We start from the raw sequence: 56,196 nt of genomic DNA on the forward strand, positions 1-56,196 counted from the left end.
GTGAACTCGGGAGTCTTGTCGGCCTGCTTGAACTCGGGCGACCCCCAGGCCGACGCACGCGGGCTGGGCCAGCCGGTGAGTTTCAGGTCGAGGTTCATCTGCTTGCTGGTGGCCCACTGGATGAAGTACCAGGCGGCGTCACCCTTCTCGGAGAAGGGGTTGATGCCGTAGCCCCAACCGCCGATGAACGGCGCGGCGTCGCAGTCGGCACGGGGGACGGTGGTGTACCCGACGTTGCCGGCCACCCGGGACTTCGTCGGATCCTCCAGGTCCTTGACGAACAGGTTCACGTCCAGGAAGGCGAAGACGTTGCCCTGCGCGAACTGCTGGGAGGGCACCGGCCAGTCGAATCCGGCGATGCCGGGCGGCCCGTACTTCGTGCCGAGCTGTCCGTACGCCTCGTATGCCTTGAGCGCCTCCGGCGTGTTGATCGCGGCCTTGCCGTCGGCGACCCACTCACCGCAGTGCGCGTACAGGAATGACGAGAACGGTGTGGTCGTCTGGTACGGGATGCCGCGCAGCGCGAAGCCGTACACCCGGTTGCCGGGGTCGTGCACGGCCGCAGCGGCGGCGTCCCACTCCGCGAAGGTGGTCGGCACCTCCAGACCCGCCTTCTCCAGCAGGTCCTTGCGGTAGTAGACCAGGTCGGTCTGCATCTCCCAGAGGACGGTGACGGTCTGCTCCTCGACCGTCATCGCCTTGCGGATACCGGCCCCGAAGTCCTCGAAGTCGTACTCCGGGTTGGTCATCCCCGGGTTGGTGAGATAGGGGCCGAGGTCGGTGTACCAGCCGTTCTTGGCGAACTGCAGGCCGTCGACCTCGGGGAAGGTCGCCATGACGTCGAAGTCCGAGGCCCGCGAGGTGAGCCGCACCGGCAGGTTCTGCCGGTAGCTGGTGACGTCGGACCCCTCGATCTCGACGGTGATGCCGGTGAGGTCGGTGAACTCGGCCAGCCCGGCCCGCAGACTCTCCACCTGACCGGTGTCGGCCACGTAGACCTTGATCGACTGGCCGTCGTAGCGCTTCCAGTCGAAGGTGTCGCCGGTGTATTCCGGACCCTGGTTCCCGGCGCCGCCCCCGCCGCAGGCGGTGACGGCCAGCGTCGCGGTCAGGGCTATCGCGAGGGTTCGTGTTATCGATCGAAATGATTGTTTCATGTCGGTTCTCCTGACGAGAAGACCGGTGCTTCGGGAGCACCGTCGTCGCCGGAAATCTGGGCGACCACGGTGCAGGGCACCTCGCCGACGCCCTGCACGTTGAGCGGGGCGAGGGTGAGCCGGATCCGGCGCCCGGCGAGGGCGCCACATCCGACCAGTCCGGCCACGGTCCAGATGGACTCGGTCAGAGCCAGGGTGGCGGCCCAGTCGTGCCGCACCTTCTCGGGCCGGTAGTGGTGGAGATAGATCGTGGCAGCGTCCGACGGGTACGCCGGGCGAAGCCAGGGCTGTAGTGCGGTCCACTCGGTCCGGGCGTGGTCGCCACCCGGCCGGTCGAGGTACAGGCAGTCGGTGAGCAGCATGTCCGACGAGTTGGCGCGGAGGCGTTCGACCAGCAACTGGGCCGCCGTGACGCTGAGGTAGGGCCCGTCGAGGTAGTACGCCGCGTCGGCGAAGCGATCCGGATCGTCCCCCCACCCCGTGGCCAGGACCACCGCGTCACCGGCCCGCAGGTCGGCGTCGTCCAGAGCGGCACGGATCGCGTCAGCGGAGATCTCGCCGCCCGGCCCCACCGGGCAGGACAGCACGACCGCCGCCCGGCCGAGCAGCCGCTGTGGTGGCAGCTGGTCGACGGTGGCTCCGGTCGGCGAACCGAGCGCCGGACCCAGCAACCGGGTCGCGGAGCCACTGCCCATGGTGATGTGGAAGAGGTTCGCGCCGTTGTAGGTCAGGGTGGCGATCTCCTCGGTCCGGTACGGCGCCTCCCAGGGGAAGAAGCTGCCGGCCGGTGACTCGGTGGTGATCGGGCGGGTCAGGTTGATGGTGCGCAGGGTCATCGGGCCTCTCCCGCCTCGTCGCCGTCCACGGCCAGCACGGTGCACGGGGCTCCTTCGGCTCCCGCGAGGAACAGGGGCAGCACGGTGATCCGGACCCGCTTGCTGCGCAGCGCGCCGCAGTTGGCCACCGCGGCGACCGGGGACATCGCGAGATGCAGGACGACCGACGACCCCCAGTCCGGGGCACCGCCGCCGGCCCCGCGTTGCGGCGTGTAGTGCCGCATGTAGATGCGGGCCTGCGGGGAGGGGAACGGCGGACGGTCCCACGGCTTGCGGGAGGCCCACTCCGGGAACATGAAGCCCTCGCCGAGATTGCCGATGTACGCGCAGTCGGTCAGCATCAGGTCGCTACCGCGTTCGGTCATCACCTCCGCCAGCCGCTTCGCGCCGTCCAGCGAGAAGTGCGGGGTGGTGGTCGCGTAGTCGTCACCGAGAGTGCGGTAGCGCTCGTCGTCGCCCCACCCGGTGCGCAGCAGCACGGCGTCACCGTCGCGGTAGTCGGGATCGCCGACGACGGCGCGCTCGATGTCGTCGGCCTCGATCTCCTCGCCGGCCTGCTTCGGGATGTCGATGACGACCGTCTCGCGGTCGACCAGCGTGCCGTAGTCGAGTTCGTGGATGCGGGGTGCGTCGTCGTCGTAGCAGGCGCCGAGCATGAGACGGGTGCCCGCCTCGCTGTGGAAGCTCATGTGGTGGGTCGAGACACCCTGCCGTTCGTGAGTCGTCACGGGCGTGAGCTGGAACGGGGAGTCCCAGGCCCACACGTTGCCGACCGGCATGAACGGATAGAGCGGCAGCGTCAGGTTGACTGTTCTCATCGGGCCTCGCTATCTCTCGGTGCGGTCCGGGGCATCGGCCTGGCGAGGTTGCGGCGCAGGGTCGATCAGGCGCCGGCGGCGCACGGGGTCGATCAGGCGCCTGGGGCAGCCTGCGGAAAGTAGAGACGGGGCTGGGCGGCCGCCCAGCGGCTGCGTTGGTCGGCCATCACGCCGCCGACCAGGTAGACGTGGTGGATCACCTGCTCGGAGATGGCCTCGGCGTCACCGTCACGCACGACGCCGAGCAGGACCCGGTGCGACTCCGCGATGTCCTGCACGCCCAACGTCGGGCCGACCATGTTGAGCCACAGACGGAAGAGCACATGCTGCTCGTCCCAGGCCTTCATGATCCGGGGAAGTCCGCACGGCGCGCAGAGGGCGCGGTGGAACCGGTAGTCCAGGTCGGCGATCCGGCGGGTGTCACCGGCCGCCGACGCCTCGTGCATCTGGGAGATCAGATCCTCGAGGTCGGAGACGTCGGACGGTCGCAGCCGCGGTGACGCCTGCTGGTAGGCCAGGGTCTCCAGCACGGTGCGGACCATGTGCAGTTCGTGGACGTCGTCCTCGGTCAACTGGACGACGCGGGTGGTGCGCGCGGACTCCTCGACGAGCAGGCCGTCCCGCTTGAGTAGCCAGATGGCCTCGCGCAGTGGCGCGCGGCTGACGCCGAGTTGCCGGGCCAGCGACTCCTCCACGATCCGGGTGCCCGGCGGCAGAGTGCCGTCCAGGATCGCCGCCCGCAGTACGTCGTAGGTCGACTCGCTGAGCACGACCTTCTGGGGCACGCGCAGCGCGGTGACGGACGATGCGGGTTCGGCCGAGTTGACCATGCGACAACCTTCCCGAAGGGGGCCCGGATTTGATGAAGCCCGGCGACTTATCGTCGACGGTGTACGGTAGACGGAAACGTAGCCGTAACATGAATGACCCGTCAAGAGGTCAGTTCGGCCGGGTCTGGACGCCCGAAAGCGCTGGTAGACGCTCTGTGAGCGAAGGGTCGACGCTGAGCAGCCCGGGGCATCGCGACGCCGCCGTAGCGCGGACGTGACAGCCGAATCCGGGATTGCGTCGATGGGCATCAACCGGGGGCACGGACGAGTGGCCTGCGGCCGAGCGGAGTGAGCCGGCGGCGACGCATACATACCGCGCGCCGCACGGGGTCGGGCGCCATGCATCCCGCAGACGCCGCTTGCGGCGCGTGGGGCGCAGATGCCCCACGCGCCGCCGGTGCTACCTGTCGGACAACAGTGACGCGACCGCCTCGGCGGTGCTCGGGTGCGCCTCCACCAGGACCGCCGCACCGCTGCGGGGAGCACACCAGTCGCCCCGTACACCGAGGAGGCCGGCGACCGCGTCCACCGGCTCCGGATGAGCGGCCAGCAGGGCGTGCACCGGCCCGGCCGCCCCACCGGAGGCGCGCGGCGCGACGGTGGGGACGGCGGGGGAGGTACGCAGCCAGGGCGGGACCCACGAGTCCAACTCGGAGAGTGTGCCCGGGAACGTGCGCCCCGCCTCGCGGACCAGCAACGGCACCGACTCGGCGCCGTGCTGCCGCAGGGTGGTGACCAGGTTGGGCAGCCAGGGCAGCAGGACCGGGTCGGGCAGTCGGGCGAACGCGGTGGACATCGTCTCCACCACGAACGGCGCGAGCCCCGGCACCGGTTCCAGCGCGTGCACGAACCCGGACAGATACTGCGGGAAGGCCGGCACCACCAGCGGGTTGGCCAGCAGCTCCTGGCACTGGGCCCGCAGCTCGGTCAGAGGCAGCAGACCGAGCTGGTGCCGGGCCGCCCAGAGCAGGGCCACCTTGGCCGGCGCCTCCGGATGGGACTGACCCACCGCGAGTTCGAGCTGGGACCGGTCGCAGCCGAGGGAGAGCGCCAGACTCTCCAGGCTGAACAGGAACCCGAGCATCGCCCCGACCTGCCGGACGCCGGTCTCCTCCTCGACGAACGCGGTCGGCAGCAACGTGCAGTAGTGGGCGTACCCGGTGGTCACGAACGCCGCGCACCAGGCCGGCAGCGTCGGCGCGGTGGCCTGGTGGTGGGCGAGCAGCCGGCGGATCCGGCGCAGCACGCGCGGCGCGTCGTCGACGGTGCGTTCGGCGGCGAGCAGCTCCACCGCCCGGGCACCCAGTTCGTCGACCAGCCGAGGGCTGTCCAGCAGCCGGATGGCGTCCTCGACGGCGGCGAGAGCACCGGCGGCGGTGGCGTCCGGGCCGTGTGCCGCCCGACGCAGGCGCTGTTCCAGCACCTGCTCGACGGTCACCCCCTCGTACCCGAGTTCGATCAACGCGCGTTGGTGACGGCCCAGCGCCAGATCCCAGCTCTCCTGGATGGACCGGTGGCCGAGCCGACGCTCACCCATGATCGGCCGGACCGCGTCCGGCGGCAGCACGTGCCGCAGCATCCAGAGCAGGTCCGAGCAGCCGGCCAGCTCCGGGTTGCCGTGCAGATCCAGCAACGCCCGCTGCATGGTCCGCTTCTCCAGGTCCAGACCGAGCGGCTGGAGCCGGTCCAGCACGTCGCGGGCCAACGGCGGCAGGGCGTCGTAGCCGACCTGCCCGATCCGGTCCCCGCCGAGCAGGATCTCGCAGAGCCGCCGCACGTCACGTCGACCCGGCACCACGTCCTTCTCGATGCAGCTCACCGCCGCGTCGGCGAAGTCGTACGGGGTGGGCCGGGCCCGGTTGCGCAACCCCGCCAACAGGATCGAGGTCTCGAACACCGCGATCGCGTCGGCGGTGCTGGCCAGGTAGCCGTTGCGCCGGGCCAGTCGGACGATGTCCACGCACCACCGGCGCAGCTCCGCCTCGTCGAGCCCGTCGAGGGCGGGTGGCGCGGCGAGGAACCCGGAGAGCCGGTCGCTGACCGCCTCGTCCGGTGCCGGATCCGGCGCGGCGCGTCCCCGCCGGCCCCGGGGCGTGCCACCCCGCTGACCGTCCAGCCGGTACGGCGTCAGGCGCGACCCGCTCACCGCCTTGGTCCAGCTCGCGGCCGCGATCGACACCGATCCGGGTGCGAGACCGAACTGGGCCTCGATCGCCGAGTGGCTGGACGGGATCAGGCCGTACCGCCACCGCGTCGCGGTACGCGGGGAGATGTCGAAGTCCGGGGCGGTGGAGTCCAGGCCGAACTGCGCGACGCGGCTGGCGGCGTGGAAGGCGCCGCAGACGTAGAGGCAGTCCTCGGGGTCGGCCCCGGAGGCGGCCAGGTGCTGCCGGATCCGGGTCCACATGTAGCGTTCCCGGTCCTCGTCGCGGTCGGTGCGGTCCGACCCGACGGGACGCAGCCGCCGGAACAGGCTGCCGATCAGCACCATCACCTGACGGTAGGTGTCGTGGTCGGCGACGGTGAGCGGCCGTTCGACGTACTGGTCCCACCACTCCGACCAGTGCCGCACCTTGCCGTGGTGCAGCAGGTGCGCCTCCAACTCGGCGAACCGGGGACGCAGGTCGCCGATCTCCACGCCCACCGCGTCGCCGTGCAGGGCCGCCTGCTCGCCCGCCTCGGCACCGCTCTCCGCGCCGGCCACCTCGCCCTGGGGCGGGGTCCCGCCCCGGGGCGACCACTGGAAGACGTGATCGGTGGAGCGGTCGACCAGCACCAACTCCACCCCGGGCGTCTCCAACGCGTACGCGATCGCCTGGTACTCGGCGGACGCCTCGGTGACCGGCGCGATCACGCTGAGCGGACCCCACGCGGCGGGGAAGCCGTCGAGTTCGGAGGCGAACGCCTGCACCGCCACCGGCAACCGACAGTTGCGCAGTTCCCCCAGCAACGGTCGGAGGTCCTCGCAGAGCTCCAGATAGATCACCCGAGGCTGCTTGCTCCGCAACCGGCGCACCATGGCCAGCGCCGAGGCCGGCGAATGGTGGCAGACCGGGAAGATCTCCAGCCGCTCGCCCAGGGCGCGGTCCACGTCGTCGACGATCCCGGCGAGGATGTCGGCCAGCGCGTCCGGACCGCCCGCGAAGGCGGCGGCCGCATCGGTGAGCTGGTCACGCAGGGCACCGAACGCGCCGACGGCGGCGGGGGCGCTCATGACAGGGCGGCGATCGCCTGACGGCCACCGTCGAGGAAGCCGCGCCATTCACCACCGTCCTGGGTGGCCCGGGGCTCCACCACCGCGTGCAGGTACTTGTTGAGGATGGCCAGGTCCTCCGGGCTGCGTCGGGCCAGCGACCCCATCAGCGACCCGGCCAGCGTCTCGGCGCGCAGCGTCCGGTCGCCGAAGAACTGGCTGTGCAGGATCGCGTCCTCCAGCACCCCGATCTGCTCGGCGGTGGAGAGCGCCGACTCCAACTTCTCGTCGTCGCTGGTCGCCGACGCGGCGGCGGCCCGCAGGTCGGCGAAGCTCTGCAGCAGGATGTCCAGCAGCGTCGGCGGCACGTCCAGCTCCACGTGGTGCCGGCGCAGCAGCTCCTCGGTGCGGAACCGGACGATCTCCGCCTCGCTGCGCTTGTTGGTGACCACCGGGATCCGGACGAAGTTGAAGCGTCGCTTCAACGCCGACGACAGGTCGTTGACGCCCCGGTCCCGGCTGTTGGCGGTCGCGATGATGGAGAATCCGGGCTGGGCGAAGACGATGTTGTCGTCGTTCAGCTCGGGGATGGAGACGTACTTCTCCGACAGGATGGAGATCAACGCGTCCTGTACGTCACTGGTGGAGCGGGTCAGCTCCTCGAAACGCCCCACCACGCCCTGCTCCATCGCGGTCATGATCGGCGACGGGATCATCGACTCGCGCGACTGTCCCTTGGCGATGACCATCGAGACGTTCCACGAGTACTTGATGTGGTCCTCGGTGGTGCCGGCGGTGCCCTGCACCACGAGCGTGGAGTTGCGGCAGATCGCCGCCGACAGCAGCTCGGCGAGCCAGCTCTTACCGGTGCCCGGGTCACCGATGAGCAGCAGGCCCCGGTCCGACGCCAGCGTCACGATGCTGCGTTCGACGAAGCTGCGGTCGCCGAACCACTTCTGCGGGATCTCCCGGTCCAGACCGTCGGCGCGTTCCGAACCGAGCACGAACAGCCGGACCATGCGCGGGCTCAACCGCCAGGAGTACGGCTTCGGACCGGTGTCCACCGACTCCAGGAAGTCGAGTTCGTCGGCGTACTTGACCTCGGCGGGGGCACGCAGCATCTCGGACATCAGGGGTGTCTCTCCTAGGTGAGGAAGCTCTTGAGCTCGAAGACGAGTTTGCGGATGTGGCCGGAGACGACCGGGGTGCCCAGGTCCTTGAGGCGCTGCCGGAACCAGGGGTTGACGCTCTGCTGGCCGGAGCTGCTGACCGAGCCGACCGGGATGAACCGCACCCCCGACCGGTGCACCGCCTCGATGCCGTCGAACAGGGGTTGGGACCGGCCGAACTCGTAGAAGTCCGAGATCCAGACCATCACCGTGTTCCTCGGCTCGACGATCTTCGGGCGGGCCATCGCCATCGCCAACGGCCCGTCGTTGCCACCGCCGAGGTTGGTGCGGAGCAGGACCTCGAACGGGTCGTGCACCCACGGGGTCAGGTCCAACGCCCGCGTGTCGTACGCGATCAGGTGCACGTCGACCTTGGGCAGCCCGGCGAAGATAGACGCCAGGATGGTGCAGTTGACCATGGAGTCGACCATCGACCCGGACTGGTCCACCACCACGATCAGCCGCGACGGCGTGGTCTTGCGCGCCGTCTGCCGGTAGTAGAGCCGGTCGACGTAGAGGCGCTCGTCCTCCGGACTCCAGTTCGTCAGGTTCTGCCAGATGGTGCGGTCCAGGTCGAGGTTGCGATAGACCCGCTTGGGCGGCACCGACCGGTCGATGCTGCCGACGCTGGTCTGCGCGACCTGGGTCCGCAACACCTCGGCGACCTCGTCGACGAAGCGGCGGATCAGCGCCTTGGCGTTGGCCAACGCGACGCCGGAGAGATTGGACTTGTCCCGCAGCAGCTGCTCGATCAGCGACATGCTGGGCGTGAGCTGGCGGGCCAGCGTCGGGTCCGCCAGCACCTCCCGCAGGCGCATCCGCCGGACCAGGTCACCCTCGATCCCGGCGAGGGTGGGGCCGAGCCCGGTGCCCTGCCGGCGCAGCTCGCCGGGCGCGCTGCCGAGCGCCTGCTCGAACCACCCGGCGTCCGCCTGCCAGCCGGCCAGTTGACTCGCGGTGACCGGCCCCGCACCGGTGGCGAAGACGTTGAGCAGCAACTTCGACACCAACGCGGCTCGCCGGACCTCGGCCTCACCGGGCTGATACGGCCCGCCGGTCGACCCGGCCTCCGCCTCGGTGCCGGCCTCCGCCTCGGGGTTGGCCTCAGCGTCGGTGCCGGCCTCAGCCTCGGGCTTGGGGCCGGTGTCTACGAGCAGGCCCCGCAGTTCGTCGGCCACCTCGGGGAAGCGTTGCACCACGGTGTCCACCGACACCGACGGGTCCAGCAGGGCGGCCGGCAGGCCGAGGTCCTCGACCACGGCCATGCTCGCCGACTCCAGGGTGGGCTGCTCGTCCGGGTCGAAGATCCGACCCAGCAGCCGCCAGTAGAGCACCTGCCGCCGGTTCGCGGCGGCCCGGTCGTCGGGGGAGTGGGTCATCGGCGCAGCAACCGTCCCGCGCGTTCGCGCAGCACGGCCACGGCGTCGCCCGCCCTGGCCTCGGCCTTGGCCACCTTCGGGTCGGTGACACCCTCGGCCCAGTCACCGTTGTGCGCCTCGACGGGCGCACGTTTGACGCTGGCCTGCACCGCCAGCGGCTGCACCCACCACCGCCCGTCGTCCCAGCGGGCCAGGCCGAGGCATGCGGTCGAGGCGGCCACGAGTGCGGCGGTGAGCGGACCGGCCGCCGGCAGCCGCTCGACGGCGACGCCGATCGACTCGCCGTCCCGGTCCAGGGTGAGCCCGTCGCCACCCTTGCGTACCCGGTAGCCCTCCAGCAGGACCGGCTCGGCGATCGCGGCCGGATGCCGGTCCAGCGGGGCGGTGGCCGCCGCCGTCGCGTCGGCGAGCAACAACCGGCCGGTGGCGAACGGGTCGGCCGGCTCGCCCGGCCGGGCCTGCGCCTCGCACCAGGTCAGGTCTGCGCCGCGCACCGGCAGGTCGGTGACGGTCGCCGACCGACGCTGCGCCACCGCCGCCAGCAGCACGGGGTACGCCGCCAGGAGCCGCCACACCGCCGGCCCGGTGATCGTCTCGACCTTCGCCGCCGCCACCGCCGTACGGACCAGTCGGGCCGGTCCGCCGTCGGAGGGTTCGAGCACGGCGTGCACCTGCACCTGCACCGCCGTGGCGTGCTCGTGCACGTCCACCCCGAGCGGGAGCAGACGCCCGGAGACCCGCTCGACGTCGTCCACCGGACCGGACCGGTCCTGCGCGAGCAGCACGGCGCGGCTCCACAGGTCACCCCAGCGTCGGGCCGGCACCTGCGGCATCGTGGCCACCGGCAGGCTCGCCCGCACCTCGGCGGCGAGCCCGTCGAGCAGCACTGCCATGCGGCGCAGCCGTGGCTCGGCCAGGGCGGCCTCGACCGGCGAGCCGACGGCGGAGAGCAACTCGTGGTCGACGCCGCGCCAACCGGCCACGGCCACCTCGTGCAGCCAGGCTGCGGCCGCGCCGCTCGCGGCAGTGGGCTCGACCGGTGCACCGGCCGGTGCCGCCCACGGGGCCCGGTCCCGCCCGACTGCGGTGTCGAACCGGTCGAGCAGTGCGTCGTGCGCCGCACCGAGCAGCGCTGACCGGGTGCCCGCCAGGACGGCGAGGTCGTCGGGGCCGAACCCGCCCGCCGTCACCCGGCCCACCGCGTCGGCCGCGCAGGCGCCCAACGGGGTGCCCGCCACCGCGTCGGCCAGTGCCGTCAACGCTGCCGTGGCCTCGTCCCCGACCCGTGCGAATCCGCTGACCAGTGCCGCGTCGAAGCCGGCCACCACCGTGTCGGCATCGGCCAGGCCCGCCGGAAGGTCCTGCTGCAGGTGTGCCAACTGGGTGCCGAGCATCAGCGAACCGCCCCGGTTGCCGGGAACCAGTGCAGCTCGGGCAGTGCGGTGCTGCTGTCCGGCAGTTCGAGGTAGGCCAGGTGGCGCAGGAACCGGCTGAACACCACGGCGGCCGGGGTGGGCTCGTGCCGGGTGTCCATCCGGGCCAGCAGGTCGGCCCCGCCGCGCACCTCGTCACCGGCGTCGACTCGCAGGTACCGGGCGACGCGCGCGACACCGTACTGCAGGACGGCCTCCTCGGCGAGGGCCTGGAGATGCTTGCAGGGCGCACCCCGCAGCCCGCCGCATGGCCGGTTGTTGTTGGTGCTGCAGTGGTAGGCGTGGGTGCCGGCGGTCACCGACGAGACGTAGACCCGCTCGATGTCCGAGCCGCTGGAGACGACTCCCTGCAATCGGCCGTCGGCCAGTTCGACGAAGGGCACCTTAGCCAGCTTGCGGGGGCGGGCCGGCGGCACCACCGCCACCACGCTCCGCCGCCGCCAGGCGGTCCCGTCCAGGTCCGTCACCGCAATCCTCCCGCCCGCTGCGGACTCGGCGTCCGCCGTGGTGATGCGTGCGCCGACCGGTCCCGGCGCCGCCGTGCTGACAAGATCATGGCCCACGGGTACGACATCCCGCCGCGCCGAGGTCGTCCCACCATCCGCCGACCACCAGGCCATCCTCCTAGGATGCTCTACGGGAAGTGTGCGCTCTCTCACCCGCACCCGGCAGGTGCGACGACGGGGAACCCGGCGTTAACCTCGCGGCCCGCGATCGCCGACGGTGGGCAGCCGGAGGCGTACCTGCGGAAGGCGTTGTTCACCACGTACGTCGCATGGTGGCGACGACGGTCGTGCGGACGGCGGAGATCCTCGGTTGTCCGGCCAGCACTGTCGAGGCGCAGGAGCACACGGCGTCACAGACGGTGCAGGCGGATCCGCATCTCGAACTCTTCGCGGTCTGGAGGTAGGGCGTGACGTACGACGACGACCACATCCGGATTCTGCTGACCCAGGCGGTGCCGGTCCTGCGGCCCCCGCAGGACCGACTCAACCTGGTGGAGCATCGCGTCCGCCGTCGCCGCCAGTGGATCGCCGCCGGTAGCGCGCTGGCGGTGCTGCTGGCGGCCGGACTGACCGTCGGCGGCATCGGGGCCGCCGGTTAGGCCGACCGCCACCGGCGTGGACGCTGTCTGCCGGGTTGACCTGTCAGCAGGATGCCGGTCGATCCGGCTGTCCCGCGTCCACGAGACGTCCCGGAACGACGGCGGCCGGCGGGCGGTGGGGGCCGGTCACCTCGCGCGTGATCGACGCGGTCTGTCCGGCGAGGTGGCCGGACGCCCGCAGGACGTGCTCCGCGCCGCTGAGCGCGATCACCCTCGCCGTGCCGCTGGTGGCGGTGACGGTGATCCGCTGCCCGCGTGCGGCGGCGGTCTCCCCGATCACGAGCAGCGCGGAGAGAGCGGCGCAGTCGAGGTATCTCAGCGGAGTCAGGTCGAGCACCAGATGGGTGATCCACTCGGGGGTCAGGAGTAGTCCGAGGTGGTGCTGGATGCGCGTGGCGGTGGCCAGATCGGCCTCACCGGACAGGGTCACGTGCCGGGTGCTCGGGCTGGCGTCATAGTGGTGGAATTGCAGGAGTTCCTGGTCAGTGACGACATTCATGCGAATGCTCGGTCCCTGCCCTGGCGAAGGGCACTGGCGCGGCCGGATGAGGTTGCCACCATCGATCCGGCGCCGGGGAGGACAGCGCTTCAGGTGCCGACCTCGACGTGGCGCGTAGGACGCCTTGCCTCGACCGTACCCGCCGCCGGCGACCGATGCCACGCCCGCCGGTGCCGCAGTGGCCGACCGGGGTCGGGATCGCCGTCCGGCGACCCCTGCTCCGCCGCAGGTCACCCGCTGGAGACCGGGGTGACCGGATCGAGCTGCCGGACCGCGTCGACGATGGCGGGGAAGGCGTCGACGAAAGCGTCGACGTACCGGGGGTCGAAGTCCGCGGGCGTCCGGATCCGGCTCTGCAGACAGCCGATGAAGTGCAGGCCAGCGCCGCCGGCAGCCAGCGCGTCTCCGGGAGAGTCCCCCACGTAGACGCACTGGGCCGGCGGCAGTCCCGCGGACGCCAGGAGTTCGTCGAAGGCGCGGGGGTCCGGCTTGCGGAAGCGCATGTTCCCGGCGTGGTAGACGCCGCTGATCCGGGTGGCCAGGACGTGGTCCGGTGCCAGCATGTGCCGGATCTCGGCCTCGGTCCGCGACGTCAACAGGAACACCTTCCGGCCGGAGAGCACGAACTCGTCCAGTGCCCGCAGGTTCTCCGGCGGGACCACGTCCAGACGACCGTCGGCGACGTGCCGCTCCAGCGCCCGCTGGTGCAACGCGGTGAACCGGGCCAGGTCGAGGCCGGGCGATCGGATGGGCATGGCGTCCAGCAGTGGTGCGCCCCACGTCGACAGGTGGACGTGCGGGGGGATCGGAGGTCGGCCCATCTCCGCCAGCACCTCGTTCTCCAACGCGAGCGCGGCGGCCTGGGTGAGACACAGGGTGTCGTCGACGTCCACGATCACGGCCCGGATCACTCGCCCAGCGTAGACTTCTTCCGAGTCCGTGCGAGAGACCGAGGAGGTGGCACCCGTGACGTTGTGGAAATGGGCGCTCCCCTCTGGGGCCACGGTCGGGCGATAGGTCGTCCGGGAGCGCCGTTCACGAGCACTCCCGAAAGGCACGACCATGCGATTCACTACCGCGCATCGGCTCGACGACGGCGTCCGCGAACGCGAATTCGTCCTCGGCGAGATTCCCGGCATTCTGTGGACGCCCGCGTCCGCATCCGCGCCGGTCCCGCTGATTCTGCTCGGCCACCCCCCGCTCGGACTGCGCACGATGTACCCCCGTCTGGTGGCGCGAGCCCGGCACGCCGTGGCAGAGGGCTTCGCGGCAGCCGCCATCGAGCTTCCCGGCAGCGGTGACCGGCCCCGTTGGGCCGCCGCCGAGCAGGCCCGTGTCGATCTGCGCCGGGCGTTGGAGGCCGGTGAGCCGGTCAGCGACGAGATCGTCGACGCCCTCGTCCTACCGCTCGTCGACAAGGCGGTCCCGGAGACGCAGGCCGCCATGGACGCGCTTCTGTCGCTGCCCGAGATCGGCGGCCCGGTCGGGTACTCAGGGGGATTGATCTCCGTTGGTATCCGGCTCGCGGTGGTCGAGCCCCGTATCGTGGCCGCCGGTTTCTTCGCCGGGAGTCTCGTGCCTCGCATCATGTTCGAGCAGGCACGCCAGGTCACCATTCCGCTTCACGTGCTGTTGCAGTGGGATGACGAGGGGAACGACCGGCAGGCGGCCCTGGACCTGTTCGACGCTTTCGGCTCGACCGAGAAGACGCTGCACGCCAACATGGGCGGACACACCGGTGTCCCGCAGTTCGCCGGGGAGGACGCGGCCCGGTTCTTCGCCCGGCACCTGCGCCCGGTATCCGCGAGCGCCTGACCGGACTCGGGGAAGCGCATCATGGCGCCGCCGGTCGGGTGATGTGTGATCCAGGTGGCCCGGGGCGTGCACCGCCCCGGGCCAGGCGCCAGGGGGGGGGCGGGCGTTCCGGACGCGGAGGGCAGACGAGCCCTGCGCCCGCTACCGGCCGCCCGAGATGCGGCAACGCACGCCGTGACAGCCTGCGTTTCCCCGTGCCGTGCCCACCACTGACGCTCGTCACCCGACACTGATACCGATTCGACATCTGCCGGTGGCCGTGGATGTCTTTGGGTATCGGGCAGTGTCCGCTACGGTGTCACTGCCACAATAGTTGTCGGGTGCAGCTCAGTAGAGCACAGCGCCGCGACGTTCAGCAACTATCGTGGTCGACCCCGGACGGGTCGCGACGGATGTCGCAGGTGGATCGGAAGGTGGTCATGGCCGACGTTGGTAGCGCCGACGGGCCGACCTCGTTCGCGGCCCGATTGCGGCACCTGTTCGAGACGCGACTCAAGCCCGGCACCGACAAGGCGTTCTCGCCGGACGAGGTGGCCAGGGCGACCGGTCTGTCCACCAGCTACGTCAACTACCTGCTCCGGGGAGAGCGTGACAATCCGTCGCGTTCGGCCATCCAGCAACTGGCCAACTTCTTCCGGGTGGAGCCGAACTTCTTCTTCGACCGGGTGACCGACGCCGAGTCCGTCAGCGACCCGGATCTGGAGACGATCACCGTGCTCGCCCGCCGGATGCCGCCCGGCGCGCCCCGGGCCAGTCTGCGGGCGATCGTCGAGCAGGTCGCCGCGCTGGAGGCACGGAGCAAGGCGCGCCGGGACCGCTTCGACCCGTAGCGCGCCCCGATCACCGCAGGGCGAGAAACGTCGGCGCCGCGACGAGCACCCCCACTGCGGTGCCGGCGATCACCTGGGCGACGGTGTGATCCCGCAGCCGTACGCGCGACCAGCCGACCAGCGCCACCAACGGGGCGGTGGCGAGGAGCACGGGACCGAACGCGACCACGAGCACCCCCGCCGACCCGGCGGCCACCGCGGCGTGGATGCTGAGCTTCCAGACGAGGTTCACCGCGGTCACCGCCACCCCGAGCAGGAACATCACCACGATGATCGCGGTGACCGGTCGGGGCGCGCCGAGACCGATCATCAGAGACAGTCCCACGAGTACGGAGAGCAGGCCGTACAAAAGAGGGGTCCGGCGCTGTTCGCGGACCCGGATGTGGTGGTCGGTCAGCCGCCCACGGCGGACGTCCCACCAGATCAACGCGTTGGGGATCGCCGAGCAGAACAGCGCGCCGACCAGCGCCCAGCCGAGGCCGTCGACGAGGGGCGACACACTCGTCACTCCGATGACGACGGGCATGGCCGCGGCCAACAGTGCCGGTGCGAACACCTCGGTCACCACGCGCGCGGACCGTAGCGCCGGTCGACCGGCCTCGACCTCCCTGGTGTCGTGCACGTCCCGCATTCTGCCCCGTCGGGCCGGGACATCGCGGCAGGGGCTCGCGCCGCGTGGGGATCCCGCGATCGACGCCGGTTGGTTATGCTGCCCCCTTGTGCCGCCACTATTGTGGCGCGGCGCGAGGCTCGACGGACCGGACGTCGGACCAGGACGAGGGCGGACGGCAGGCACGGGATCGTCTCGGTGGAGGCTCGCACGGGGGAGGCGCGGCGACGATGTGGCGGCAGAGACGGCAGATCCAGAAGCTGATCCGCCAACTCGTGGTCGACCTGCCGGCACCGCTGACGCTTCCCGCGACGATCTCCGCACTGGCCGCCGCCCGTCGCCGGGACATCCAGGTCCTCGCCATGACGATGGGCGAGCAGGCCGGTCCGTGTGGGCTGTGGGTGGCGACCACGGAGACGGATTACGTGCTCTACAGCCGCGACTCGTCCCCGGTCCTGCAGACCCAGACGATCCTGCACGAGTTGATGCACATCGCCCTGCGACACACCGGGAAGGTGGTGCTGCCGCCCACCACGCCGGAGCCGCCCGACGCGGCGGACGTGCAGGCACTGCTGGCCCGCTCGTCGTCGACGTTCCACGACCGCCAGGAACACGACGCCGAGCTGCTGGCCACCTACCTCGGCGCACAGATGGCCACCGCCGGCCAGGTGGGCGGCTTCGACGACCTCGCGGACGAGACGGCGGCGGTGATGTACCGCATCGCCGCCACGCTGACCGACTGAGCCGGGAGGTACGCATGCTGGTGGCGGCGGGCCACGTCGTGGCGCTGGTGGTCGCCGTCGCGGCGTTCGTCGTGAAGCTGGGCGCGCTACGGCGTGACCCGTCGAACCCGAGGATCCTGGCCAGTCTGGGGATCTGCCTGGGCTGCGGCGTCGCCGTCACCGCAGGGTGGGCCCCGGTGCACAGCTTCATCGACGGAGTGTCCGGGGTGCCGAACCTGGCCAAGCCCGTCGAGCACGGCGCGGCGCTGATCACCGCCACCGCCATCCAGTTCCTCTTCCTGCACCTGGGGGATCCGCAGCGGGCGCGTCGGTCGATGCGACGGCGATGGCTGTTCCTGGCGGTGGTGGCCACCGTCATGATCACGATGTTCTGGGCGGCCGACTTCGCCGAGTCCGAGCCGATGCACTTCGCCGAGAGCTACGGCGACAAGCCGCAGGTCATCGTCTACATGCTCGCGTTCCTGGCGTACCTGGGCGTCTCCGTGGTGGACATCCTGCGCATGTCGCTGGGCTACGCGCGCTTCGCCGGCACCCGGCTGAAGGTCGTGATGCGGCTGCTGAGTGCCGGTGCGTTCTTCGGCGCCGCCTTCGTGGCGCACAAGGCGCTGTTCCTCGCCTGGAGACTGGCCGACACCACACCCGCCTGGTCCGAGCCGGTCGCGTCGCAGTCACTGGTCACGCTCTCGGTCGTCCTGATCTGTTCGAGCTTCGTGCTCTCCACGGTGTGGCGGACCGTCGACGGTCTGCGGGCGTTCCCCCGCAAGAGCGCGCTCCACCGCGACCTGCATCCGCTGTGGCACCTGCTGTACCAGGCCGTGCCGAGCATCGCGCTGCACCCGCCCCGCCGGCCGGAGCGCAACCCCCGGTGGGTGTGGGGGATCGGACAACGGTTGTACCGGCGGTGCGTGGAGATCGGCGACGGCCTCCAGGCGGTGGGCCCCCCGGATCCGATGGTGGTGGCGCAGGCCCGGCGGCGCGCCGAGGAGGCCGGTTGGGACGAGGCGCGGGCCGCCGCCGCCGGGGAGGCCGCCGGGATCCTGGACGCCGTCCGGCGGTACGCGCAGGGACACGTGGCCGGCGGCACGGTGGAGCCCGGCGTCGAACCGCCGTCGGGAGACATCGCACCCGCCGACGTGGAGGCCGACGCGCGTCGTCTTGCGCCGCTCTCCAGGGTGCTGGGTGAGCCACTGGTCCGCGATTCCGTCGCCGGTACCCTCGACACCCACTAGGTCGGCCGGGGCGTCGGCACGGCACCTGGTCCTCGACGAGGACTGGCGCCGACCCGTGTGGTGATGAGAGCGTATGGGCCGCAACCAGATGACTTGTCCGGGCGGGCGCGTGCGCGGGAAGCGGCAGGAGACCACCATGTCCGAGAAGGGCACCAACCAGCCACGTCTCCGTATCGGCGGCTGGCTCTCCCCGTCCGACTCCGATGCCACCCCGACAGCCTCCGTCCGATCGGGCGGCGGTCGCCATGACCGGCCCGCTGATCTGCCGCGACGCGGCACTCCGTCCCCGCTCCTGCCCCGCATCGTGCTGTCCGCGTCCGCCCGGCCGACCCGTACCTCCGCCGAGGCCGGCACCGTGTCCGGTCCGGCACTCGCGGGTGACGCGCCCGCCACCGACCTGCTTCCGCCGCCCGGCGGGCCGCACCGGCCCGACGGTGCCGGCGCGGCCGACGTTCGGCGCAAGCTGTTGCTCTGCGGGGTCGCCGTGGTCGCCGTGAGCACCGTCGTCGGCGCGACGGCACTGTACGGCGGTGACGCGCCCGAACCGGTACGCGGCGAGTTCGCTGCGGCGGTGCCCGGCCCGGACGTGGACGGGCCACCGTTCGGCCCGGGTGACCTCGGCGCCATCACACCGTCGGCAGCCACGGGGGTGCCCACCCTGTCTCCCGGCGCCATCCCGACCACCGACGGCGGCGGTGCCAGCGTGTCCCGCCGCGCCACTGCGGCCCCCACGTCCGCGGGTCCCGTCCCCGCCGTGCCGCCACCGGTGGTGAGCGTCCCCGCGAGTCCCTCGTCGACGCCGACGGCTCCGGCCGGCACCGCCCTGACCCCGGGTACCCGCATCGGTCTGGAGGTGGCCGCCCTGCCCGGCCGTCGGGTGCGGCACGCCGGCTTCCAGGCCCAGGTCGACGCCGTCGACGCCGGCAGCAGCGCCGGTGCGAGGGCCGACTCCGGGTTCGTCGTGCGTACCGGCCTCGCCGGCGCCTGCCTCTCCTTCGAATCGGTCAACTTCCCCGGGCACTACCTGCGGCACCACGAGTTCCGGGTGTTCCTGCACCGTGCCGAAGGCGGCGACGTGTTCCGCGCCGACGCGACGTTCTGCCAGGTCGGCGGCATCGGCGGTACGCACACGTCACTGCGTTCCTACAACTACCCGAACCGGTACCTCCGCCACGACGGTCAGCGGCAGATGCAGGTGTCCCCGATCGGCGACGGCGCCTCCGCGTCCTCGGCCACTTTCGTGGTCCGACCCGCCCTGTGACATCCGCGTAGACCCCGCTCCCCGCTTTCGGACTGGGAGCCGCTCGGGCGGCGGCTGATCGTGGAGCGTGGCAACGTGGGGCAGGGCAGCACGCCGCTGCTGGTGTTCGACGCGTGGGAGCATGCCTACTACCTGCAGTACCGCAACGTCCGGCCGGACTACGTGGACCGGCTGTGGAACCTGGTGAACTGGTCGGACGTGATCGCCCGGTTCGACGCCGCGCGTGCCACCACGCCGAAGATCTGAGCGGCGTGACCGGCCATTCCCCGGCCGCGGCGGAACTGGTGCGACGCGCTGCCGGGGTGATCGCCGCCAGACACCGTGGTGACCTCGCCGCCACCGCCGGACGGCCCGAGACCTGACCGGCGGAAACGCCACCGGCGGCCCTGTCCCACGGGTACGGGACAGGGCCGCCGGGGTGCTCACCCCGGCGGGCCCACTGCGGGCCCGCCGGGTGTGTGGCGGTGGTTCAGCGTTGCAGGGTGATCAGCGTTGCAGGGTGAGCAGTCCGGGGCGGTACGGCAGGAGGCCGTAGTCGCCGCCGGAGTTGGGTGAACGGCCCTGGTAGAGCAGTTGCAGGTTGCAGGCGTTCACGGTCATCGTCTGGTCGGCGTTGGTGCGGATGAGTTCACCGTGGCTGATGTCGTTGGTCCAGGTGGCGCCGCTGTTGGCCTTACCCGCGAACGGGTTGCTCTCGGTGGCCGCCTGCGGAGTCCAGGTGCCACCCAGGCTGGTGGCGGTGAAGGAGCGGAAGTAGCGGCCCTGGGAACCGATGGCCTCGACGAGCATGAGGTACCGGTTCTCGCCCTGGAGCTTGTAGACCTGCACACCCTCGAACAGGTTGTTCGTGGTGTCGGTCATGATCGTGGTGTAGTTGGAGCCGAAGCTGCCGGGGAAGTTCCCGATCGGCATGCTGGCCCGGTAGATGCGGCCGTTGTCCCCGGCGAAGAAGAGGTACATGTTCTGGCTGTCACCGATGAGAGCCTGGTCGATGGGGCCGGTGCCGGAGTTGGAGATCGATCCGGTGAACAGGGTCTGCGCCGGCCCCCAACTGTTCACGTCCGCCGGGTTGGTCGACGTGCGGTAGGAGAACGCCGGGCCGCCCCACTGGTAGGCCAGGACCCAGACGTTGCGCGGCGCGAAGTAGAACAGCGACGGCGCGACGGCGGAGAACGGCATGGCGTTCTGGCTGGCCGAGCCCATCTGGTTCCAGTTGGAGAAGAGGCCGAAGTTCATCGACCCCCAACTGGTGCCGAAGTCGTGGGTGGTGCCGTAGACGAGCTGCTGACCGTTGTAGGGGGCGTGGGTGAAGTCCTTCAACGACACCCAGCCCGACCGCGGCTGCGCCAACGCGCCCGTCGACGACCACCGGTACGACGACGGCAGACCACACGTACCCGACGGCGGCGGAGTGGTGGGCGTGGTCCCACCGTCGACGCGGACGAGCTGCCACTGCTGGTTGGCGCCGCCCCAGTCGTCGTACTGCACGATGTTGCCGCCGTCGGCGGTCGAGGCGCCCTGCACCTCCACCGCCTTGTTGCTGTTGCGGTTGATCAGGCGCACGTGCCCGCCGTCGGAGTCGGCCAACCGGAACTGCTGGTTGGTGCCGTTGCCGTCGCTCCACTGCACGATGTTCGCGCCGTTGGCGGTGGAGAAGTTGTAGACGTCCAGCACCTTGCCCGAGTGCCGGGACTTCAACCGGTAGTAGCCACCACCGGAGTCGACGAACTGCCACTGCTGCTGGTTACCGTTGTTCCGGGTCCACTGGGTGATTCGCGCACCGTCGCTCGTGGCCAGGTTGTACACGTCCAGGGCCTTACCGCTGTTGCGGTTGACCAACACGTACCACGCGTTGGTGTCGACCGTGGCCGCAGCGGCGGGCGTCGCCAGCACCGCGGCGGCGGCACCACTGACCATCACCGCTGCCACGCCGGCAGCGATGACCCGCGGCAACCACCGGCGCCGCCGCGACGGCGGTGCGATCGATGGAGATCTACCGAAGGCAGACATGATCCTCCTTCAATGACCAACAGATGAGCGGTCCACCCGGAGCCGGGCGCACCGTGACGCACGGGTCGGACGCGAGCACGGGATGGCAGCGCTAACATGATCGCCGCTCTCCTCGGGCGCGCCCGATCCCAGATCCGGCGTAGCGAGCTTGCCCGGTAGACCGCAGGCGCCGTCCTTAGGCATCGACTGTGAGCGATAACATGCCGTTCGTCAAGTCGTAACGTTCCCGACTCGACACCCCCGCGCCGGAGCTGCCGCACCGGCGATCAGGGGTGGCCGTGCACGCCCGACGAGCCGGCGGGGTGAGCCTCCGGAGTTCCCGTCGTCGCGATCGGGAGTCGACCCGCCGTGTCAGCTGTCGAACCAGACGACGAGTCGCACGTGGTCACCGGCCACCGCGTGCCAGGCGCGCCCGTGATGGCTCGCCTTGCCGACCAGGAGCTCTCCGGCGCTCGTCGGCCGGTACTCGTGAATCCGGTCGTCCACCTGGGGCGCACTCGCCGTCCAGTCGATCCGGGCCACCTCTGCCCACGTCACCCAGGTGCAGTCGTGGATCGGCTCGACGGTGCAGAGTCGACGCAACTCCGGACTGGTGTCCTCCGGCAGGCCACGGCCGGGGGCGACCGGCGTGAAGCCGGCGTAGTTGCGTACCCCGAACAGCAGGCCGAAGGCGTCGTAGTCACGAGGTAGGTCGGCGGTGAGCACGTCGGCCAACGACCATGACGAACCCGCGCCTCCCGGCCGGACCTCCACGCCGCCGTCGATGTCGGTGCCCACCGTATGCCCGCCTCATGCCGCACACGCCCGCCTCGGTGGCGGACACCACCGAGACGCGCAGTGGCCGGAGGCCGGCGCGACGGTGGCTATCATAATGGCCCGGCGACGAGTCGATGTGCCTCGCGTCGCCGACCCGGCCGCGAGGGTGGCACGCCGGCCCGAGGCCCGGACGAAGGGGAGTGGCGATGGCGATCAAATCGATTCCGGGCGCTGCCCGCAACACCAGGCAGCGGGCCGAGGTCGTCGGGTTGCTCGACGAGCTGACCGAGTTCCGTAGCGCCCAGGGGTTGCACGCCCAACTGCGGGACCAGAAGGCGTCGGTCGGCCTGACCACCGTCTATCGCACGCTCCAGGCGTTGGTGGACGCGGGGGAGGTCGACACGGTACGCCTGCCCTCCGGTGAGCAGTTGTACCGCCGGTGCAGTCGGACCCACCACCATCACCTCGTCTGTCGCGACTGCGGTCGCACCGTGGAGGTCGTCGGCCCGGCGGTGGAGGAGTGGGCCGAAGGTGTCGCGGCCCAGCACGGTTTCACCGACCTCAACCACACGCTTGAGATCGTGGGTGTCTGCGCCGACTGCGCGGCCCGATAGCGCGGCTCCTCTCGGGGCTGACCGGGGTGGCTCGCCGGACTCCGTGGTGGCTTTCCGTGTTCGGGCATTGACGGGTGGTCACCGGCATGGTGTGCTCAGTCTAACGAAAGCGAAAACCGTGATCGTTAACTGAGGAGGAGCATGTCTCTCACCGTGCCGCCCGACCTGCTGCGGGCCGCCGAGTCCGGCCCGGTCAACGACGAGGAGTTCGTGGCCTGCGTACGGGAGTCGTTGCCGTACGCCTGGCAGACCGTCAGCCGCGTGGCGTCGGATCTGGCTGCCTCGGGCGAGGAGTTCGCCGACAACGTGCTCCCGCCACCCAGCGAGGCGGAGCGGGGGCAACTGCTGCGGGCCCTGGCCAGCGACGCCATCCGGTCCAGCCTGGAGCGTCACTTCGGCGTGAAGCTGGCCTTCCAGAACTGCCACCGGGTCGCGGCCTTCCGGCCGGCGGCAGTCGACTCCGACACCTACCGCCGGTTCGTCTCCACCCGGGGCCAGTTGCTCAACCAGTCGCCCGAGCTGCGTGACTGCTGATCACCACCGCACCCGGCGAGCGGAACGCGGTGTGCACGCGCACCTGTTCCTGCTCGCCGGGCAGCGGCCCGGCGACACCCACGCCGACGCGCTCGCCGACGCCCACCGGTACGGCCGTGCGGCGGAGACCGCCGGATTCACCGGGGTGTGGATCGCCGAGCACCACTTCATCCCGTACGGCGTCTGTCCCTCGGCGGTCGCCTTCGCCGCGCACCTGCTCGGCGCCACCCGGCGCATCACGGTCGGCACCGCCGCCTGTGTGCTGTCCAATCGGCACCCGGTGGCACTCGGGGAGGAGGCGGTGCTGCTGCACGAACTCTCCGGCGGCCGGTTCCGGCTGGGGGTGGGCCGGGGTGGCCCCTGGGTGGACCTCGAGGTCTTCGGTACCGGCCTGGACCGGTTCCGGCACGGCTTCGGCGACTCGGTGGAACTGCTGCTGCGGTGGCTCTCCGGCGAACCGACCGTGGCCGGCAACGCGCGCTTCCCGTTCCGGCCGGTGCCGGTGGTGCCGCGACCGCGCAGCGGGGTGCCGCTCTGGGTGGCCGCGACCACCCCAGGCACCGTCGACCTCGCCGCCCGGTACGGCCTTCCGCTCCTGCTCGGCCTGCACGCCGACCTGGCCGAGAAGGCGGAACTGCTGGCCCGTCACGCGCGGGTGGCCACCGCGTACGGGCACGATCCGGCCGGCATCCACCACGCCAGCGCCCATGTCGCCCAGGTGGCGGCGACCGACGACGCGGCGGCGCGGGCGGTTCGCGCCGGTCTCCCTCCGCTGCTGGCCGGCACCCGGGAGTACGTCCGGCTGGACGGTGCCGCAGGCGGGCGTCGCGATCCGGAGCGCTATGTGGACCATCTGATCGACATCCACCCGGTCGGTTCGCCCCATCGATGCCGGGAGGCGGTTGCCCGGGCGACGGCGCTGCCGGGCGTACGCCATCTGCTGTTCATGGTGGAGGCGGCCGGTGGCCGGGACGCCACCCTCGACACGATCCGTCGGCTCGCCGTGGACGTCCTCGACCTGCCCGTCCCGCAGACCGAGCCGGAGACGGCGTGGTCTGCCGGGGGTGGCGCCCCGTAATCGAGACGGATTCCCGGTGACCATTTTCTGACGCGATCAGCGGGTTCCGCGCGGCGGAAGCCGCACCACCCGTTACCATCGCGCTTGTGGAAACGGTTCCCGTTAGCGTCAAGGGGTGGTCGCGGTGAAGGTAGCGTTCGTCGGCAAGGGCGGCAGCGGGAAGACGACGCTCACCGCGCTCTACGCCCGTCACCTCGCCGCCGCGGGCCGGCCGGTGCTGGCAATCGACGCCGACATCAACCAGCACCTCGCCGTCGCCCTCGGTGGATCGGACCACGCCGCCACCCCCGTGCCGCTCGGTGCCCACCTGCCCGCGATCAAGGAGTACCTGCGCGGCGACAACCCGCGCATCGGCTCCGCCGCCGAGATGGTGAAGACCACCCCGGCGGGGCGGGGGTCACGCCTGCTCCGGGTGGACGAGGAGAACCCGATCTACACGAGCTGTGTGGCGCCCGTCGGTGAGGTGCGGCTGGCGGTGACCGGCGAGTTCACCGCCGAGGACCTGGGGGTCGCCTGCTACCACTCCAAGGTCGGTGCGGTGGAGCTGCTGCTCAACCACATGCTCGACGGCCCCGGCGAGTACGTGGTGGTGGACATGACCGCCGGTGCCGACTCGTTCGCCTCGGGGCTGTTCACCCGCTTCGACCGCACCGTGCTGGTCTGCGAGCCGACCGTACGCGGAGTCGGCGTCTACCAGCAGTACGCCGGCTACGCCCGGGACTACGGGGTGGCCCTGTCCGTGATCGGCAACAAGGTCGAGGACGCCGCCGACGTGGAGTTCCTCCGCGCGCACGTCGGCGACGACCTGCTGACCTGGGTGGGGCGCTCGGCGTACGTGCGCCGGGCCGAGCGGGGCGTCCTCGGACCGCTGGAGGAGGTGGAGGCGGAGAACCGGGCCGCGCTGGGCCGGCTGGCCGAGGTCGTGGACGCCACCACCCAGGACTGGGCGGCCTTCACCCGCTGGGCCCACGAGTTCCACCGGCGCAACGCCGTGGCCTGGGCCAACGACCGTACGGGTGTGGACCTCAGCATGCAGATCGACCCGAACTTCCAGATGGGACCGGCGACGGTATCCGCCTGATCGCGACAGCGGGCCCGGCCGGGTTCGACGGGCCGCGTCCGGACGCGGTCCGCGCGAGCACTGCCACCTGGGCAGCGGCCGCGCGGACCGGTGACGCCGGTCAGGCGTCGGTCATCGGGAAACATCCGGCGAACGGGTCGGGGTAACCGCGCCAGACGTCCTCGCCGTCGGCGAGTTCGGCGTCGGTGAGCAGGCATCCGGTGAGGGTGTGCCGCAGCGCGGCCGGGTCGAGGTCCAGACCGACGAAGACCAGGTGCTGGTTGCGGTCGCCGTAGTAGGGATCCCATTCGAGGGCGGCGGCGAGCCTGCGATGGTCGGAGACCTCGTCCCAGTGCGTGTCCGGCAGGCAGGTCAGCCAGCGCCCGAGCGAGCCGAGGCCGAGGCCGCCGCCGGCGAAGTCCCAGGCGACGACCGCCTCGGGTTGGCTGGCCAGCCAGAGGTGCCCCCGGGAGCGGATCACGTCGGCGTTGACGTCCTCCAGCACCGCGTGCAGGCGCTCGGCGTGGAACGGCCGGCGGGCCCGGAACACGACCGAGACGATCCCCTGGTCGGGGTGGGGTTCGTGGACACCGAGCAGGTGCCCTTCCAGGCCGCGGACCAGCACGCCAGGGGTCTCCGGTCGGTGCCGGTCGGTCCGGCGCAGCCGCCGGGCCAGGGCGTGCGCGTCGACCAGGTCGTCGTCGACGCGGATCTGGATCGCCCACGGCGCGATGCGTGCCAGCAACGTCGCGAGGCGGTGCGTGTCGTAGCCGCCGTCGGGGGAGTGTCCCCACAGGACGTGGGTGTCGGCGTACTCGATCTGCCGGACGACGACGTCGGCGAGTGCCCGGTCGTCGTCGGCGGCGGCGTGGATGTCCAGGGTCTTCAGGTCGTCGGTGCTGGCCAGGCCGTCGAGCAGGTGTTCGGCGTCGACGACGGTGACGTAGGAGTCGACGTGCAGCAGGTCGGTCAGCGGCGTGCCGTCGACGAGGCAGTGGGCGCAGGCGGCGGCGACCGCCTCCGGCTCGACCACCTCCGGCAGCATCAACACCAGGTCCCGGTGCGGATGGGTGCCGGCCAGCCGGGCGAGAGTGGGGAGGACGTCGTCGCGCAGTGTGCAGGAGACGCAGCCGTGGGCCAGCGTGATCCGCTCGTCCTCCAGCACCCCCGACCGGTCGCGGACCACCCGGTGCACGACACCGGCCCGTACGTCGCCCAGGTCGTGCCGGACCAGCAGCAGCGCCGGGTCCGCGGTGAGCAGCGTGCGGGCGACGGCGTAGGTCGCGGCCGGCCAGAAGCCACTGAGCACGGTCAGTGAGGGCGGTCCGGCTCGCTGGACGGCGGCCGGGCCGGTCGACGTGACGGATGACGTGGACATCACAGCCCTCTCGACGTAGTTGAAAACGGTTGTCATTATAGACACGTGATCGTTCCCGAGACGAAGCCCGTCGCGCCCGCCTCCTCGGCGTGGACCCCGGACCTGTCGGGAGCGGTCCTGTCGTTTCCATCTGTGAAGGAGCAGGCCATGTCGCGACGCTGCGACGTCACCGGGGCGAAGCCGAGCTTCGGCAACGCCGTGTCCCACTCCCATCGGCGGACCCGCCGCCGGTGGAACCCGAATCTGCAGAACCACCGCTACTGGCTGCCCTCGGAGCGCCGCTGGATCCGGCTGACGCTGACCGCCAAGGCGCTGCGGACCGTGGACCGCGACGGCATCGAGAAGGTCGTCGCCCGACTGCGCGGCAGGGGGGTGACGGTCTGATGGCCCGGCAGACCGACGTCCGGCCGATCGTTCGCCTGCGCAGCACGGCCGGCACCGGCTACACCTACGTGACCAGGAAGAACCGCCGAAACGACCCCGACCGGCTGGTGCTGCGCAAGTACGACCCGATCGTGCGCCGGCACGTCGAGTTCCGCGAGGCACGCTGATGGCCCGCACCGGCCTGGTCGGTCGTCAGGAACGCCGGGTGGAACTCGTGGCCCGGTACGCCCCGCACCGCGCCGCTCTCAAGCGGGCCATCGCACACCCGGGGACCGACCCGGCCGACCGGGAGGACGCGGTACGCCGACTCGCCCGGCTGCCCCGCGACTCCAGCCCGGTCCGGCTGCGCAACCGCGACATGGTCGACGGTCGCCCCCGAGGTGTTCTCGCCCGGTTCGGGCTGTCCCGGGTCCGGTTCCGCGAGATGGCCCTGCGCGGCGAGCTGCCCGGCGTCCGCAAGGCGTCCCGCTGAGACGCGACACCGAGGGACCCGGTGCCGCCACCGACGGGTGAACCCCGATTGTCCCGCCCGGCGTCCGGTGCCGACGTCGGGCGGGCGCGGCTGTCGGAGGGGCGTGTGAAGATCCTCGCCGTGACCGAATGGATCTACAACGAGCGTCCGGCGGGCGTACGGTTCCTGACCGAGCGCATTGGGGAGCCCGGACGCGACGAGATCGAGGCCGAGATCTGGGCCTGGATCGTGCGCGGCGAGACCGACGCCGACGAGTTCGTGGACTTCTTCGACCAGGACGAGCAGCGCCACGGTGCCACCGACGAGGAGTTACGCGCGGCGTACGGGACGGCGCTGGCGGCGCGGCGGGAGCAGCAACGCGGGTGGGGCGAGGTGTGCGGCAACCTCACCCGCGCCTTCGCCGAACTCCACCGGCGCGGAGTGGTGGCCAGGGAGAACTTCAGCTGCTGCGGCACCTGCGCGGCGGGCGAGATCCACGACGAGCGGGACGACTCCCGGCACTGGCACGGTTACCTCTGGTATCACCAGCAGGACACCGAGTCGCTCATCGACAGCGAGGACGGCCAGGTCTGGCTCGGCTACGGCGCCTATCCGCCGGTGGACTTCGACGAGGCCGCCTATGCCGCCCTCTCCGAGGCCGAGCAGCAGGCCGGCTACCAGGCCGACCTGGAACGCCTCCTGGACGACCTCGTCTTCCCGGTGCTGCGCGAGCACGGCCTGCGGGTGGAGTGGAACCGCAAGCAGTCCCAGCGGATCCGCGTCACCGGCGCCCAGTGGTACGCGTCGGTGATCTGAGCGTCGGCACCGGCGGGCCGCCCCCGGCTCGCCGGTGCGACACCCGGTAGGACTGCCGGCTGGCGTGCTGCTGCGCCCCGGCGCGACTTCAGGACGACGGCTAGGCCGCTGACACGTCGCCTCCCGTGGCGGTCGCCCGGTCGAGGACGCGGCGCAGGTTGGCGCCGAAGACGTCCGCCCGCTCGGTGGGGGCGAGGTCGTTCAGCCCGACGGGCTCCAGCGTCTGCGCGAACGACACGTGGTCGAGGCTGGGCGGGAAGTCCGAGCCCCAGTACAGTCGGCGGCTCCCGAAACGCTCCAGGAGCAGCTCGACGAAGGGGCGGGCCGCCGCGTGCGGCCAGGCGTGCGGCGGCTCGCTGACCGCGTACAGGCCGGAGATCTTCACCCCGACGTGCGGCAGTGGGGCCAGGTCGAGCAGCGGTGTCAGGGTCTCGGCGGCCTGCTGCGGGTTCGGGGGCGTCGCCCGGCTCCCGGGCAACCCGAGATGGCTGAACAACACCGGGCATCCGTCGAGGGCGGCGAGCGCGGTGCCGAGTCGGCGGGTGGCGGCCGGGGTCGCGTTGAGGCTGAGCACCGCACCGGCCGTGATGAGGTCGCCGGCGGAGCCGGCCACCCAGTCGGTGAAGCGGTCGGCCGCCTCGGCGTCCGTCAGGTACACGGCCAGCCCGACGAACCCGGCTGCCCACCAGCGGGCCAACTGCCCGTCCGCCGGTCCACCTGGTGGAACGTAGGCGACCGGGGCAATCCAGGGGTGCCGGGCGGCGAGACCGGCCAGGTAGTCGTTGTTCCCGGCGAAGCGCGACTCGCCCTCGTATCCGACCACGAGGGCCCGATCGATGCCGTGCACACGACGGATGTCCTGATATGCGGCGATCTCCTGGCCGCCGGCAGGGGAGCGCCCGTACCGGCCCGGGTAGCCGTCGGCGAACAGGTGCAGATGGGCGTCAGCGCGGTCCATGGTCACGGACGATAACCCAAATTCTGGCGGGTTATTGACGCGGACACCCCCCTGACTTAGGTTCTTGTCTCAATTAGGTCCGGATTGCAGGTCGCGAGCGAGGGGTGGGCCGGGTGGCGCGGGGACACGACGGGGTTGATGAGCTGGTACGGCTGAGGCGTCAGCTCCATCGCCACCCCGAGCTGCGGTTTACTGAACACCGTACGGCCGGGACATTGGCCGAGAAGCTTCAGCCGTTTGGGCGGTTGCGGACCGGAATCGCCGGTACCGGATTGCTCCTCGAACTCGAAGGGTCCCTCCCGGGGCCGTCGGTCCTTCTTCGGGCCGATATGGATGCCTATCCCGTGCAGGACGCCAAGACCGCCCCCTACGCGTCGACGAACCCCGGGGTCTGTCACGCCTGCGGACACGACGTGCACATGACCGTCGCCTACGGCACCGCCGCCCGGCTCGCCGCCGCACCGCCGGCCCGGGGCTCGGTCACCGTGCTGTTCCAACCGGCCGAGGAGATCCCGTTCGGCGAGACTTCCGGAGCCGCCGCGGTCCTCGTCGACGAGGCGCTGTGCGGCCGACGCTTCGACGCCGTACTCGGCCTGCACTGCTGGCCCGACCTGCCGGTCGGCGCGCTCGGTGTGGACCGCACCACCGCCATGGCGGCCAAGGACGCGTTCCGCGTCGAGGTCCTCGGCCGGGCCGCGCACGCCGCCACCCCGGCGCTGGGCCGCGACGCCATCCTCGGGCTCAGCGGCATGGTGAACATGCTGCACGCCGCGGTGGCCCGGTCACGCAACGCCGACGAACTCGTGGCCTTCAACATCGGCACCATCTCCGGCGGGGCCAGCCAGAGCCAGGTCGCCGGGTACGCGGAGGCCACCGGCACGCTGCGCACCCTCGACGAGGGCACCCGCGAGCGGCTCAAGACGGTCATCGAGCGGGTCGCCCGCCAGCAGGCCGCCGCGCTCGACCTCGGCGTTCGCTTCACCTGGGCCAACGAGATGCCGCCGGTCCGCAACGCGGCCGAACTCGTCGCGCTCGCCCACGCCGAGCTGCCCGGCCTCATGCAGGTGACGGACCTCGCGGTGCCGCCGCTGACCACCGACGACTTCGCGCTGCTCGGCGCACTTGGCCCCAGCCTGTACGTCAAGCTCGGCGTCACCGGCGAGCGTGGTGGCGCGCCCCTGCACTCCGGCTCGTTCGACGTCGACGAGCGGTGCCTAGAGGTCGGTGTGACCGCCTTCGAACGGCTCACCCGGGCGGTGTTGGACGGACGGCTCACCGTCGATCCGACCGGCAGCGCTACCGCCGCCGGTGCCGCTGTGGCCGTACCGGCACCCGCCGGGCCGGACGCGACCGTCGCGGCGGTGACGGCGTGAACCGCGTGGCGGGGCGCGCTGCCCCGGTACCCGTCGAGGGCACCCGCTCCGGCGGAGGCGCGGCATGAGCGCCGTGCCGGAGGTCGCCGTCGTCGGCGCGGGAGCGTTCGGGCTGCGGCACGTCGCCGCGTACCGGTCGCTCGGCGTACCCGTGACCGCGCTGGTCGACCCGGACCCCGCCGTGCGCGACCGGGCCGCCGCCGCGCACGGCGTCGCCCGCACCTTCGGCACCGTCGAGGAACTGCTCACCGCCGGCGCCCCGCAGGCCGCCTCGGTCTGCGTACCCGGACCCGCCCACCGCGCGGTCGCGGTCGCGCTGCTCGCCGGCGGGGTGCCGGTCCTGGTCGAGAAGCCCCTCGCGGCGACGGTCGCCGACGCCGCCGCGATCGTCGCGGCGGCCCGCACCCACCGGGTCCTCTGCCAGCCCGGACACATCCTGCGCCACAGCGCCCCGCACCGGGCGCTGTACGACGCGGTCCGCGCCGGCCGGCTCGGCCAGGTGCTGGCCGTCTCCTCCCGTCGGGACCGGCCGCGCGCACTCAGCCGGCTCTTCCCCGACGAGCACCCGGCCCTGCTCACCGCCGTGCACGACGTCGACCTGGCCATCTGGTACGCCCAGTCGCCCGTGGTCGAGGTCCGCGCGACCGCCCGGACCCGACCGGGACCGGCCTCGCCGGTCCTGGTGTGGGCGGAGCTTCGGCACGCCAACGACGTCGTGTCGTCGATCCGCAACAGCTATCTCCTACCTGACACCACGCCCAACCACACCTCGGACCTGGTCGAGGTGTACGGCACCGACGGGGTCGCCCACGTCGACCTCGGCCACCCCACGCTGCTCGTCCAGGCCGAGCGGACCGAGGCGCCGGACTGGCTGCTCTCGCCGGCCGACGGCGGCGGCGCGCTCGCCGCCGAACTACGCCACTTCGTCGGTCAGGTGACCGGCACCGAGTCGTCGGCGGTCGTCCCGCTCGCCGACGGACTGCACGTGGTGCAGGTCGCCACGGCCATGGCCGACAGCGCCGCCGCCGGTGGCGAACCCCGTCGGATCTCCTCCCTCGAACCCCTCTCCTGACAGGAGCTTGCGCCGATGTTTCGACGTAGATTGACCGGCGTTCTCGCCGCCGGTGTGGCCACCGCCGCGATGCTGGCCGGATGCGGGGGCGGTGGCGACGCCGCCGACGGCCCGGTCACCCTGAAGGTGCTCACCTGGGAGCCGGGCGGCTCCGAGTACTGGCAGCAGGTGAAGACCACCTTCGAGGCCAGCCACCAGAACATCAAGCTGGACCTGCAGTCGGTCCCGTTCGACAAGTACCCGGAGGTGCAGGGGCCGTACATCACCTCGCAGTCCGGGCCGGACGTGATGGCGAACAACGCCGGACTGGAGCTGTTCGACCGGCGGGGCGCGTACGTGCCACTGGGGGACCGGGCCGCCGAGATCAACAAGGACCTGGTCACCTACAGCGGCGCCTGCGAGGGCTTCGACACCAGCAAGGCCTGCTTCGGCGTGCCCTTCTCCTACCAGGGCAACGTCCTCTACTTCAACAAGGACGTGCTGCGCGGCGCCGGGCTGGACCCGGAGAACCCGCCGGCCACCTGGGACGAGTTCGGCACCGCCTGCGAGGCGATCAAGAACTCCGGCAAGACCTGCCTGGCGCTGGGGCTGTCCGGCACCTTCCCGGCGTACTGGGACTTCCCGGAGATCGCCCGCAACTACCTGACCGAGGACGACATCCGCGGCCTGCTCGCCGGCACGCTGTCCTGGAAGGACCCGAAGCTGGTCCAGGTCCTGGAGAAGCTCGCCGAGATCACCACCAAGGGCTGGACGAACAAGAACGCACCGTCGATCACGATGCTGCCCGACGGCGCGGACATCTTCCAGCGCGGTGACGCCGCCTTCGCCGGCACCATCATCTCCGACGCGGTGAACTGGGAGGCGTTCGGCAAGGCCCTCGGCGACGACAAGCTCGGCGTCACCCGGTGGCCGGTGATCAACCAGTCCGCGCCGCTGGCCGGGAAGTTCTCCGGCATCGAGGGCGCCGTCTACGGCGTGACGCAGTGGAGCGAGAAGAAAGAAGCCGGCCTGGAGTTCATCACCTGGCTGGCCGGCAAGGAGAACGGCGAGCTCTGGGTGAAGCACGCCAAGGGTCAGCCGCTCAACAAGAACGTCGACCCCGCGTTGCTGCCCTCGTCGCCGGCCTTCAAGAAGATCCAGGAGTTCGTGGCCGAGCCGACCCTGCACGCCGGTGTCATGCTCTCCGGCCCGGAGGCCGACGCACTGGCCCGAGGCTGGCAGCAGATCACCCTCGGTCAGCTCACCGTCGACAAGTGGGCCGACCAGATGCAGCAGGCGCTGGAGCGCAGCCCGACGAAGAAGCAGGGCAACTAGTCGCACCGGGTGGGGTGGCCGGGCGCCACCCCACCCGCCAGCCTCCGGGGAGGACAGCCCGATGAGCATCTCCACCGCGTCGGCCGCCGATTCGGCCGTCGCGACGAACCCACCCCCGCCGGTACGCCGCAACCGGCGACCCCGGCACGCCCGGGAATGGTGGCTCGGCGCCCTTCTGGTCCTGCCGGGAATGGCCCTGGCGGTCACCTTCAAACTGGTGCCGCTGATCCGGGGCGTCATCACCAGCTTCGAATCCTCCAGCGGGTTCGGCGACAGCTCCTTCGCCGGCTGGGACAACTACACCCGGATGTTCGACGACCCGGTGGTGCTGGCCAGCTTCCGCAACGCCCTGCTGGTGGTGGCCACCCTGCCGGTCTGGATCGTGCTGCCACTCGTGCTGGCGGTGCTGATCCACCAGCGGGCACCGGGCTGGAAGTTCTTCCGGGCCGTCTACTTCGTCCCGTACACCATCGCGCCCATCGTGGTCGGCATCATGTTCCGGCAGATCCTCAGCCCGGACGGACCGATCAACGCCCTGCTTCGCGCCGTCGGGCTGGAGCCGCTGGCCATCGAGTGGCTCAACGGGCAGAACAGCGCGCTCTTCTCCCTCGTCGCGGTGGCCCTGTGGAGCTTCTTCGGCCTCGGCGTGATGACCTACCTGGCCGGGCTCGCCACCATCCCCGAGGAGGTGCTGGAGGCCGCGTACCTCGACGGGGCCAACTTCTGGCGGCGCCTCTACTCCGTCGTGGTGCCGATGCTGCGCCCCACCGTGGCGTACTGGAGCGTGCTCTGCGCCTCCGGCGTGCTGATCTGGCTGTTCCCGCTGATCTACGCGTTGACCCAGGGCGGCCCCGGCAACGCCACCATGCTCCCCGAGTACCTGGTCTTCCTCACCACCTTCCAGTTCCTCGACCGGGGGTACGGCTCGGCCATCGGCATCGCCCTGTTCGTCTTCGTCGCCGTGTTGTCGATCTTCAGCGTGCGGCACATGTTCAAAGAGGGGACCCGGAAGCCGCGATGAACCGGCGACACTCCGCCCAGATCGGGCGCTACCTGTTGGTCTTTGCGTTGGTGGTGGTCGCGGTGGCGGCGCTCTACCCGCTGCTGTTCACCGTGGTCAGCTCGCTCAAGACGCAGACCGGGTTCGCCCGGGACCCGCTCGGACTGCCGGCCGGGATCACCTTCGAGAACTACGTCGAGGCGTTCAAGCGGATGAACATGCCCCGACTGCTGTTCAACTCCATCATCACCACGGTCGGCGGACTGGTGCTGTCGGTGCTGGCCGCCATGCTGATCGCGTACACGGTGACCAAGCTGCGTTTCCGGGGCGGCAAGCTGGTCTTCCTGTTCATCATCATCACCCTGACCATCCCCAGTCAGGCGATCATCTACCCGCTCTACCAGACCGTGCTGGACCTGGGTATGTCCGGGGAGTACCAGGGCCTGATCCTGGCGTACGCGGCCTTCGGTCTGCCGCTGGGCACGTACCAGCTCGCCGGCTACTTCCAGCAGGTGCCCGACGAGCTGATCGAGGCCGCCCGCGTCGACGGCGCCGGACACTTCACCATCCTGTTCCGGCTGCTCGCCCCGATCGCCACCCCCGCACTGGCGGCGCTGGCCATCTTCAACTTCGTCTGGATGTGGAACGACCTGTTGCTGCCGCTGGTCATCATGGGCGGCTCGGACTCCAAGACGCTGATGGTCGGCGTCTCCCTGCTCAGCGGCCAGTACGACGTGTCGGTGCCGCTGGTCAGCGCCGGCCTGATCGTGGCCCTGCTCCCGGTGCTCATCATCTACCTGGTGTTCCAGCGCCAACTCGTCTCCGGTGCGCTCGCCGGCTCCGGCAAGTGAGCACACCGGCCGACCGGCCCGACCCGGATACTCCTCACTGTCCGGGCGCGGGTCACCCCGGTCCCGCCCCCGATCCCGGCACCGGATCGGGGGCGGGACCGGCCCGTGGGCCGGGAGTGCAGGTGTGCCACCTGTACCGCCTGCGTCCCGGGGCGGAGGCCGAGTACGAGCGCCGGCACGTCGAGCTGTGGCCGGAGATGGCCGCCCTGCTCGACGAGGCGGGCGTGTACGACTACCACATCTACCGGCACGGTCTGCTGCTGATCTGTGTGCTGCGGACCCGGTGGGGCTTCGCGCACGCCGGCCGGGTCACCGGCGCCTCCGAGGTGCAGGCGCGCTGGACGGCGTCGTTGTCGCACCTGTTCGCCGAGATCGCCGACGCCGACGGCGAGCCGCTGTGGGCGTATCCCGTCTTCCACCATCCCGGCCGTCGGATGTAAGGAGGGGTCCCCTGCTAACGCCTCGTGTATAGCAGGGGACCCCTCCTTACATGCGTCTAGACGGCGTATGCGATGGAGCCGTCGGCGCGGTGGGGGATGCGGGTGAGCGGACGGCCGGTCAGGTCCAGCGGGGTCTCGTCGGTGAGGTCCAGGGTGACGCCGAGGCCGGGCTCCTCGGGGATGGGCAGGAAGCCGCCCTCGCGGCGCACGCAGGCCCGCGCCGGACCGTCGGCGAGGGTGTCGTCGAGCGGGGAGTACTCCTGGGTCACGAAGTTCGGGATCGCCGTGTCCAGGTGCACCGAGGCCATGGTGAGCAGCGGTCCGAGGCAGTTGTGGCTGACCACCGCCGCGTGGTACGACTCGGCCAGCGCGGCGATCTTACGGGCGTGGCTGATGCCGCCGGCCAGGCCGAGGTCGGGCCGGACGTACTGGGCCCCGCCCTGCGCCAGCAGCTCCTTGAACTCCCAGATGGTGTGCAGCCGCTCGCCGTTGGCCATCGGCACCCCGAGCGCGCGGCGGCTCAGCTCAGCCTGGCTGCTGACGCTGTCGATCTGGATCGCGTCCTCGACCATCAGCGGGTGCAGCCGGCCGACCGCCGGGACGACCGCCTCGGCCTGCAACGGGGTGAGCTTGCGGTGCAGCTCGATGAGCAGGTCGACGTCGGGTCCGACCGCGTCGCGGACGGCGGCGGTGGTGGCCTCGGTGTCGGTGACCAGTCGGGCCAGCGACAGGTCGCCGTAGTCCGCCGGCAGCGGGTCGAACTTCACCGCGGTGAACCCGTCGGCGACCGCCGCCGCGGCCTGGGCGGCGAGGTCCTGCGCGCCGGTGCCGGGCAGCAGCAGGTGCAGGCGGATCCGGTCGCGGACCCGACCGCCGAGCAACTGCCAGACGGGTACGCCGAGACGCTTGCCGAGCAGGTCCCAGAGCGCAAGGTCGATCGCGGAGACGGCGGCGGTGAGCACCGATCCCCGGAACGGTCCCATCCGGTACAGGTGGTGCCAGTGGTACTCGATCCGGCTCGGGTCGGCGCCGAGCAGGTGCGGACGGAACGCCTCCACGACCGCGTGGACCGCTCCCGGATACCCCCAGCAGGCGGACTGTCCGACGCCGACCAGTCCGGTCGAGGTGTGCACCGCGACGAAGTGCGCGTCGCCCCGCACCACCGACTCGACGGCGGTGATCTCCATGCTGCCCCCAAATTAGAGCCCTATAACGGCCACAAACTTGCTCATGCACTCTTCCATAGCATGATGTCCCTGGTCTAGGCTCCAATCCGAACGAGCCGGAATAGGGCTCTAATTCATCTATGGGGGTGTGATGGGTCTGCCGGACGACTACCGGGCGATGGCCCGGATCCGCCGGTTCGAGGAGCGGCTGGCCGCCCTCAAGGACGACGGCGAGATCCCGGGCTCGATCCACCTGTGCAACGGTCAGGAGGCGATCCCGGTCGGTGCCGCCCGCGCGCTGCGCGACGGTGACCACGTGACCGCGACCTACCGGGGGCACGGCTGGGCGCTGGCCCGGGGCGTGGACATGACCGGGCTGTTCGCCGAGATGATGGGTCGTGACTCGGCGGTCAACGGCGGCCGGGCCGCCTCGCCGTACCTCTCCGACCCCGGACGCTGGTTCATGGGGGAGAACTCCATCGTCGGCGCCGGCGTACCGATCGCCACCGGTGCCGCGCTCACCGCACAACGCACCGGCAGCGGCGCGGTCTCGGTGGTCAGCATCGGTGACGGCGCGATGAACCAGGGCAACGTGCACGAGGCGATCAACCTCGCCGCCGTGCTCGACCTGCCGCTGGTCCTGGTGGTGGAGAACAACGTCTACTCGGAGATGTCCCGCATCGAGGACATGGTCCGCATCCGACAGCTCGCCGAGCGCGCCGCCGGGTACGGGATCCCCGGCCGGGTCGTCGACGGCAACGACCCGGACGCGGTCGCCGAGGCCGTCGCCGAGGCGGTCACCCGCGCCCGCGAGGGCTCCGGCCCGTCCATCGTGGAGGCCATGACCGAGCGCCTGGTCGGCCACTACAGCGGCGACGTGCAGCATTACCGGCCGGCCGGGGAGATCGCCGCCGCCCGCGAACGCGAGCCGCTGGCCCGCATCCGGGCCGCCGCCGACGCCGCGCTGACCGCCCGGCTCGACGCCGTCGACGCGGAGGTGGAGGCCGAGGTGGAGGCCGCCGTCGTGGCCGCCCGCGAGGTGCCGTTCCCCGACCCGGCGACCATCAAGGAGTACGTCTATGTCTGAGTCGCTGCGGTACATCCAGGCCGTCAACGCGGCCCTGGCCTGGTCGCTGGAGAGCCGATCCGACACCGTCTACTTCGGTGAGGACGTCGCCCTGCCCGGCGGCCCGTTCGGTGCCACCAAGGGACTGCACAAGCGGTTCGGCAGCGACCGGATCTTCGACACCCCGATCTCCGAGACCGGCTTCCTGGGCATGGCGCTCGGCGCGGCCATGACCGGTCTACGACCGATCGCCGAGATCATGTACGCCGACTTCTCCTTCGTGGCGATGGACCAGATCGTCAACCAGATCGCCACCATCCGCTACTCCAGCGCCGGCCGGTGGAAGGCCCCATTGGTGATCCGGATGCAGCAGGGGTACTCGCCGGGCGCCTGTGCCCAGCACTCGCACTCGGTGGAGGCGTACTTCGCGCACACCCCCGGCCTGCGGGTGGCGCTGCCGTCCACCCCGGACGACGCGTACCAGATGCTGCGTACCGCAGTCGTCAGCGACGACCCGGTGGTGGTCGCGGAGGCCCGGATGCTCTACCCGACCCGGGGCCCGGTACGCACCGACGCACCGGTCGAGCCGATCGGTGGCGCCCGCGTGGTCCGCGACGGCCGGGACGCGACCGTGGTGGCCTGGTCCCGGATGGTCCCGGCAGCCCTGGCCGCCGCCGACCAGCTCGCCGCGGAGGGGATCGAGACCGAGGTGATCGACCTGCGGTGGCTCAACCCGCTGGACTTCGACACCGTCGGCGCGTCGGTCGCGCGCACCGGCCGCCTGGTCGTCGCCCACGAGGCGAACCTGACCGGCGGATTCGGTGCGGAGATCGCCGCCCGGGCCGCGTCCGAGTGCTTCGCCGACCTGCGGGCCCCGGTGGCCCGGGTGGCCGCCCCGGACGTGCCGATGCCGGCCGCCCCGGCATTGCAGAAGGCCGTGGTGCCCGAGGCGGAACACGTCGCCGAGGCGGTCCGCGGAACGGTCCGCCGGTGACCGGCGTCGCCCCGACGGCCGGCCTGCTCACCGGTCGCCGGGTGGTCGTCGTCGGCGGTGCCTCCGGCATCGGGCTCGCCACGGTCCGGGCCGCCGCCACGGCGGGCGCGGCCGTCGCGGTGCTCGACGCCGACGCCGACGGTGCCGCCGGTGCCGCCGCGCAGGCCCGCGCCGTCGGGGCGACGGCCGTGGCCCACGCCGTGGACGTGACCCGGGAGACGCAGGTCGCCTCGGTGCTCGACGCGGTCGCCGCCGACCTCGGCGGCATCGACGCGGTGCTGCACGTCGCCGGGATCATGCGCGGGCAGGGCACCGACGTCACCGACCTGCCGCTGGAGCTGTGGCAGCGGGTGATCGAGGTCAACCTGACCGGACCGTTCCTGGTCGCCAAGCACGCCGTACGGCACCTGACCGACGGTCACGGGGTGCTCGTCCTGGTCGGCTCCAAGGCCGGCGTGCTGACCGGATCCGGGTCGGTACCCTACGGCGCGAGCAAGGGAGGACTGCACGGCCTGGCACTGACGCTGGCCCGGCACCTCGGTCCACGCGGGATCCGGGTGCACACCCTCTGTCCCGGTGACATCGACACACCGCTGATGCGGCGGTCGCTGGACGAGGCACGGACCAACGGCACCGACGGTGCCCAGGTCGCCCGGATCGAGGCGGCGCTGGGTCGTCCCGAGGACGTGGCGTCGGTGCTGACGCTGTTGGCGGCACCGGCCAGCGCCGGCATCGCCGGCACCGTCTACACCGGCTGAGCAGCCCGACCGACGGCGAGGGCGACGACGTGGAGGCGGCAGCGTGATCGGGATCATCGGCCCGGAGGACTCGATCCGGCTCGTGCAGGAGGTGGCGGCCGGGGAGGGTCGTGCGGAGGAGGTGACCACCCGCGCGTACACCGACCCGGAGCAGGCCCCTGACCTCGCCCGTGAGCTGGACGACCTGTGCCAGGTGCTGCTGTTCACCGGGCGCATCCCGTACGCCTTCGCCGCGGCGGCCGGTGGGCTGCGTGCCGAGATCGACTACATCCGGCACGCCGGGATCGACCTGTACCGCACCCTGTCCCGGATGCTGTTGGCCGGCGGCGGGCAGTTGCCCCGGGTCAGTGTGGACACCATCGAGGCGGAGACCGTCCGGGAGACGTACCACGACATCGAACTGAGCCCGCCCACCGAGATCCTGCCGATCGCCGACTCGTCCGGCCTGCTCTTCTCCGGTCTGGCCGAGATCACCGCCTACCATCGCGAGCGGTACGAGTCCGGCGCCGTCGAGGCGTGCCTGACCTGCCTCGGCGCGGTGCACCGGGAACTGCGCGAGCGCGGGGTGCCGGTCTGGCGCGTGGAGCACACCCGTGCCTCGGTCCGCGACGCGCTGCGCCGAGCCTGGCTCGCCGCCGAGGTACGCCAGTCCCGGGCCACCCAGATCGCGGTGATGATGATTGAGGTGGCCGAGTCGGCGAACCGTCCGCAGGACCCCTACCAGGCGGAACGGCAGCGCCTGCGGCTGCGCGAGGCACTGCTGGAACACGCCGAGCGGATGCGCGGGCGACTCAACACCATCGACGACCGGACGCTGGTCATCACCACCAGCCGGGGCACCGTGGAGAGCGCCATCGCCCGGCACCGGGCCGGGCACGCCTCGCTGCTCAGCCTGCGCGGAGTCGACGGCGACCACACCGTCGGCTTCGGCGCCGGCACCACCATCGCCGCCGCCGAGGCCAACGCCCGACAGGCTCTCGCCCTGGGCCGGGGCGGCGAGACGCACGTGGTCTTCCCGGACGGGGAGATCTACTCCACCCGGGAGAGCGCGGTCAAGCAGCGGCTGCGCGAGACCACCCCCGGGGTGCTGCGGGTATCCGAGCAACTGCGCCTCGGGCCGCTGTCCACCCGGCGTCTGCTGGAGGCGCTGCACCAGATGGACCCCCACCAGGTGACCGCGCGGGGTCTGGCCGACGCGTACGGGGTGGAGACCCGCTCGGCCCGCCGGCTGCTCAAGGCGCTGCGCGCGGCCGGGTTCGCCGAGGAGGTCGGCGTGCACGTCAGCACCGGCGCGGGTCGGCCGCAGAGTGTCTACCGGGTGGCCCTGCAACGCCTCGTCGGGGCGATCGGGGCGGACACGTGATCTTCGAACCGACCTTCCTGGTCACCGCCACCTTCGCCGCCGACGCGGTCCACCGACGCGAGCCGCACCGCACGGCCCACCTGGCCCACGTACGCGGACTGCTCGCCGACGGCACCGCCCTGCTCGCCGGGGCCCGCGCCGATCTGAGCGCCTCCGTCCTCGTGCTGCGGGCACCCGACGCGGCGGCCGCCCGCGCCCTCGTCGCACACGATCCGTACTGGCGACACCGGGTGTGGACGGCTCTCGACGTCGTCGACTACCTGGCCGCCACTCCGCAGTCCCTCGGGAGGTCATGATGTCGTACCGCCAGATTTCCGGCGTCCGGGTGCACGGCACCGAGCACGCGCCGTTCGCGGCCACCCTGCTGGTCGAGACGCTGGGGGAGGGGCCGGAGCCGGTCCGGTTCGTCCCCGACCCGACGCTGCCCGAGGGCGGCTTCCGGGTCGAGGTGCCGGCCACCGGGGAGATCCGCGTCGTCGGCGATCCCTTCGCCGGCCTGGTCTACGCCGTCCGGGACCTGCTGGCCCGGGCCACCCCGGCCGGCCTGCCGGTCGGGTCACACCAGAGCGCACCCGGGCTGCCGCTGCGGACACTGTGGACCTGGGACCACTCCACCAACTGGGACCTGCGCCAGCTCGGCCAGCAGGAGATCGGCGCGCTGAACCCGTATGCCAAGGGCGCCGACGCCTTCGGGGCCGACTACCGGCGACTGGTGGACTTCTGCAGCGCCGAACGCATCGGCGGGATCGTGGTCTACGGGTTGCTGCGGGACGCCCACGGTGGCGTCGAGGCGGCCCGTGACCTGTGCGAGTACGCCAACGCCCGGGGCGTACGCATCATCGCCGGGGTGGGCATCAACGCCTACGGCGGCATCTACTTCGACGGACGGCACCGCTACAACCTCGCGACCTGGCTGCGGCAGCGCCCCGATCTGGCGGCCGAACTGCCGAAGAAGGTCGGCTTCGACATCGACGAGTTCGGCGACCTGCACTTCCCGGCCAGCGAGTACATGATGGCCGCCTGCCCGTCGCAGCCGGAGAACCTGGCGTGGCACCGGGACGCCATCGACTGGCTGCTGGACACCCTGCCGGTCGGCGGGATCAACTTCGAGACCGGCGACTACGGTAGCTGCGCCTGCGCGCGGTGTGTCGACCGCACCGGTGGCGAGCGCACCTCCTGGTCGTACGAGGCGATGCGGTCGGTGTACCCGACCCTGCTGGACACCGCCCGCCGACCCGGCCCGGCCGGGGTGCCGCTGCGCCACCTGGTCGAGGTCTACTGGGACAACATCTTCGACCTCGACGCGCAGGGGCCGCTGGCCGACCTGCCCGACGACGTGGCGTACCAGTACTGCGTCAACCGGGGCTTCTGGTACGACAACCGGGACCGGTTGACCGCCGAGCACGTGGCGGCACTGCCGCACCGCACCAACGTGCTGCGCACGCACGCGGGGTCGCAGTGGAACCGGCAGCGGCACTCGTGGGTGCCGGAGATGTACACGGACATGGCCACCCGGACCGCCGCCGCCGGCATGCGCGGGTTGACCATCTTCGCCGAGGCGTCCGCGTACCACCCGACCAACGAGATCAGCTACCTGGCGTACGCCAGGTTCTCCTGGAATCCGGGGCTGACCTGGGCCGACTTCTGGCGTGACGAGGTCGCACCCCGGTTCGGCGGGTCGAGCGAGGCGGAGGCGTTCCGCGACGGCGCGGCGCTGCTCGACGACCCGGCAGCCGGGGCGGAGGCGTTGCGCAAGGTGGGTGGCGACGCCCTGTCGATGGTCGCCGCCACCAGCGGAGAGGTGCAGCGTCGCTGGTTGTGGCTGGCCGAGCGGACCGTCCGGCACGCTCACTCGGTCGGCTGAGCCGGACGGCGCGTGGCGGCTTGACAGGCAAGTAGGCACTTGCCTATAACTGTGTCGGTGGACGCGGAACCGGATCTGTTCAAGGCCCTCGGTGACGCGACGCGGCGCATCATCCTGGACGAGCTGGTCGACCGGGACGGCCAGACCCTGTTCGAGATCTGCGGCCGGTTGGCAATGAAGCACGGCCTGACCTCGTCGCGTCAGGCCATCTCGCAGCACCTGGCGGTGCTCGAACAGGCCGGGTTGGTGCACGTCCGGCGACAGGGCCGGTACAAGTTCCACCACATCGACACCGGCCCGCTGCGCGCGATCGCCGAGCGGTGGCCCACCGACTGAGAGGAAGCAACCGTGCTTCGCATCAACATCACCAGCGTGGTGGTCGACGACCAGGCGAAGGCGCTCGCCTTCTACACCGAGAAGCTGGGCTTCGTGAAGAAGACCGACGTGCCGGCCGGTGAGGCGCGCTGGCTCACCGTGGTGTCCGCGGCCGACCCGGACGGCGTGGAGCTGCTGCTGGAGCCGGAGGGCCACCCGGCGGCCCGACCCTTCAAGGAGGCGCTGGTCGCCGACGGTATCCCGTACACCCAGTTCGCCGTCGAGGACGTCCACGCCGAGGTCGAACGCCTCAAGGGGCTGGGTGTGCGGTTCGTCCAGGACGCGACCGACCTGGGCCCGGTGGTCACCGCCGTGCTCGACGACACCTGCGGCAACCTGATCCAGATCGCCGCGATGAAGTAGCGGGTACGCGGCGGCTCCGGCCCGGGACAGGTCCCGGGCCGGAGCCGATGCCGCAGTGGGCGGTGTTACCGGATCAGCCGAAGTTCACGTCGCTGCACCACATGTACGCCTGGTCGAGGTGGGAAGCCTGCCAGATGACGAACACGATGTGGTGTCCGGTGTATCCGGACGTCGAGACGTTGAAGGTGATGTTCTGAGCCGGGGCGTAGCGCCCGGTCTGCGTGATGAAGTCCAGGTTCCCCCAGCCGAGGGTCTGGGTGGCGGGGTTGAACCCGTTCTTGCTGACGTACACCCGGAAGTAGTCGGCGCCGTGGCTCGCCTGGTCGTGCAGCTGGACCGTGAAGTTGTTGCTGATGTTGGTCCGCTTCCACGCCCCGGGCTGGTTCAGGCTGTTGTTCCGGGACAGGCCGTTGCTGCACAGCTGCCCGTCGGGAGTGCGGGCCTGGAAGTTGCCGCCCAGCCCGTCCCGCAGCGCGCTCATCCAGTTCCACATGGTGTCCGGGTTGGACTGGAACGCCTGCCAGCACATGGGGTCCTGCTGCTGCATGGCCGGGTTCGTGTGGTTGCTGCCCCAGGTCTGCCAGCACTGGTACGCCCGCGACGCCGGGTTGATGATGGTGCCGTGGGCCTGTGCGGTCCCGACCCAGGGGATCATCCCGGCCACCAGGGCGAGCAGCAGTACGAGCGCCCGAAGGGGCTGGCGGGCAGCGGGCCGGACTCGCGGGCCGGATTGGTCGGGCTTGTGTGAACGCACGTTACGTCCTCCGTTCAGCGATCGGATCGATGTGGGAGCGCTTCCAAGGCCCAGCATTACACCGATGTTTCCGATTATCAACGATGGTCGATGAAAGATCGATGTGGGCGGACTGGATGCGGTTGGTCCGAGTCGCCCGCAATCGCAGCTCAGCGGGGCTTTCAGGATGGATGGACCAGGCTCGCCGATCGCCCGAGATTAGATTTCCGGAAGTCGATTCCTGTCCGGTTCGCACTGCTGTGGTCGGGGTGGGTCGCCGCCGTCACCCGGCGTACGCGGCGAGCAGCGACAGCCGCTCGGCGGCGGCACTGCCCGGTGCGGCGGTGTAGGCGATCAGGATCGGCCCGGTGCGTCCCGGCGGCGTGTACGCGTCCCAGTCCAGACGCAACTCCCCGACCTGGGGATGGGCGAAGACCTTGCTGCCGTGGACCGACTCGCGTACGTCGTGACGGGCCCAGAGCCTGCCGAACTCCTCGCTGCGGATGGTCAACGTGCCGACGATCTCCTGCGCGCGCGGGTGCTCCGGATCGACGGCCACCGCCGCGCGCAGGAAGCCCAGATAGTCCAGCACCGTCTCCCGCCACCCGGCGCACCGGTCGCGCGCCTCGGCATGGGTGAACATGTCGATCAGCACGTTGCCCGGGCCGATGCCCGGGTAGAGCGCCGTGGCCATCCTGTTCCAGGCGAGCAGGTCCAGATGACGGCTGACCACCACGGCCGGGGTGTGCAGGCTGTGCAGCAGCCGGTGGATGCTCTCCGGGACGGTCTCCCGGGAACGGCGCCGGGGAGTCGGCGGCCGCTGCGCCCGGCGGGCCAGCGCGTGCAGGTGACGGGTCTCCTCGGCGTTGAGGGCGAGCGCGCGGGCGATGCCGGTCAGCACGTCGTCGGAGGGGCGCACGTCGCGTCCCTGCTCCAGACGTTGGTAGTAGTCGGTACTCACGCCCGCGAGCAGGGCCAACTCCTCGCGGCGCAGGCCGGCGACCCGGCGGCGCGGCCCGGGAGTCAGACCGAGATCCTCCGGCCGCAGCCGGGAGCGGCGGTTGCGCAGGAAGTCCGCCAACTCGCGGGCGTAGGCCGTGGTCACCCCCCGAGTCTGCCGGTCCGGTCCGGCCGCAGGGTAGGTCCGGTGGTCCCAGATTGGCGAGGTCTCTCCGGCCGACCGCGCCACCTCCTAGCGTCGACGACCATGCCGAACTGGACCGAAGAACAGATTCCCGACCAGCAGGGACGCCGGGCGGTGGTGACCGGGGCGAACTCGGGCGTGGGGCGGGTCACGGCCCTGGAACTGGCCCGCCACGGCGCCTCGGTGCTGCTCGCCGTGCGCGACGTCGCGGCCGGTGAACAGACCGCCCTCGACATCCGACGCCGGGTGCCGGGGGCCGACGTCGAGGTGCGGAGACTGGACCTGGCCTCGCTCGACTCCGTCCGCGCCTTCGCCGCCGCCCTGCCCGGACCGCTCGACCTGCTCGTCAACAACGCCGGGGTGGCGCTGACCGGCGCCCGTCCGGCCCCGACGGCGGACGGATTCGACGTGCAGATGGGGACCAACGCACTCGGCCCGTACGCGCTGACCGGCCTCCTGCTCGACCGGTTGACCGCCGGACGGCAGCCTCGGGTGGTCACCGTCTCGTCGATCGTGCACCGGCGGCGCGGCCTGGACCTCGCCGACCTGAACTCCGAGAAGTCCTACCACGGCCCGACGGCGTACTCGAGGTCCAAGCTGGTCGCGACCATCCTCGGCCTGGAGTTGGACCGTCGGCTGCGTGCCTCCGGGTCACCGGTGATCAGCGTGCTCGCCCATCCCGGGATGACCCGGACCAACCTCACCCCCCGCGCGTTGGCCAACCGCTCCGTGCTCCTGCGTGCCGTGGGTCGACTCAGCCCGCTGCTGATCAGCCGAGTCGAGGCGGGTGCCAGACCCCAGCTCCACGCGGCCACCGCGACGGGCGTACGCGGTGGGCAGTTCTTCGGGCCGCGCGGTTTCCAGGAGATCCGTGGGCCGGTCACCGAGGTGCGGGCGAGCGCGACGGCACAGGACCCGGAGAACGGCCGGCGGATGTGGGCGGAGGCCGCCCGGCTGACCGGCGTCCGATATCTGTGAGCCGGTGGCGGACAGAGCGCGGTCGCACTTTCGTCGTACCGCGCCGCGTCGCGGATCCGACGAAGCACTGACGATTCGGCGGTCGATTCCCGAGACGCTGGACCTCCCCATCACGACGGAGGAACTGTCATGCGAAAAGTCGGCCTCGTCATCGCCGCCGTCATCGTGGTCCTGTGCGGTGGCATCGGGTGGACCGTCTACCAGGCGATCGCGCTGGGCAAGGAGGTGCTCGGTGCCGGCGTCACGCGGGAGCAGTTCGACGCGCAGCAGGTGGGGGCGGCGGAAGCGGACGTCCGCACCGCCCTGCCCGAGCCGCTGAGCGGGATGCGCGACAAGGACCTCTACCCCGACGATCCGGGGCGGCAGGGCATCCCGGCCGGCGCCTCGTGCATTTATCACACCGTGGCGCCGTTGGGCGAACCGGGCCCGGAGTTGTGGCGATTCTGCTTCGTCGACGGGACCCTGGCCGAGAAACGGGGCATCACCATTCCCGAATGAGCGGGACCGGAGAGAAAGCCGCCGCCCGGGTGTTCGCCGCCCGGGCGGTTTCTCGTGCCGGACGTGGGTCAACGAAAGTGCGAGGCGTGGTTCCGTCGTCCGCCAGACGCCGACCCGGACCGGCTGTCGCGACACTGTGGAGCATGACAGCGATCGTGCACGCGGAGGTACGGGACACCCTCGACAGCGCGGGCTGGGCGGCGTCGGCCAGGATCTACCGGAGGCGGACCGGTGCCGGGCTGCTGGAGGCGTACGAGGCGGTCGACCGGATCGGCCACGACGAGACCCGAGGGCGAGGACCGACCCGATGACCGTGGGCAGTCACACGTTGCTGTGGGTGACCCGGTGGCGGGAGCGGGCCGGTCTGAACGGGGTGTGGCGGTGGGTCTACGAGATCGCCCTGGTGCTGCTGGTGACCGTGGCGGCGACGATCGCGGCGGCCGTCACCGACTGGTACCCGTCGATGCCGTGGCTGGTCGCGGTGACCACGCCGATCCTGATGGTGCTGCGGTTGACCAGTCCGCTGCCGGCCTACGTCGCCGCGGCTCTGGTCGGTCTGGGCACCGGCGGGCCGAGCGGCCTGCTGCTGGTGGTGCTGAGCGCCTCGCTCGGCTACCGCCTCGCCCGGTGGTGGCAGGTCGCGGCCGGGCTGGTGCTGGCCTGGGTCTGCTTCGTGGGGTCCATCGTATGGACGGACCCGCTGGGCGTGGACCTGGTGGTGATGTACTCGGCGTTGTTCGTGCTGATGGCGGCCTTGCCGGCCGGTGTCGCGCGGCTGGTCCGTCGCCGGCGGGTGCTGCTGGCCGCCCTGCACCACCGCAACGTGCAGTTGCACCGCGAGCAGAGTGAGGTGGCCCGGCGGGCGCAGACGCGGGAGCGGGCCCGCATCGCGCGGGACCTGCACGACTCGCTGGGACACAAGCTCACGCTGATCTCGCTCTACGCAGGGATGCTGCGCACCGCCGACGACGACGGGCGATCCGAGGCCGCCGATCTGGTCCGCCAGACGTCCTCGGCGGCGATGACCGAGTTGCGGCAGATCCTCGGCATCCTGGGGCAGGACGACAGCCAGTCCACGGTGCGCCCACTGACCGGCCTGGACGATCTCGCCACGCAGGCACGTGCCTCCGGTGCCGAGGTGGAGATCGTCCGGGAGGGGGAGTCCCGACCGCTGGCGGCACTGACCGAGCACGCCGCGTACCGGGTGATCCAGGAGGGCCTGACCAACGCGCTGCGCCACGCCCAGGGCGGCGCGATCGTGCTGTCGCTGCGGTACGAGCCGGACGCGCTGGTAGCCGGGGTGACCAACACCGTGGGGCGGCGGGTTGTGCGGGCCACCTCCGGTCAGGGACTGCTCGGGCTGACCGAACGGGTCCGGGTCGCCGGCGGCATGCTCTATCACGGGTCGACCCCGAACGGCGGGTTCCGGCTGGCGGCCACGTTGCCGTACCCGGGTGACGAACGCGCTGCGCCCACCGCCGCGCACCGGCCGCCGCCCGCCGCCGAGCCGGAGGCCGACTTCGCGGTGCTGATGGAGCGCGACCGCCGCCGGTCCCGGCTCGTCCTCGCCGCGACCGCGCTGTCCGTCGCCGGTTGCCTGGTGCTCTGCGTGGCGGGGATCTGGCTGATGACGGCGCTGGTCATCGTCGACCGCGACACCTACGACGCGGTCCGGATCGGACAGTCCGAAGCCGAGGTACGCGATCTGCTGCCGGATGCCGACGTGGCGGTGGCCGAGGTCGTCGGTGGTCGGGACGTACCCGGCGCCGTCTGCGTCGACTACCATGCGTCTATCCTGGACCGGCACGACACCGACGCCGACCTCGGCCAGACCCTCTACCGGTTCTGCTTCCGCGACGGGGTGCTCGTCGACAAGCAGATCTTCCAGGAGCAGCCGTCATGACCGCACCCCGGCGGGTCCTGCTGGCCGACGACGACTCGCTGATCCGTACCGCGATCCGGACGATCCTGCACCCGGCCGCCGACATCGACCTGATCGCCGAGGTCGCAGACGGGCGGGCCGCCGTCGAGCAGGCCGTGCGGCAGCGTCCGGACGTGGCGCTGCTGGACATCCAGATGCCGGCTCTCGACGGTCTGGCCGCGCTCCGGGAGATCCGCCGTCTGGTGCCGGCCGTCCAGGTGGTGATGCTGACGACCTTCGGTCAGGACGAGTACGTGGCGCAGGCGCTCTCCGCGGGTGCGGCCGGCTTCCTGCTCAAGGAGTCGGCCGCCGACGAACTCGCGTACGCGATCCGCGCCGCCGCGACCGGCAACGCCTACCTGTCCCCGAAGATCACCCGTCAGGTCCTCGACCGGCTACCCGCCGCGACCGTGCGGCCGGAGGAGGACCTGGTCAAGGTGGGCATGCTCAGCATCCGGGAACGCGAGGTCCTGGTCCTGGTGGCCCAGGGCCTGTCGAACGCCGAGATCGGCCAGCGGCTGTTCGTCTCCGAGGGCACCGTCAAGACGCACGTCTACCGGGTGTTCGCCAAACTCGGCTGCGACAACCGGGTGCAGGCCGCGATGTTGGCACAACGGGCCGGGCTGTTGGAGCCGCAGGCGGACTCGCCACGCTGACCGGAACGCGTGTGCGGCAACCGGGTTGCCGACCGCGTCGACCGGCCCTTCTATCAATCGTTTACATCGCGGTCAAGCGCGTAAATCACTGTGCCGTTGTTTTGTGTGGAAGTCGTCGTACATCGCGCTCGGACGCCGGCCCGGCCCTCCCCTGACAAGGCGAAATGCGGACCGCCAGAATTTCACGGGCTATGTCGGGAAGATGGATATTTGCGTTAACGGCAGAAGAACCCGTTCGGCGGCACCTGTAACATTATTCCGGACAAAGCGGCTATTCCTTGTGGGTGACGGGCAGAAATATCCCCTCATAAAGCGCGAATCGGATGGTTATGTCAAGCTCCTTGACATCCCTTAAACGCAGCTTGTAACGTGCGTTGCGCTGGCTGATGTTCATGAGTCAAGAGCTCGGTTAACCGCTTTGCCCGACGGGGGTAAGAATTGACGGCGGAAGACAGGAATTCCTCTGCGCCGATGCGCTACGACGAATTGGCCGACTGGCTCCTCGCGGAAATCGGCCGCCTCGTAGGTCGTGATCCCGCCACCATCAGGCAGGACGACAAATTCTCCAGCTACGGGCTGGACTCGCTGCGGGCGACGCATCTCGTGAAGGCTCTGGCCGACCTGCTCGGCCGACCGGTGCCGGTGACGCTGCTGTTCGCCAGACCGACCGTCCGCAGCCTGACGACCGGCCTGCTGGAGGGCGTGCTCGACGGCGCCCGTGTCACCGGAATCGCGGCGCCCGCCGCCGCGCCGACGACCATCAACGACCCGATCGCCGTCGTCGGCCTCTCCTGCCGGCTACCGGCCGGTGACGGACCTGCCCAGTTCTGGCGTGCCCTGCTCGACGGGTCGGACGCGGTGCGTCAGGTGCCGCCGGACCGGTGGAACCCGGAGTCGCCGGTCGGTGGGGGACCGGCCGACCCGGCGACGGCCGTCACCGCGCAGGCCGGGTTCCTCCCCGGCCGCATCGACGGCTTCGATCCACTGTTCTTCGGCATCTCGCCCCGCGAGGCCCAGGAGATGGACCCCCAGCAGCGACTCTTCCTGGAGGTCGCGTGGGAGTCGATGGAGGACGCCGGCCTGGCCGACGGGCGACTCGACGGTAGCCGTACGGGCGTCTTCGTCGGCGCCATCTGGCACGACTTCGCCGATCTGGCCCAGCGTGCCGCGTCCCGGCTGACCTCGCACTCGGCGACCGGACGTGCGCTCAACATGGTGGCCAACCGGCTGTCGTACGCCCTCGGGCTGCGCGGACCCAGCGTCGTGGTCGACAGCGCCTGCTCATCGTCGTTGCTCGCCGTGCACCTGGCCTGCCAGAGCATCTGGGCGGGAGAGTCCACGACGGCCATCGCCGGTGGGGTCAACCTGCTGCTCGACCCCACGTCCATGGTGGCGCTGACCCGCTTCGGCGGGCTGGCGCCCGACGGCCGGTGCAAGGCGTTCTCCGCCGACGCGGACGGCTTCGGCCGAGGGGAGGGCGCCGTCGCGCTGGTGCTCAGGCCCCTGCGCCTGGCGCTGGCCGACGGCGACGACATCTACTGCACGATCCGGGGCTCCGCGACCAACAACGACGGCCGCAGCAACGGCCTCACCGCGCCGAACCCCGTCGCGCAGGAGGAGGTGCTGCGCGAGGCGTACCGGCGGGCGGGCGTCGACCCGGGCGAGGTGCACTACGTCGAGACGCACGGCACCGGCACCATGCTCGGCGACCCGATCGAGGCCGGCGCCCTCAGCGCGGTGCTCTGCGCCGACCGGCCACCGCAGCAGAACCTGGTCATCGGCTCGGTCAAGACCAACATCGGGCACCTGGAAGGCGCGGCGGGCGTCGCCGGCCTGCTCAAGGCCGTCCTGGTGCTGCGGCACCGGGCGATCCCGCCGAACCTGCACTTCGACCGGCCCAACCCGCACATCGCCTTCGACGACCTGCGGCTGCGCGTACCCACCGAGGTGGAGCCGTGGCCGGCGCAGCAGCCGCCGCTGGCCGGCGTGAGCGCGTTCGGCTGGGGCGGCACCAACGTGCACCTCGTGCTGGAGGGCTGGACAGAACCCGCCCGGATGACGGTGCCGCCCGTCGAGAGAACCCGACCCGAGGGCACCCGTCCCCGGGTCGCTTTCGTCTGCTCCCCGTACGGTCAGCAGTGGACGGGCATGGGCCGCGACCTCTACCGGACGGAACCGGTCTTCCGTGCCGTGGTGCGGCGGTGCGACCACGAGTTCCACCGGCTGACCGGCATATCCCTGGTCGAGGAGATGTTCCGGGACCGGGGCCGCGAGGACGCCGAGGACGTGGGCGTCATGCAGCCACTGCTGTTCGCCGTCCAGGTCGGCCTGGCCGCCTGGCTGGAGGACCGGGGGATACGGCCGGACGCGGTCGTCGGACACAGTCTCGGCGAGGTGGCCGCCGCGGTCATCGCCGGCATCCTCGACCTCACCGCCGCGGTGCACCTCATCCACCACTACAGCGACCAGCAGCGGCGGGTAGCCGGCACCGGCGGCGGCATGGCACTGGTCGAACTCTCCGCCGCCGAGGTGACCGCCCTGCTCACCGAGCGCGGCCTCGCCGCCGTGGTCGCCGCCGAGAACGGACCCCGCTCCACCGCCCTCACCGGTGACCGGGAGACGCTGCGGACGCTCGTCGCGCAGTGGAAGGCCGACGGGGTGCTCTGCTCGTTGATCCGGGTCGACCTGGCTGCGCACGGGCCGGCGATCGACCTGGTCAGCGACGACCTGCGGACCGCGTTGGCCGGGCTCACCCCGCGCCCCGGACGCCTACCGATGATCTCGACGGTGACCGGCCGCCCGCTCGACTGGCGGCAGGCCGGCGCCGACTACTTCGTCCGGAACCTGCGCCAGCCGGTGCTGCTCGCCGACGCCGTCCGGTTCCTCCTCGACGACGGCCACGACCTGTTCCTGGAGATCAGTGCCGCTCCGGTGCTGCTGCCCGCGCTGCGGCAGAGCGTCGAGAACGTCGACCGGCCCGCGCAGGTGCTGCCCACCCTGCGCCGCGACGACGACCACGGCCTGGCGGAGACGCTGGCCGAGTGCCGCGCCCTCGGCCTCGACGTCCGCCCGCCCGCCCACCACGAGGACACCGCCGAACTGGTCACCCTCTCCGCGCAGCACCCGCAGGCGCTGCGCGACCTGGCCCGGCAGGTCGCCGCCGGGATCGGCACCCCGGCGGAACACCCACCCTCCATGGCCGACCTGGCCGCCGCCGCGCTCCGCCGTTCCGGACAGTCGCACCGGCTCGCGGTGGTCGCCCACCAGGTGCCCGAACTCGCCGAGCACCTGGGCCGGTTCGCCGCCGGTGAACGCGTCGTCGGCCTCGCCGTGAGCGACCGGGCGGTCGACGCGCCGCCGCGTACCGTGTTCGTCTTCCCCGGTCAGGGCTCCCAGTGGGTGGGTATGGGGCAGGGTCTGCTGGGCCGCGCGGAGGCGTTCGACGCCGCGATCCGCGCCTGCGACGCCGCCTGCCGCCCGCACCTCGGCCGGTCGGTCCGCGACCTGCTGCGCCAGCCGCCCGACGCCGCGAGTTTCGGCCCGATCGACGTGGTGCAGCCCCTGCTCTTCTCGGTGCAGGTCGCGCTCGCGGCACAGTGGCGTGCCTGGGGAGTGACCCCCGACGCCGTCGTCGGCCACAGCATGGGCGAGGTCGCCGCCGCACACGTCGCCGGCATCCTCAGCCTGGACGACGCCGCGCAGATCATCTGCCGACGCAGCCGGCTGATGCGCCGGCTCAGCGGCCAGGGCGCGATGCTCGCCGTGGAACTGACCGTCGACGAGGCCCGGGAGGCGATCAGCGGACACGAGGCGGTGGTGTCCATCGGGGTGAACAACAGCCCCCGCTCCACCGTGCTCTCCGGTGACGTGGCGGCCCTCACCGGCATCGCCGAGACGCTGGAACGCGCCGCCGTGTTCTGCCGGTGGGTCAACGTCGACGTCGCCTCGCACAGCCCGCAGATGGACGTGCTCCGCGACGACCTGCTGGCCGCGCTCGACGGGCTCACCCACCATGCCGCCCGCCTCCCGCTGTACTCCACGGTCACCGGCACGGTCGTGCACGGCACCGACCTCTCGCCCGACTACTGGGTCGACAACCTGCGCGAACCGGTGCTCTTCGGCGACCAGATCGCCCGACTGCTGGCCGACGGTGCCGGCGTGTTCGTGGAGGCCAGCCCACACCCCATCCTGCTGCCGGCGGTCGAACAGGTGGCCGCCGCCTCCGACGGCACCGTCACCGTCCTGGCCAGCATGCGTCGGCACGAACCGGAACGGGACACCCTGCTGTCCACCCTCGGCGCCCTGCACGTGGCCGGTGTTTCGGTCGCGCTCGACCGGGCACTCACCCCCGGCGACGCTCGGGTCACGCTGCCGCCCTACCCCTGGCAGCGGGAGCGGTACTGGCCGGAGGGCATGGCCGGCTTCGACGGCGGCGACACGCCCCCGCCCGTCGCCGCGCCGACCGGAGCCGCCACGGCCGTGCTCGCCGACCGCCTGGACTCACCGATCGTCCCCGGGCACCACTACTGGCAGATGCGGTACGACGCCGACACCGCCGCCATCGGGGACCACCGGATCGGCGGCCAGGTCGTCGTCCCCGGCGCGCTCTATGTGGACGTCGCCCTGCGCGCCGCCGCCGAGACCCTGCCCTGCGCCCCGTCGGTCCTGTCCGACCTGGTGTTCAGCCAGGCGCTGGCCATCCCTGACCGGGGCAGCCGCCGGGTGCAGGTCACCCTCGACGCCACCACCCGTCCGGCACAGCTCCAGGTCTTCGGCGTCAGCGACGACGGACCGACGCCGGTGATGCGTGTCCTGCTCACCGCCGCCACCGGGGACCCACCACCACCGGTGGACCCGGCCGCCGTGGCCGCCCGTACGCCCACCCTGGTCGAGGGGGCCGTCTTCTATGCCGACCTCGCCACCCGGGGACTGCGCTTCGGCCCCGCCTACCAGGGAATCCTGGAGATCCGCCACAACGATGTCGAGGCGCTGGCACGCATCGGGTCGCCCACCACGGCCGCGCTGCCGGACACCCGCGTGCATCCCGCCGTGCTGGACGCCGCCCTGCAGTCCGCACTCGCGCCGCTGCTGGCCACGGCGACGCCGGACACCGCGTACCTGAGCACCGGCGCCGAACGCGTGGTCGTGCACCGGGCCCCGGGCACCTCAGCGTGGGCGCACGCGGTGCACCGGCCGGTGTCCGACGAGCGGTACCCGGTCGCGGACGTACTCCTGTTCGGCCCCGACGGGGAACTGCTCGTCGAGGTGCGCGGGCTCGGTCTGGTGCGGACCCGTGGCCTGCCCGTCGAGGCGTCCCCGCACGACACCACCCCGACGCAGTTCGCCACCGGGCCGACCCTGGCCGAGGTCACCGACCCGCAGCAGCGTCGCGCGCTGCTGGCCGCAGCGGTGCTGACCCACGTCGCCGAGGTCGTCCGCCTGCCGGAACACCGCCTCGACGAGGGTACGCCGCTGCGCAGCATGGGCGTCGACTCGGTGATGGCGCTGGAACTGCGGCACCGGCTGGAACGGCTCACCGGCCTGCGCCTGTCGGCGACGTTGATCTACAACCACCCGACCATCGACCAGATCACCCGCCATCTGGCCGACCGACTCGGCCAACCGGAAGACGCCCGGCAACCGGCGGCGGCACGCCGACCCGAGCCCGCGCCGACGGCGACACCGACGCCTGCGGACGAGTCGCTGGACAGCCTCGAAGCGGAGCTGGCGGCGGAACTCGCCGAGCTCAACCGACGGATGGAGATGATCTGACATGGCCGACGGATCTCGTCCGGGAGACCCGGCCACACCAGGACCACAGGCCACGCTGACCGCGGCCCTCTCCGCCGTCCGGCAACTCCGGCAGAAGGTCGACGCGCTCGAACGCTCCGCCCGCGAACCACTCGCGATCGTCGGCATCGGGTGCCGGCTGCCCGGCGGCGTCACCTCGGCGGAGACGTTCTGGCAGGCGCTGATCGACGGTGTCGACGGCATCGTGGAGGTGCCGCGCGACCGGTGGCACACCGAGGACGCGCCGCCCGGGGACGTGTTCCGCCAGGGCGGATTCATCGACGGGGTGGCGGACTTCGACCCGTACTTCTTCGGCATCTCCCCGCGTGAGGCGGCCCGGATGGACCCCCAGCAGCGACTGTTCCTGGAGACCTCCTGGGAGGCGCTGGAGAACGCCGGCCTCACCCGCGACCAGCTCCGGGGCAGCGCCACCGGAGTGTTCGTCGGCGCCAACGCCACCGACTACCTCCAGTTGCAGCTCGCCGACCCGGCCGACGTCGACACGTACACGGTGGTCGGCGGCGTCGGCTGCATCATCGCCAACCGGCTGTCGTACCTGCTGGACCTGCGCGGACCGAGCCTGACCCTGGACACCGCCTGCTCGTCCTCGCTGGTCGCCGTGCACCTGGCCGGTCAGAGCCTGCGGACGCGGGAATGCGACACCGCCGTGGTCGGCGGCATGAACGTCATCCTCTCGCCGACCCTGACCGAGGCACACGCCCGAGGGCTGCCGTTGGCGCCGGACGGCCGGTGCAAGACCTTCGACGCCCGCGCCGACGGGTACGGCCGGGGCGAAGGCGTCGCCGTGGTGGTGCTCAAGCGCCTCTCCGACGCGGTCGCCGCCGGGGACCGGATCTGGGCGGTGATCGCCGGCTCGGCGGTCAACCAGGACGGCCTCACCAACGGCCTCACCGCGCCCAGCGGACACGCCCAGCGCGCGGTCATCACCACGGCACTGCGCAACGCCCAGGTCAACGCCGGGCAGGTCACCCTCCTGGAGGCACACGGCACCGGCACCGAACTCGGCGACCCGATCGAGGTCGAGGCGCTCGGGGAGGTCTACGGCGCGGCCACCGACGCGACGGACCGGTGTGCGCTCGGCTCCGCCAAGACCAACCTCGGTCACCTGGAGGCCGGCGCGGGCATCGTCGGCATGATCAAGGTGGCGCTCAGCATCCGGCACCGCGCGATCCCGCCGCTGCTGCACCTGGAGAGACTCAACCCCCACCTCGACCTCGACGACACGCGGCTGTTCATTCCGCGTACCGCGCAGAGCTGGGAGGTGCCCACCGACCGCCGCTACGGCGCGGTCAGCTCGTTCGGGGCCGGCGGCACCAACGCCCACGTGGTGCTCGGGCCGGCGCCCGAGCCGCGTACCCCGGTCGTCGTCGACGAGTCCGACGGCGAGCCCGTCGTGCTGTCCCTCACCGCGGCGGCACCCGAGGCGTTGACCGCGATGGCGCGGGCCTACGTCACACATCTGCGCAGCCCCGAGGTGCTGGCCCGACCGCTGGCCGAGATCGCGTACGCC

Annotated in this window: 54 protein-coding genes and 1 pseudogene (2 of these 55 only partly in view); 36 read left to right on the top strand and 19 right to left on the bottom strand. The window is 71.5% G+C overall.

Annotated elements, in window-relative coordinates:
• The 9 genes from ABZ738_RS19985 to ABZ738_RS20025 form a co-directional block, all read right to left on the bottom strand.
• A protein-coding gene (locus ABZ738_RS19985) for a sugar ABC transporter substrate-binding protein (RefSeq protein ID WP_161594951.1) crosses the window boundary here: on the bottom strand, positions 1–1,157 show its 5' portion. The gene continues 193 nt to the left of window position 1, outside the view; only the first 1,157 of its 1,350 coding nucleotides appear in the window; the start codon lies at positions 1,155–1,157; its stop codon lies off the left edge, out of view.
• The gene (locus ABZ738_RS19990; RefSeq protein WP_131053023.1) at positions 1,154–1,993 is read right to left on the bottom strand and encodes a cyclase family protein; all 840 of its coding nucleotides are present in this window, start codon (positions 1,991–1,993) and stop codon (positions 1,154–1,156) included. The genes ABZ738_RS19985 and ABZ738_RS19990 overlap by 4 nt, the downstream gene beginning before the upstream one ends.
• Positions 1,990–2,811: a cyclase family protein gene (locus ABZ738_RS19995; protein WP_131053024.1), complete on the bottom strand. Its 822-nt coding sequence runs from the start codon at positions 2,809–2,811 to the stop codon at positions 1,990–1,992. The genes ABZ738_RS19990 and ABZ738_RS19995 overlap by 4 nt, the downstream gene beginning before the upstream one ends.
• Before the next feature lie 92 nt (positions 2,812–2,903).
• Positions 2,904–3,641 (bottom strand): GntR family transcriptional regulator, encoded by a 738-nt coding sequence (locus ABZ738_RS20000; protein ID WP_357215150.1) that lies wholly within the window; start codon positions 3,639–3,641, stop codon positions 2,904–2,906.
• A 400-nt stretch (positions 3,642–4,041) separates the two neighbouring features.
• Positions 4,042–6,855, bottom strand: a complete 2,814-nt coding sequence (locus ABZ738_RS20005; protein ID WP_357215153.1) for a DUF5682 family protein — start codon at positions 6,853–6,855, stop codon at positions 4,042–4,044.
• On the bottom strand, positions 6,852–7,964 hold the full coding sequence (locus ABZ738_RS20010; protein WP_131053027.1) for an AAA family ATPase: 1,113 nt from the start codon (positions 7,962–7,964) through the stop codon (positions 6,852–6,854). Before ABZ738_RS20010 ends, ABZ738_RS20005 begins: the two co-directional genes overlap by 4 nt.
• 14 nt (positions 7,965–7,978) lie before the next feature.
• Positions 7,979–9,382, bottom strand: a complete 1,404-nt coding sequence (locus ABZ738_RS20015; protein WP_357215156.1) for a VWA domain-containing protein — start codon at positions 9,380–9,382, stop codon at positions 7,979–7,981.
• Positions 9,379–10,776, bottom strand: a complete 1,398-nt coding sequence (locus tag ABZ738_RS20020) for a hypothetical protein (protein ID WP_176093696.1) — start codon at positions 10,774–10,776, stop codon at positions 9,379–9,381. Before ABZ738_RS20020 ends, ABZ738_RS20015 begins: the two co-directional genes overlap by 4 nt.
• Positions 10,776–11,243: a hypothetical protein gene (locus tag ABZ738_RS20025; RefSeq protein WP_357215243.1), complete on the bottom strand. Its 468-nt coding sequence runs from the start codon at positions 11,241–11,243 to the stop codon at positions 10,776–10,778. Before ABZ738_RS20025 ends, ABZ738_RS20020 begins: the two co-directional genes overlap by 1 nt.
• Before the next feature lie 485 nt (positions 11,244–11,728).
• Here ABZ738_RS20025 and ABZ738_RS20030 point away from each other — a divergent pair, with 485 nt between their 5' ends.
• On the top strand, positions 11,729–11,920 hold the full coding sequence (locus ABZ738_RS20030; RefSeq protein ID WP_131054997.1) for a hypothetical protein: 192 nt from the start codon (positions 11,729–11,731) through the stop codon (positions 11,918–11,920).
• Between the two features lie 43 nt (positions 11,921–11,963).
• Here the strand turns inward: ABZ738_RS20030 and ABZ738_RS20035 are convergent, their stop codons facing one another.
• Both ABZ738_RS20035 and ABZ738_RS20040 read right to left on the bottom strand, forming a co-directional pair.
• The gene (locus tag ABZ738_RS20035; protein ID WP_131054996.1) at positions 11,964–12,419 is read right to left on the bottom strand and encodes an STAS domain-containing protein; all 456 of its coding nucleotides are present in this window, start codon (positions 12,417–12,419) and stop codon (positions 11,964–11,966) included.
• Positions 12,420–12,649: 230 nt separating this feature from the next.
• Positions 12,650–13,330, bottom strand: a complete 681-nt coding sequence (locus ABZ738_RS20040; RefSeq protein ID WP_357215161.1) for an HAD-IA family hydrolase — start codon at positions 13,328–13,330, stop codon at positions 12,650–12,652.
• A gap of 151 nt (positions 13,331–13,481) precedes the next feature.
• Between ABZ738_RS20040 and ABZ738_RS20045 the strand changes: the two genes are divergently transcribed.
• Together ABZ738_RS20045 and ABZ738_RS20050 are read left to right on the top strand one after the other, a co-directional pair.
• Positions 13,482–14,234 (top strand): alpha/beta hydrolase, encoded by a 753-nt coding sequence (locus ABZ738_RS20045; protein ID WP_131054995.1) that lies wholly within the window; start codon positions 13,482–13,484, stop codon positions 14,232–14,234.
• Between the two features lie 419 nt (positions 14,235–14,653).
• Entirely contained in the window at positions 14,654–15,064 is a 411-nt protein-coding gene (locus ABZ738_RS20050) for a helix-turn-helix transcriptional regulator (RefSeq protein ID WP_131054994.1), read from the top strand.
• Between the two features lie 10 nt (positions 15,065–15,074).
• Here ABZ738_RS20050 and ABZ738_RS20055 read toward each other — a convergent pair whose 3' ends face one another.
• On the bottom strand, positions 15,075–15,590 hold the full coding sequence (locus ABZ738_RS20055; protein WP_236145902.1) for a phosphoesterase PA-phosphatase: 516 nt from the start codon (positions 15,588–15,590) through the stop codon (positions 15,075–15,077).
• A 314-nt stretch (positions 15,591–15,904) separates the two neighbouring features.
• Between ABZ738_RS20055 and ABZ738_RS20060 the strand changes: the two genes are divergently transcribed.
• The 4 genes and pseudogenes from ABZ738_RS20060 to ABZ738_RS20075 all read left to right on the top strand — a co-directional run.
• The gene (locus tag ABZ738_RS20060; protein ID WP_161595014.1) at positions 15,905–16,417 is read left to right on the top strand and encodes an ImmA/IrrE family metallo-endopeptidase; all 513 of its coding nucleotides are present in this window, start codon (positions 15,905–15,907) and stop codon (positions 16,415–16,417) included.
• A gap of 14 nt (positions 16,418–16,431) precedes the next feature.
• Positions 16,432–17,646, top strand: a complete 1,215-nt coding sequence (locus ABZ738_RS20065; protein ID WP_131054991.1) for an MAB_1171c family putative transporter — start codon at positions 16,432–16,434, stop codon at positions 17,644–17,646.
• Positions 17,647–17,782: 136 nt separating this feature from the next.
• Positions 17,783–18,907 carry an AbfB domain-containing protein gene (locus tag ABZ738_RS20070; RefSeq protein WP_357215167.1) on the top strand — a complete coding sequence of 375 codons (1,125 nt, stop codon included), beginning with the start codon at positions 17,783–17,785 and terminating at the stop codon, positions 18,905–18,907.
• Between the two features lie 84 nt (positions 18,908–18,991).
• A pseudogene (locus tag ABZ738_RS20075) lies at positions 18,992–19,153 on the top strand (Fe-Mn family superoxide dismutase); the annotation flags it as partial.
• Between the two features lie 240 nt (positions 19,154–19,393).
• Here ABZ738_RS20075 and ABZ738_RS20080 read toward each other — a convergent pair.
• Positions 19,394–20,917, bottom strand: a complete 1,524-nt coding sequence (locus ABZ738_RS20080) for a non-reducing end alpha-L-arabinofuranosidase family hydrolase (RefSeq protein WP_357215170.1) — start codon at positions 20,915–20,917, stop codon at positions 19,394–19,396.
• A gap of 351 nt (positions 20,918–21,268) precedes the next feature.
• On the bottom strand, positions 21,269–21,694 hold the full coding sequence (locus tag ABZ738_RS20085; RefSeq protein WP_357215173.1) for a hypothetical protein: 426 nt from the start codon (positions 21,692–21,694) through the stop codon (positions 21,269–21,271).
• A gap of 185 nt (positions 21,695–21,879) precedes the next feature.
• On the opposite strand from ABZ738_RS20085, the gene ABZ738_RS20090 reads away from it, so the two are divergent.
• The 4 genes from ABZ738_RS20090 to ABZ738_RS20105 all read left to right on the top strand — a co-directional run bounded on the left by ABZ738_RS20090 (position 21,880) and on the right by ABZ738_RS20105 (position 24,980).
• The gene (locus ABZ738_RS20090; RefSeq protein WP_131053868.1) at positions 21,880–22,287 is read left to right on the top strand and encodes a transcriptional repressor; all 408 of its coding nucleotides are present in this window, start codon (positions 21,880–21,882) and stop codon (positions 22,285–22,287) included.
• Between the two features lie 141 nt (positions 22,288–22,428).
• Positions 22,429–22,821 (top strand): SCO5389 family protein, encoded by a 393-nt coding sequence (locus ABZ738_RS20095; protein WP_131053867.1) that lies wholly within the window; start codon positions 22,429–22,431, stop codon positions 22,819–22,821.
• A 31-nt stretch (positions 22,822–22,852) separates the two neighbouring features.
• Positions 22,853–23,899, top strand: a complete 1,047-nt coding sequence (locus ABZ738_RS20100) for an LLM class flavin-dependent oxidoreductase (protein ID WP_131053872.1) — start codon at positions 22,853–22,855, stop codon at positions 23,897–23,899.
• Between the two features lie 124 nt (positions 23,900–24,023).
• On the top strand, positions 24,024–24,980 hold the full coding sequence (locus ABZ738_RS20105) for an ATP-binding protein (RefSeq protein WP_357215178.1): 957 nt from the start codon (positions 24,024–24,026) through the stop codon (positions 24,978–24,980).
• A gap of 100 nt (positions 24,981–25,080) precedes the next feature.
• On the opposite strand, the gene ABZ738_RS20110 is transcribed toward ABZ738_RS20105, so the two are convergent.
• Entirely contained in the window at positions 25,081–26,337 is a 1,257-nt protein-coding gene (locus tag ABZ738_RS20110) for a GTP-binding protein (protein ID WP_131053865.1), read from the bottom strand.
• Positions 26,338–26,484: 147 nt separating this feature from the next.
• Here ABZ738_RS20110 and rpmB point away from each other — a divergent pair, with 147 nt between their 5' ends.
• From rpmB to ABZ738_RS20130, 4 genes are all read left to right on the top strand, one after another.
• Positions 26,485–26,721 (top strand): 50S ribosomal protein L28, encoded by a 237-nt coding sequence (rpmB, locus tag ABZ738_RS20115; protein ID WP_131053864.1) that lies wholly within the window; start codon positions 26,485–26,487, stop codon positions 26,719–26,721.
• Positions 26,721–26,888 (top strand): 50S ribosomal protein L33, encoded by a 168-nt coding sequence (gene rpmG / locus ABZ738_RS20120; protein WP_095565727.1) that lies wholly within the window; start codon positions 26,721–26,723, stop codon positions 26,886–26,888. The genes rpmB and rpmG overlap by 1 nt, the downstream gene beginning before the upstream one ends.
• Positions 26,888–27,193: a 30S ribosomal protein S14 gene (gene rpsN, locus ABZ738_RS20125; protein WP_131053863.1), complete on the top strand. Its 306-nt coding sequence runs from the start codon at positions 26,888–26,890 to the stop codon at positions 27,191–27,193. Before rpmG ends, rpsN begins: the two co-directional genes overlap by 1 nt.
• Before the next feature lie 120 nt (positions 27,194–27,313).
• The gene (locus tag ABZ738_RS20130; RefSeq protein ID WP_161594980.1) at positions 27,314–27,988 is read left to right on the top strand and encodes a hypothetical protein; all 675 of its coding nucleotides are present in this window, start codon (positions 27,314–27,316) and stop codon (positions 27,986–27,988) included.
• Between the two features lie 100 nt (positions 27,989–28,088).
• On the opposite strand, the gene ABZ738_RS20135 is transcribed toward ABZ738_RS20130, so the two are convergent.
• On the bottom strand, positions 28,089–28,946 hold the full coding sequence (locus ABZ738_RS20135; protein ID WP_357215184.1) for an amidohydrolase family protein: 858 nt from the start codon (positions 28,944–28,946) through the stop codon (positions 28,089–28,091).
• Between the two features lie 113 nt (positions 28,947–29,059).
• On the opposite strand from ABZ738_RS20135, the gene ABZ738_RS20140 reads away from it, so the two are divergent.
• From ABZ738_RS20140 to ABZ738_RS20165, 6 genes are all read left to right on the top strand, one after another.
• Positions 29,060–30,319, top strand: coding sequence for a M20 family metallopeptidase (locus tag ABZ738_RS20140; RefSeq protein ID WP_357215187.1), 1,260 nt, complete (start codon positions 29,060–29,062; stop codon positions 30,317–30,319).
• A 64-nt stretch (positions 30,320–30,383) separates the two neighbouring features.
• The gene (locus ABZ738_RS20145) at positions 30,384–31,391 is read left to right on the top strand and encodes a Gfo/Idh/MocA family oxidoreductase (RefSeq protein ID WP_176093707.1); all 1,008 of its coding nucleotides are present in this window, start codon (positions 30,384–30,386) and stop codon (positions 31,389–31,391) included.
• Positions 31,392–31,406: 15 nt separating this feature from the next.
• Positions 31,407–32,705 (top strand): ABC transporter substrate-binding protein, encoded by a 1,299-nt coding sequence (locus ABZ738_RS20150; RefSeq protein ID WP_357215190.1) that lies wholly within the window; start codon positions 31,407–31,409, stop codon positions 32,703–32,705.
• Positions 32,706–32,766: 61 nt separating this feature from the next.
• Positions 32,767–33,726, top strand: a complete 960-nt coding sequence (locus tag ABZ738_RS20155) for a sugar ABC transporter permease (RefSeq protein WP_131055425.1) — start codon at positions 32,767–32,769, stop codon at positions 33,724–33,726.
• Positions 33,723–34,556 (top strand): carbohydrate ABC transporter permease, encoded by an 834-nt coding sequence (locus tag ABZ738_RS20160; RefSeq protein ID WP_131055423.1) that lies wholly within the window; start codon positions 33,723–33,725, stop codon positions 34,554–34,556. Before ABZ738_RS20155 ends, ABZ738_RS20160 begins: the two co-directional genes overlap by 4 nt.
• A 122-nt stretch (positions 34,557–34,678) precedes the next feature.
• On the top strand, positions 34,679–34,996 hold the full coding sequence (locus ABZ738_RS20165) for an L-rhamnose mutarotase (RefSeq protein ID WP_161595024.1): 318 nt from the start codon (positions 34,679–34,681) through the stop codon (positions 34,994–34,996).
• A 56-nt stretch (positions 34,997–35,052) separates the two neighbouring features.
• Here ABZ738_RS20165 and ABZ738_RS20170 read toward each other — a convergent pair whose 3' ends face one another.
• Positions 35,053–36,183 carry a mandelate racemase/muconate lactonizing enzyme family protein gene (locus ABZ738_RS20170; protein ID WP_357215195.1) on the bottom strand — a complete coding sequence of 377 codons (1,131 nt, stop codon included), beginning with the start codon at positions 36,181–36,183 and terminating at the stop codon, positions 35,053–35,055.
• A 130-nt stretch (positions 36,184–36,313) separates the two neighbouring features.
• Here ABZ738_RS20170 and ABZ738_RS20175 point away from each other — a divergent pair, with 130 nt between their 5' ends.
• Genes ABZ738_RS20175 through ABZ738_RS20210 form a run of 8 tightly spaced genes read left to right on the top strand, consistent with a single transcriptional unit; the run spans position 36,314 to position 42,945 of the window.
• Positions 36,314–37,249 (top strand): thiamine pyrophosphate-dependent dehydrogenase E1 component subunit alpha, encoded by a 936-nt coding sequence (locus ABZ738_RS20175; RefSeq protein WP_176093709.1) that lies wholly within the window; start codon positions 36,314–36,316, stop codon positions 37,247–37,249.
• Positions 37,242–38,222 carry a transketolase C-terminal domain-containing protein gene (locus ABZ738_RS20180; protein WP_131057882.1) on the top strand — a complete coding sequence of 327 codons (981 nt, stop codon included), beginning with the start codon at positions 37,242–37,244 and terminating at the stop codon, positions 38,220–38,222. The genes ABZ738_RS20175 and ABZ738_RS20180 overlap by 8 nt, the downstream gene beginning before the upstream one ends.
• Positions 38,219–38,980 carry an SDR family oxidoreductase gene (locus tag ABZ738_RS20185; RefSeq protein ID WP_176093710.1) on the top strand — a complete coding sequence of 254 codons (762 nt, stop codon included), beginning with the start codon at positions 38,219–38,221 and terminating at the stop codon, positions 38,978–38,980. The genes ABZ738_RS20180 and ABZ738_RS20185 overlap by 4 nt, the downstream gene beginning before the upstream one ends.
• Positions 38,981–39,023: 43 nt before the next feature.
• The gene (locus ABZ738_RS20190) at positions 39,024–40,343 is read left to right on the top strand and encodes a hypothetical protein (protein ID WP_357215200.1); all 1,320 of its coding nucleotides are present in this window, start codon (positions 39,024–39,026) and stop codon (positions 40,341–40,343) included.
• A complete protein-coding gene (locus ABZ738_RS20195) occupies positions 40,340–40,639 on the top strand; it encodes a YciI family protein (RefSeq protein ID WP_161595003.1) in 300 nt (99 codons plus the stop codon). Before ABZ738_RS20190 ends, ABZ738_RS20195 begins: the two co-directional genes overlap by 4 nt.
• Complete coding sequence (locus ABZ738_RS20200; RefSeq protein WP_176093711.1) at positions 40,636–42,207, top strand: hypothetical protein; 1,572 nt, start codon at positions 40,636–40,638, stop codon at positions 42,205–42,207. The genes ABZ738_RS20195 and ABZ738_RS20200 overlap by 4 nt, the downstream gene beginning before the upstream one ends.
• Positions 42,208–42,264: 57 nt before the next feature.
• Positions 42,265–42,543: a metalloregulator ArsR/SmtB family transcription factor gene (locus ABZ738_RS20205; protein ID WP_131054497.1), complete on the top strand. Its 279-nt coding sequence runs from the start codon at positions 42,265–42,267 to the stop codon at positions 42,541–42,543.
• 12 nt (positions 42,544–42,555) lie between these two features.
• A complete protein-coding gene (locus ABZ738_RS20210) occupies positions 42,556–42,945 on the top strand; it encodes a VOC family protein (protein ID WP_131054498.1) in 390 nt (129 codons plus the stop codon).
• A 73-nt stretch (positions 42,946–43,018) separates the two neighbouring features.
• Here ABZ738_RS20210 and ABZ738_RS20215 read toward each other — a convergent pair whose 3' ends face one another.
• Together ABZ738_RS20215 and ABZ738_RS20220 are read right to left on the bottom strand one after the other, a co-directional pair.
• Complete coding sequence (locus ABZ738_RS20215; protein ID WP_201272429.1) at positions 43,019–43,699, bottom strand: lytic polysaccharide monooxygenase; 681 nt, start codon at positions 43,697–43,699, stop codon at positions 43,019–43,021.
• Between the two features lie 262 nt (positions 43,700–43,961).
• Entirely contained in the window at positions 43,962–44,783 is an 822-nt protein-coding gene (locus ABZ738_RS20220; RefSeq protein WP_131054499.1) for a helix-turn-helix transcriptional regulator, read from the bottom strand.
• Between the two features lie 102 nt (positions 44,784–44,885).
• Here ABZ738_RS20220 and ABZ738_RS20225 point away from each other — a divergent pair, with 102 nt between their 5' ends.
• From ABZ738_RS20225 to ABZ738_RS20255, 7 genes are all read left to right on the top strand, one after another.
• Positions 44,886–45,800: an oxidoreductase gene (locus ABZ738_RS20225; protein WP_357215207.1), complete on the top strand. Its 915-nt coding sequence runs from the start codon at positions 44,886–44,888 to the stop codon at positions 45,798–45,800.
• Between the two features lie 129 nt (positions 45,801–45,929).
• Positions 45,930–46,298, top strand: a complete 369-nt coding sequence (locus tag ABZ738_RS20230; RefSeq protein ID WP_131054501.1) for a hypothetical protein — start codon at positions 45,930–45,932, stop codon at positions 46,296–46,298.
• 143 nt (positions 46,299–46,441) lie between these two features.
• Entirely contained in the window at positions 46,442–46,609 is a 168-nt protein-coding gene (locus ABZ738_RS20235) for a hypothetical protein (RefSeq protein ID WP_161595004.1), read from the top strand.
• Positions 46,606–48,201: a histidine kinase gene (locus tag ABZ738_RS20240; RefSeq protein WP_357215211.1), complete on the top strand. Its 1,596-nt coding sequence runs from the start codon at positions 46,606–46,608 to the stop codon at positions 48,199–48,201. Before ABZ738_RS20235 ends, ABZ738_RS20240 begins: the two co-directional genes overlap by 4 nt.
• Positions 48,198–48,875, top strand: coding sequence for a response regulator transcription factor (locus ABZ738_RS20245; RefSeq protein WP_131052233.1), 678 nt, complete (start codon positions 48,198–48,200; stop codon positions 48,873–48,875). The genes ABZ738_RS20240 and ABZ738_RS20245 overlap by 4 nt, the downstream gene beginning before the upstream one ends.
• Before the next feature lie 471 nt (positions 48,876–49,346).
• The gene (locus ABZ738_RS20250) at positions 49,347–54,647 is read left to right on the top strand and encodes an acyltransferase domain-containing protein (protein WP_357215215.1); all 5,301 of its coding nucleotides are present in this window, start codon (positions 49,347–49,349) and stop codon (positions 54,645–54,647) included.
• Between the two features lies 1 nt (position 54,648).
• Positions 54,649–56,196 carry the start of a type I polyketide synthase gene (locus tag ABZ738_RS20255; protein WP_357215218.1) on the top strand. It continues 1,713 nt past the right edge of the window, so 1,548 of the gene's 3,261 nt are visible here — the first part of the coding sequence; its start codon is at positions 54,649–54,651; the stop codon falls past the right edge of the window.

It is taken from the genome of Micromonospora sp. NPDC047793 (assembly GCF_040642635.1).
Lineage (GTDB): Bacteria > Actinomycetota > Actinomycetes > Mycobacteriales > Micromonosporaceae > Micromonospora.

Excerpts from the sequence above, each read along its gene's own strand:
- ABZ738_RS20050 (WP_131054994.1), top strand. The coding sequence starts at position 14,654 with ATGGCCGACGTTGGTAGCGCCGACGGGCCGACCTCGTTCGCGGCCCGA.
- ABZ738_RS20245 (WP_131052233.1), top strand. The coding sequence starts at position 48,198 with ATGACCGCACCCCGGCGGGTCCTGCTGGCCGACGACGACTCGCTGATC.
- ABZ738_RS20150 (WP_357215190.1), top strand. The coding sequence starts at position 31,407 with ATGTTTCGACGTAGATTGACCGGCGTTCTCGCCGCCGGTGTGGCCACC.
- ABZ738_RS20065 (WP_131054991.1), top strand. The coding sequence starts at position 16,432 with ATGCTGGTGGCGGCGGGCCACGTCGTGGCGCTGGTGGTCGCCGTCGCG.
- ABZ738_RS20135 (WP_357215184.1), bottom strand. The coding sequence starts at position 28,946 with ATGGACCGCGCTGACGCCCATCTGCACCTGTTCGCCGACGGCTACCCG.
- ABZ738_RS20230 (WP_131054501.1), top strand. The coding sequence starts at position 45,930 with ATGCGAAAAGTCGGCCTCGTCATCGCCGCCGTCATCGTGGTCCTGTGC.
- ABZ738_RS20145 (WP_176093707.1), top strand. The coding sequence starts at position 30,384 with ATGAGCGCCGTGCCGGAGGTCGCCGTCGTCGGCGCGGGAGCGTTCGGG.
- ABZ738_RS20055 (WP_236145902.1), bottom strand. The coding sequence starts at position 15,590 with ATGCCCGTCGTCATCGGAGTGACGAGTGTGTCGCCCCTCGTCGACGGC.
- rpmB (WP_131053864.1), top strand. The coding sequence starts at position 26,485 with ATGTCGCGACGCTGCGACGTCACCGGGGCGAAGCCGAGCTTCGGCAAC.
- rpmG (WP_095565727.1), top strand. The coding sequence starts at position 26,721 with ATGGCCCGGCAGACCGACGTCCGGCCGATCGTTCGCCTGCGCAGCACG.
- ABZ738_RS20200 (WP_176093711.1), top strand. The coding sequence starts at position 40,636 with ATGATGTCGTACCGCCAGATTTCCGGCGTCCGGGTGCACGGCACCGAG.
- ABZ738_RS20155 (WP_131055425.1), top strand. The coding sequence starts at position 32,767 with ATGAGCATCTCCACCGCGTCGGCCGCCGATTCGGCCGTCGCGACGAAC.
- ABZ738_RS20250 (WP_357215215.1), top strand. The coding sequence starts at position 49,347 with ATGCGCTACGACGAATTGGCCGACTGGCTCCTCGCGGAAATCGGCCGC.
- ABZ738_RS20060 (WP_161595014.1), top strand. The coding sequence starts at position 15,905 with ATGTGGCGGCAGAGACGGCAGATCCAGAAGCTGATCCGCCAACTCGTG.
- ABZ738_RS20010 (WP_131053027.1), bottom strand. The coding sequence starts at position 7,964 with ATGTCCGAGATGCTGCGTGCCCCCGCCGAGGTCAAGTACGCCGACGAA.
- ABZ738_RS20225 (WP_357215207.1), top strand. The coding sequence starts at position 44,886 with ATGCCGAACTGGACCGAAGAACAGATTCCCGACCAGCAGGGACGCCGG.
- ABZ738_RS20240 (WP_357215211.1), top strand. The coding sequence starts at position 46,606 with ATGACCGTGGGCAGTCACACGTTGCTGTGGGTGACCCGGTGGCGGGAG.
- rpsN (WP_131053863.1), top strand. The coding sequence starts at position 26,888 with ATGGCCCGCACCGGCCTGGTCGGTCGTCAGGAACGCCGGGTGGAACTC.
- ABZ738_RS20020 (WP_176093696.1), bottom strand. The coding sequence starts at position 10,776 with ATGCTCGGCACCCAGTTGGCACACCTGCAGCAGGACCTTCCGGCGGGC.
- ABZ738_RS20035 (WP_131054996.1), bottom strand. The coding sequence starts at position 12,419 with ATGAATGTCGTCACTGACCAGGAACTCCTGCAATTCCACCACTATGAC.
- ABZ738_RS20235 (WP_161595004.1), top strand. The coding sequence starts at position 46,442 with ATGACAGCGATCGTGCACGCGGAGGTACGGGACACCCTCGACAGCGCG.
- ABZ738_RS20070 (WP_357215167.1), top strand. The coding sequence starts at position 17,783 with ATGTCCGAGAAGGGCACCAACCAGCCACGTCTCCGTATCGGCGGCTGG.
- ABZ738_RS20095 (WP_131053867.1), top strand. The coding sequence starts at position 22,429 with ATGTCTCTCACCGTGCCGCCCGACCTGCTGCGGGCCGCCGAGTCCGGC.
- ABZ738_RS20110 (WP_131053865.1), bottom strand. The coding sequence starts at position 26,337 with ATGTCCACGTCATCCGTCACGTCGACCGGCCCGGCCGCCGTCCAGCGA.
- ABZ738_RS20015 (WP_357215156.1), bottom strand. The coding sequence starts at position 9,382 with ATGACCCACTCCCCCGACGACCGGGCCGCCGCGAACCGGCGGCAGGTG.
- ABZ738_RS20160 (WP_131055423.1), top strand. The coding sequence starts at position 33,723 with ATGAACCGGCGACACTCCGCCCAGATCGGGCGCTACCTGTTGGTCTTT.
- ABZ738_RS20005 (WP_357215153.1), bottom strand. The coding sequence starts at position 6,855 with ATGAGCGCCCCCGCCGCCGTCGGCGCGTTCGGTGCCCTGCGTGACCAG.
- ABZ738_RS19995 (WP_131053024.1), bottom strand. The coding sequence starts at position 2,811 with ATGAGAACAGTCAACCTGACGCTGCCGCTCTATCCGTTCATGCCGGTC.
- ABZ738_RS20080 (WP_357215170.1), bottom strand. The coding sequence starts at position 20,917 with ATGTCTGCCTTCGGTAGATCTCCATCGATCGCACCGCCGTCGCGGCGG.
- ABZ738_RS20170 (WP_357215195.1), bottom strand. The coding sequence starts at position 36,183 with ATGGAGATCACCGCCGTCGAGTCGGTGGTGCGGGGCGACGCGCACTTC.
- ABZ738_RS20175 (WP_176093709.1), top strand. The coding sequence starts at position 36,314 with ATGGGTCTGCCGGACGACTACCGGGCGATGGCCCGGATCCGCCGGTTC.
- ABZ738_RS20045 (WP_131054995.1), top strand. The coding sequence starts at position 13,482 with ATGCGATTCACTACCGCGCATCGGCTCGACGACGGCGTCCGCGAACGC.
- ABZ738_RS19990 (WP_131053023.1), bottom strand. The coding sequence starts at position 1,993 with ATGACCCTGCGCACCATCAACCTGACCCGCCCGATCACCACCGAGTCA.
- ABZ738_RS20090 (WP_131053868.1), top strand. The coding sequence starts at position 21,880 with ATGGCGATCAAATCGATTCCGGGCGCTGCCCGCAACACCAGGCAGCGG.
- ABZ738_RS20000 (WP_357215150.1), bottom strand. The coding sequence starts at position 3,641 with ATGGTCAACTCGGCCGAACCCGCATCGTCCGTCACCGCGCTGCGCGTG.
- ABZ738_RS20180 (WP_131057882.1), top strand. The coding sequence starts at position 37,242 with ATGTCTGAGTCGCTGCGGTACATCCAGGCCGTCAACGCGGCCCTGGCC.